Consider the following 45,489-nt stretch of genomic DNA (forward strand, 5'->3'; position numbering starts at 1 on the left):
GCGACCGGCTGCTGCTGGACGACGTCTTCCGCGGCCCCGGCGACGACCCGCTCGGGCGCCCGGCCGGCTACCGCGACGGCATCCGCAGCGTGCTGGTCGGCGTGGCCGCCACCCGCTCGGCCACCACGGGCCACGCCGTCCGCCTGACCGACGACGGCACCCGCCTGGCCGACGCCTGATCGACGTTATGTCCTTGATCGCTGGCGGGGCGAGGAGCCTGGCCCACCGGCCTGCGAACCATGCAGGACGACCTTGGCATCTCGTCCCAGTTCCAGATACATCCGGACATCGTCGAAGCGCAGGTCGCCCACCTCGATGACGTTGGGCAGCCGGCCCCACTCGCGGAAGCCGAGCCGCTCGTAGAGCTCGATCGCGCCGAGGTTGTTGCCGCGCGCTCCCAGCGTCAGGGTTTCGATGCCGGCCTGTCGTGCGTGGTCGATGAGTGCGCTCACGACCAGCCGGCCCAACCCGAGACCCCTCGCCGAGGGGTGCGCCATGATCTTCCCTATCTCGGCGGAGTGCCTGAAGATCTGCGCGGACTCCCGCATCCAGAGCCCCATTCCCTCGACCTGCCCGTCCACCAGGGCCAGCGCCAAGGCCGCATCATCGCGTTGTACGGCCTCGAGCACACCGGCCAGCCAGGCGTCGGCCTCGTCCCGGCCGGGTGGCTCCAGATAGCCGACCGCGCCGCCCGCCTCGACGACGGCCCGCAAGACCCTGTGGACCTCGGCACGGAGCGCTTCATCGGCGCTGACCGGCCAGAACAGCTCAATTTTCGGCTTCATAGCCAACCCATTATGGCGAGAAGTGCCGACATTCCCGGTCCAGGGTACGCCGAGGCCCCGGTTGCGGCGGGTGCCGCGAACCGGGGCCGGTGGGCGCTAGTCGTTGAGGAACAGTTCGATGACCGGTACGGCGACGTCGGGGCGTACAACGGGCAGGTCCATGGTCAGGACGTCCGGGGCCAGGCCACCCATCGTCGTGTTCCCGGCCGTCTGGGTGGGGTCGATGACCCGCGTACGGATCTCCGACGCGTCATGCAGGAACTGGGCGTACTTCACGCGCCCGGCCAGCCCCGGCAGGTGCAGGTGGCGGAACGGCCAGGTGAACACGTGCAGGTAGAGCCGGTTACCGCGCTGGGTGTAGCGGCAGTCGGGCGGCGCGGTGAAGCCGCTGGGGCCGCAGCCGTAGATGGAGCGGTTGTTCAGCCGCATCCAGGCGCCGATGTCATCGAGGGTCTGGGTGGCGCGCGGGTCGATCTGGCCGCGCCCGTCAGGGCCCACGTTGAGCAGCAGGTTGCCGCCCTTGGCGACGCTGTCGACCAGCATGCGTACGAGCAGCTCAGGGGACTTGTAGTCGAGATTGTCCCGGTCGTACCCCCAGCTGCCGTTGAGGGTCTGGCAGGCCTCCCACGGCACCTCGCGGCCGTCGACGGTCATCGGCCCGGCGGGCTGGTACTGCTCGGGGGTGACGAAGTCGCCGGGGATGTCGAGCCGGTCGTTGACGATGATCCCTGGCTGGAGCTCGCGCACCATCTCCAGCAACTCGGGAGAGCGCCAGTCGTCGGCGCCCTTGCCGCCCCACTCGCCCGGCCTGTTCTTGTAGGAGAAGTCGAAGAACAGGTAGTCGATCTGACCGTAGTCGGTGAGCAGCTCGCGTACCTGGGCGTGCAGGTAGTCGGCGTACTTGGAGACGTCGCGGCCCGCGGTGGCGGCCTTGTACGCCTCGTCGTCGCGCTGCGGGTGGCGGGAGTCGACGGGGAACTCGGGGTGGTGCCAGTCGATCAGCGAGTGGTAGAAGCCGACCTTCAGCCCTTCGGCGCGTACGGCCTCCACGAACGGCGCGATCAGGTCCTTGCCCCAGGGGGTGCGGGTCACCTTGTAGTCGGTGTACGCCGAGTCCCACAGGCAGAAGCCTTCGTGGTGCTTGGTGGTGAGGACGACGTAGCGCATGCCAGCCTCCTTGGCCAGCCGCGCCCATCGCACCGGGTCGTACAGGTCGGGCTCGAAGTGGTCGAAGTAGCGCTGGTAGTCCTCATCGGTCAACCGCTCGCGGTTCTTCACCCACTCATGACGGGCGGGGAGAGCGTACAGACCCCAGTGCACGAACATGCCGAAGCGGGATTCGGCGAACCAGGCGTGGTCCACGACATTCCTTTCAAGAGTTTTCACCTGCCGCCGAAACCGCTGGTCGCGATCCCGCGTACGAGATGTTTCTGCAAGGCGATGAGCAGCAGCCCGGTGGGCGCCATGGAGATCACAGAAGCGGCCATGATGAGGTTCCACTGGGTGCCCTGCTGGCCGAAGAAGAGATTCAGGCCCAAGGGGACGGTGGCCTTCTCATCCACTGAGTTGATGATGATCAGCGGCCACATGAAGCTGTTCCAGAAGTTGATGAACGTGAAGACCGCCAGCACCGCGAGCGCGGGCCGGATCAGCGGCAGCATGATGCTGGTGAAGACGCGCACCGCTCCCGCGCCGTCGATGCGGGCGCTCTCGGACATCTCTTCGGGGATGGTCAGGAAGAACTGGCGCAGCATGAACGTCCCGAAGGCGGTGAACGCCCAGGGGAAGATCAGGGCCTGGAAGGAGTCCACCCAGCCGAACCATTTCATCAGCATGAACATCGGCACGACCAGCACTTCCTGGGGGATCATCAGGGTGGCCAGGAAGAGCAGGAAGAAGCCGTCGCGACCGCGCCAGCGCAGCCGCGAGAAGGCGTACGCCGACATGGCCGACGCCACCAGCACCACGAGGGTGCCGCAGACGGCGACGGCGAACCCGTTGAGCACGAACCGCCCGAACGGGAGGTACTCAAACGCCTCGGTGTAGTTCTGCCATCGGAAGACCGACCCGAACAGGCTCGGCGGTTGCTCGAACACCTCGTCGGGGCGCTTGAACGAGGTGGCCAGCATGTACACCAGCGGCGACAGGAACGCGGCGGCCACCAGGTAGAGCGCGATGTGCGAGATGACCAGCCGGACGCGGCGGACGGCGTGATCAGACATCGTAGTTCACCCATCTGCGCTGGCCGGCGAACTGCACCGCGGTCACGCCCAGGATCAGCACGAACACGATCCAGGCCCCGGCGGACGCGAGTCCGAACTGATAGATCGAGAACCCCTTGTCGAAGACGAACATCATGAGGGTCTCGGTGTCATTGCCAGGCCCGCCGGCGGTCAGCAGGAACGGCTGGGTGAAGACCTGGAACGACGTGATGAGCGTCATGGTCGAGGCGAAGAACAGCGCCGGGGAGATCATCGGCAGCATGATGCGGAAGAACTGCCGCCACGGTCCCGCCCCGTCGATCTGCGCCGCCTCCAGCAGGTGCCGTGGGATGGCGTCCAGCGCGGCCGAGAAGACCAGCATGTTGTAGCCGAACCCCTGCCACACGCTCATCGCGACGACGGCGAACATGGCCCAGCCCTGCTCGCCGAGGAAGTTCGGCGCGTGCACGCCGGTGGCGGCGTACAGCGAGCCGTCGATCAGCCCGTTCGGCTGGTAGATCATCCGCCAGACGACCGCGTTGGCCACCATCGGCGTGACCACGGGCAGGAAGAACACCACCCGCAGCGCCTTGCGGCCCCTGATGCGCGGGCCCATCCACACCGCCAACCCCACCGAGACGATGAGGTTGAGCGGCAGGTAGAGCACCACGAACAGCAGCGTGTTGAACAGCGACCGCCGGAAGACGGGATCGGTGAACAGCGTCGTGAAGTTGTCCAGTCCGGTGAAGGCCCGCTCGCCCACCGCGGGCCACCGGAAGAAGGCCATCACCAAGGACAACACGATCGGGAAGAGGGTGAACACCGTCAACCCGAGGAGGCTGGGCCCGGCGAACAGGGCCGCGGCCCGCCCATCACGGCGCAGGCGCGGCGGTTTGGCGTCGGCGTGCACGTCGCTCCTTACGCCGGTGCCTGCTGTTGCACCTGGCTGAGTACTTCCGCCCCCGTGGACTGCCCGTTGAAGGCCTGGATGCCATACTGGGCCAGCAGTTTCTCCACCGGGTCCCAGTTACTGGTCGTCCGGAACGGCTTCGCGGAGGCGTTGGCGGCGTCGATGACGGGTTTCGAGCCCTCGAAGGCGTTCTCGTACCACTTGTTCTGTACGGACTTGCGCGCGGGATAGGCGCGCCCGACGGAGCCGAGCTGCCCGAGCACCTCGGCGCTGGTCATCGTGCTGACCGCCTTGAAAGCCTCGTCAGGGTAGGGGCAGGACTGGGAGATACCGAAGCCGGACCCGGCCGAGTAGCTCTTGGTCCCGTTCGGACCGGCGGGGATGGTGGCCAGGCCCACGTCGAACTTGGCCTGCGCCTTGAGCTCCAGAACGGACCAGGGGCCGTTCACCGACATCGCCGCGGTGCCGCCGAGGAACTGGGTCTCCGCCCAGTTGTTGTCCACGCCGGGCACCTTGGGTGCGACGCCCTGCTTGGCGGCCAGGTCCGCGTACCACTGGAAGCCGGCCTTCATCTGCTCGGTGGTGAGGGTGAGCTTGCCGGAGGAGTCCATCGGCTCGGCGCCCGTCTTGGAGAGGATCATCGAGAACATCCCCAGGGCCGACGGGTAGGCCACGAAGCCGTACTTGCCGCCGCCGGTCAGCTTCTTGGCCGCCGCCTCGAACTCCTCCACACTCCAGCCGACCTTCGGCGCCTCGACGCCGGCCGCCTTGAACATGTCCTTGTTGTAGGTGAGGATCAACGAGCCGACGTCGTACGGCAGCGCGTACTGCTTGCCGCCCGAGGCCAGCCCGGACATGATCGACGAGTCGAAGTCGCCGATGTCCAGGTTGTTCTTCTTGATCAGGTCGTCCAGAGGACGCATCCCACTGACGTAGCCACCTGTGCGCAGGCTCTGCATCGAGACGATGCACGCGGCGCTGCCGCCGGCCAGGCGGGTGCCGAGTTTGGTGAAGTAGTCCTTGAACGGGGACGTCTCGAGGGTGATCTTGATGTTCGGGTACTTCTGGGTGACCTGGTCGGCCACTTTCTGCCAGGCGTTTCGGTCTTCGGTTCCGGACGCCCACATCGACCAGTTGAGCGTCACCGCGCCGTTGCTCGCCTTGTTGCCTCCTGCCGACTCCTGGCTGCCGCCCCCGCAACCTGCTAATCCTCCCGCGATGACCACCGCTGTTGCGACCGCTAGTGATCTCCGACCGCCATGCATCCGCCTGCCCATCGCAGCTCCACTCAATAAGCTCGGGGCCGAGTTAATTGTTTCGAAACTAGGGCGTCGCAATCCGTAATGTCAATGAGATCTTGATAGGAAATATCCGATGACTGCTCGCCGAACGGCCGGTCGTGGTGATCTGACTCGCGTCGAGATCCTGGCGCTTCTCGGCACTGCGGGCGCCCTGGACCGCCGCCAGATCGCGGCCCGGCTCAAGCTCGGCGACGCGACCGTGCACGAACACACGCGACGCCTGCTGGCCAGCGGTTATCTGCGTACTCTCGCCCCGCAGGCCGGGGTGGTCGGGCGGCCGCGCATCCCGCTACAGGTCGTGCCGGAGGCCGCCGCGACCATCGGCGTACGGGTGGCCACCGACCACCTCGTAACCGTTGTAGCAGGACTGGACGGCCGGACGCTCACATCCGATGTATTGCCCTTCGACTGTCACGCAGACCCGACCTCCCAGATACTCAGGGTCATCGGCCAATGGTTGGCCGATCCCGCCGTCGGCCCCCGGCTCAAGGCCGCGGGCGTGGCCGTGCCTGCCTCCGTCGATGCGGGTTATATCCGGTTCTGTCCGCGTTTTGGGTGGAGCAACCTTCCCCTCGGTGAGCGGCTCCGTGCCGAGCTGCCGATCCCGGTGCTCGTCGACAACGACCTCATGGCCAGCACCACCGCCGAACTCCTGTACCGGACGGGACGTGACCACGACGACTTCCTGGTGCTCGGCATCGGCGACGGGGTGGGGATCGGGGCGGTCCTGCGGCGGCGGGTGCACCGCGACCCGAGCGGGCTGTCCGGCGAGTTCGGTCACACGCCGGTCGCCGCCACCGGCCCGCGCTGCGCGTGTGGCGCCCGGGGCTGTCTGGAGACGTTCACCAGCGACGACGGGATCCTGCGCGCCGCCCGTCGCGAGGGCCTCGCCGAGGCGTCCACCACCATCGAGGAGCTCCGCGCACGATGGGTCTCCGGTGAGCGGTCGCTGGCCGGGGTGCTCGCCGAGGTCGGCACCGTTCTCGGGCGGGCCGTCGCCGGCGTCGTCAACCTGCTCGGCACGCCCACCATCGCGGTCATCGGCGAGAACCACGTGCTCTGGCCGGGTCTGGAGCCCGGGTTCACCGCCGTGATGCGGACCAGCCAGGTCACCGCGGCCTACCGCGTCCAAGTGATCGTCCGTCCGTGGAGTGACGCCCAGCACGCGCTCGGCGCCGCCGGTCTGGCGCTCGCCGCTCCGGACACGCTTCTCGCCGGGTGACCAGTGTTCACTCCGGCGATGAGGCGTTCCAGGCGGCCGGGCTCTGCCGCCACTGCTCGATGGCCTGCCGGAGGGCCTCGCTCACCAGGAGAAGGAGTTCGGCGGAGGACTCGAAGCGGGCGCCCGCCGGGGTCGCGGCGCCGAGGATCTCGCTGCCGCGCTGCGACGCGGCCACCAGGGCCTGGTTCACCTCCACCGCCGCGACGATCGACCGGACCCAGATCCCGTCGTCGATGACGTAGCGTTCGCGGCGCCCGCCGGGAACCCGTTCGCGGCTGAGCAGTCCCTGCTGTTCGAGGTAGGTGACGGCGTGCGAGACCGACGCCGGGCTGACGCGAAGCCGCTGGACCAGCTCGGCGGCGGTGAGGCTGCCGGAGTCGGTGATGTACAGGCAGGCCATCACCCTGGCCACCATCCGGGCCATCCCCTGCTGCATGAGGAGCTCGGTGAAGGACTCAGTGAAGTCCTGGACGGCCTGGGGATCCCGCCCATGGCCGCTGTCGGGGACGGGTGGCGGCGGAGGCTGGGCCTGCTTGTGGCGGCGCGCACGGTGCCGGGTGGCCTCGTGCGCCCGGTCCGCCCCGTAATCGTCGGGTCCGCCGTTGCGGGTGACCTCGCGCATGATCGTCGAGGCGGGCCGCCCCAGACGCCGGCCGATCTCCGCGTATCCGTGACCCTCGACCAGCCACGTGGCGATGTGCTGTCGGTCCTGGCCGGTCAGTCTGCCTCCGGGCATCGGTGCTCGTCTCCTGTCGCTCGGCCTGCGCGAACAGTATGCATTCACTCGCAGGCCATTGCAATTCTGGTCTTGATCGTTCTTTGCATTCACTGTCAGGTCCATTGCAATAATTGGCTTATCTAACAGGCTCAATGCACTTCCATTGTCTGTTGACGCATTTCTAAACGCAATGTACTGTCGCAGGCGTTCAGCGATTCCCGAACGTTCGTGCGCGCAAGGAGATTCATGATGGGACAGAGCAACAGCGGCTTCTCCGAAGCGGGGCTGCGCAGGCTGCGTGGGGTGCTGGAGCGGCATGTGGAGTCGGGGAAGGTTCCCGGGCTCGTCGCTCTGGTCGGCCGGGGTGGCCAGACGCACGTCGAGGCGCTCGGGACGATGCGTCATGACGGTGGCGCGCCGATGCGCCGGGACACGATCTTCCGGATGGCGTCCACCTCCAAGCCGGTCGCGATGGCGGCGGCGATGGTCCTGCTGGACGAGTGCCGGCTGCGACTGGACGACCTGGTGGAGCAGTGGCTGCCCGAACTGGCCGACCGCCAGGTGCTGAAGCGGATCGACAGCCCGCTGGACGACACCGTCCCGGCGCGGCGGCCGATCACCGTACGGGACCTGCTCACCTCCACCTTCGGGCTCGGCATGGACATGACGGCGCTGGGCACCCCGATCATGGGCGCGATCTTCGAGCAGGGCCTCACCCCCGACCTGCCCGAGCCCATGCCCGGCCCGGACGAGTGGATCCGCCGCCTGGGCACACTCCCGCTGATGTACCAGCCCGGCGAGCGCTGGCAGTACCAGATCAGCCACGATGTGCTCAGCGTGCTGGTCGCCAGGGTCACCGGCCAGCCGTTCGAGACGTTCCTGCGCGAACGCGTCCTCGACCCGCTGGGCATGAAGGACACCGGCTTCCACGTGCCCGCCGACAAGATCGACCGGTTTCCGACCCTGTACGCCCCCGACCCGCAGAGCGGCGAGTTCCACGTGTGGGACGAGGCCGAAGACGGACGCTGGAGCAAGCCCCCGGCCTTCCAGGGCAGCGGCGGCGGACTGGTCTCCACCGTCGACGACTACCACGCCTACTTCCAGATGCTGCTCAACGGCGGCACGCACGCCGGCGAACGGATCCTGTCCCGGCCCGCCGTCGACCTGATGACCACCAACCGCCTCACCCCCGAGCAGAACGCCGCCCGCACCGCCATGGCCACCGACAACGTCCACCTGTCCTTCGGCCAAGGCCAGCACGGCGGCTGGGGCTTCGGCATGGCCGTCCGCACCTACCGCGGCGACTACGCCCCCATCGGCCAGTTCGGCTGGGACGGCGGCAGCGGCACCTCCACCTACGCCGACCCGCACCACCAGCTCACCGGACTCCTGCTCACCCAGGTCGGCATGACCGTCCCGAACGCGGCACACCTCATCCACGACTTCTGGACCACGCTCTACCAGGCGATCGACAACTGACATCGACCCGCGAGATCACCGAAGCCCTCGACGCCGCCTGACGGCCGGCGCCGAGGGCCCGGTGCCCGTGGGTGGCCTACGGTCGTCGGGCCACCAGGAGCAGCCGGGGGCTGCCGAGCCGGAACGGTGTGCCGTCGGCGTCGCCGTACAGTTCGACGCCGCTGAAGCCGGCCTCGGCGACCAGCCGGACGACCTCCGCCGCGGTGTAGACGTACTGCACGGAGGTCCCGCGGTGCTCCTCCGTACCCCGGCGGAAGGTGAAGGACGTGAGCCAGCGGCTGTTCGCCGTGTCGTACTCGTTGACCGAGACGGCCTCGACCCCGCCGAACGTCATCGGCGGCTCTTCCAGGGCCAGGTTCGGCAGCAGCGACTCGGCCACGAACCCGTAGTCCAGGATGAGCGTGCCGCCGGGCACGACGAGCCCGCGGAGGTCCGCGAGGAACCTTTGCGTGCCGGCATGCTCCAGGTAGCCGAAGGCGTTACCCATGCACATCGCCGCCTCGGCCCGGACGTCGGCGGGAAGCGCCCGCATGTCGCCTTGGCGCAGATCGAGGTCGAGCCGCTCGCCCGCGGCGGTGGCGCGGGCGTGGGCGATGGCCTCGGCCGAGACGTCCAGGCCGGTGACCTGGTAGCCGCGCCGGGCGAGTTCGAGGGCGTGTCGGCCGCTGCCGCAGGCCACGTCCAGCACCCGCGAACCGGGACGGAGCCCGGCCACGCGGGCGACGAAGCCGACCTCGGCGGCGGTCGTCCCCTCGGGTACGGCCGCCCGCCAGAAGGCGTTGGGCAGCTCGGTGAAGAAGTCCGCGTACCACGCGGACAGGGAGTCGTGCGACATTTCCGTGTGCTCCAGATCAGGTGCGCGGCGACCGGCGCCGCGCGGACGAGAGAATCTCCGCGAGATCCGGGGCACGACGAACCCGTGCGTTCACACGCACCGCACCGGCCGCTGGTACGGCCGTCTCGTCATCCGCCCCGGAGTGACCGGGCGGTGACCATGGCATCGCCTTCTCGTGATCGGCCGGGCCTGACCCGGCGGGAGCAACAGAGCCAGCGTACGATCCACCTCACCTGCTCTTCAACGGGATAACCGGCGGATTACCGCCGGCCCGGCTAAGAGGCGGATTCGTCGTCGTGGAAGATGACGATCCGTGCGGTGTGCCGGTCGTCCTCGATCGGTTCGCCCGGTGATCGGCGGCCGGTGGCCAGGATGTCGCCGGTGCGGGGGTCGACGACCCGGTAGGCCATGGGCAGCTCGTCATCCTGCTTGGCGCGGAGGGCGCCGCCGTGTTCTTGGTAGACGACGTGCAGACGGCCGGCCACGCGCAGGGTTCGCGGGCTGATGAAGGTCTGCCAGTCCGGCTCCATGTCGGTGGTGGGCAGGCCGTCGAGGATCTTGCCGAGGAGGCCGACGTAGGTGGATCCCGCGAAGTCGAGGGACTCGCGCCAGCCGCCGGAAGGGGCAAGGAAGTACGGTTCGTGGCCGGGTTCGCCGTCGTGCAGCTTCCACTGCCAGATGTTGGCGGCACCGTAGACCACGCCCATGGTGCCGCCCGCGCACAGGTTGCTCCACGCCTCGTGGCCCTGCCACCAACCGGCGGCATTGGTGGCCGAGCGGGTCTGCTCGTAAGTCGGCTCGCCGTTGGCGACGGCTTTGACGGGGGTGTTGCGCCACATGTCGGCCACCCGTTCGGGGACGTGCTCGCCGCCGTGACCGGTCTGGCACCACTGGAAGTCCAGCCACTCGGCGTCCTGCCAGGCCCGGTTGTCGCCGTGAGGGCGGTAGTGGATGCCGGTGGGCTGGGTGTAGCAGTCCCATTCGTGGACCTCGGCGCCGCCGGCCGGGATCTGCGGTTCGTGGCCGGAGCCGTCGGCTCCGACCAGGTAGATCGCCGGTCGGGCGCCGTAGCGGGCCACCAGGTAGCGGCAGTAGCGGGCGTACTCGGCGGGCGGGACGACGGTCCCGGCCACGTCCAGGCCCTTCCAGCCGAACCCCTGGAAGACCGGCTGCAGCACGGGGACGATCTCATGCTCGACGAGGATGTCCAGCAGCCGGTCCAGGTACTGGAAGTAGGCGGGGTTGAGGGCGTTGATGTGGCCGCTGGGCAGGTCCTCGAAGGCGACGTCGAACCCCGTGTCGGCGCCGCGGTCACGCGGTCCGACCGCGCGCATGTCGGGCTGGACGGACATGAGCAGCACCGCGTTGAAGCCCTTGGCCTGCCGGTCGGCCGCGTACACGCGCACCTGTTCCTCGGTGGCGCGCCAGGGCAGCCCCCAGGCGGTGTCGGCCACGAGGATCGCCGGGGTGCCGTCGGCGTGGACGAGGTTGCGTCCGCCCGGTGACATCGTCCAGAAGCCGTGGCGCTGGAAGCGGTTCGTCGCCGGGCCGCCGGGTTCGACCTCGACGAACCCGGTCGCGCCGCGAAGGCCGGGGTCGTCGAGAGACGCGTCGGACGTCCATTGCCATCGCCCGTGCGGCAGCGGCGAGCTGAAGCGGATGCGCCAGGTGCGGCCGCCGTCGTGGAAGGCGGGCCGGCGCAGGGTGAGGCCGTCGTCGTGGGTGAATTCGGCCCAGACGTCCACACCGGTGTAGGCGTCGGGGATATCGGTGGAGGCGGTGAGGGTGATCTCCGCCTCGCGCCAGGCGCCGCGGACTTGAGTGACGTCGCCCATCAGCCGTCGACCTCGGCGCTCAGCAGGGCCTTGCGGGCGATGCGCTGCGCGGCCAGGGCGTCCTGGCGGGCCTGGGCCTCGGCGAGGGCGTCGACGTCGAGGATCTGCAGGGCGCGCCAGATGGTACGCATGACCTCGACGCCGGCGCGGGCCGCCTCGACGGAGTCCTCGCGGAAGGGGAACTGGTCGAGCTGCCAGACGCCCTGCCAGCCGGCCTGGCGCAGGGTGTGGAAGAACTCGAAGGTCTCCACCAGGTGGATGGAGCCGACGACCATGTCGTCGTCCCAGCCGCGGAAGTTGTCGTTGACGTCGATGGCGTACAGGCGGTCGTGGTCGAGGATGAGCTGGGCGGCGTCGGCGGGCGATTCCAGGCCGTAGAGGGAGTGGCCGAAGTCGAGCAGGATGCCGACGTTGGGCACGTCCATCTTCTCGATGGCCAGCAGGGTGCGGGCCGCGGAGGAGAAGGTCATGCGGTTGCGCGGCTCGCGCGGCTTGTACTCGATGGCGAAGCGCAGGTCGGGATGGCGCTGCGCGAGCTCGCGTACGGCGTCGATGGACATCGCCCACAGGGCCTTGTAGTCGGCCTGGAAGGGGTAGTCCCAGCCGTCCTGACCGGGCCAGAGCTTGACGTAGTCGCAGCCGAGCCGGCGGGACAGGTCCGCCGCGTCGCTGACCAGCTCGATCGCGGCGCGCCTGACCTCGGGGTCGGGGTTGGTGAAGCCGCCGCGGCTGAACTTGCGGGTGTAGATCTCGGGCGTCAGGGCGATGGCGCGCAGCCCGTTGGCCTTCAGCCGCTCTTCCAGCAGCGTCACGTCGAGGTCGGCGGGGTTGAACGGGTAGTTGATGTCGACGACGGACAGGCTGCCGACCTGGCCGGCCCGGTCGATGGCCTCCAGCGTGGAGACGGGCGGGCCGTAGCCGTCGGTGGCGTAGCGGTCGCGGAACTGGCCGAAGTGCCAGAGTCCCGCGCCGTAGAGAGGTTCTGCGGACATGGAACGGTTTCCTATCCCTTGACGGCGCCGGCCAGGGCGCCTTGCGTGAAGAATCGCTGGAACATCAGGTAGACGATGAGAACGGGGAGAATGGACATGATGATGAAGGCGTTGAGCTGGCCGTAGTTGGAGGCGAACTGCGACTGGAAGGCCTGCAGCGCCAGCGGCACGGTGCGCACCTCCTGGTCCTGCAGCAACACCAGGGCCATGCCGTACTCATTCCAGGTCGCGACGAAGTCCAGGATGAACAGCGCGGCCAGCGCCGGCTTGGCGAGCGGCAGGCACACGCTCAGGAACAACCGCCAGTTGCCCGAGCCGTCGATGCGGGCGGCCTCGTCGAGCTCGTGCGGCAGTGAGCGGAAGAACCCGTACAGGAAGAACACCTGGTAGGGGATGCCGAAGGCGAGATACGGCAGGATGATGCCGTTGGTGGAGTTCAGCAGGCCCATGCTCGACAGCGTGGTGAACATCGGGGCGAGGGCCACCTGGACCGGGACCATCGACCCCAGGGTGATCACGATGAGCAGGGCCCGATGCCGCTTGAAGCGCAGCCGGGCGATCGCGAAGGCGGCGGCGGCCGACACCAGCAGACCCAGTGGCACCTTGATGAGCGCGATGTAGGCGCTGTTGGCGGCAACGGTCCACAACTCGCCGCGTTCGGCGGCGTTGGCGTAGTTGTCCCAGTGCCACACCTCCGGCAGGGCCCAGATGGAGCCGCGGCCGATCTCGGCGGTGGACTTCAACGACGTCAGGACCATGAAGGCGAACGGCGCCAGCCAGATCAACGCGCTGATGACCAGGGCGATCCACAGCCCGATGAGCGGGTAGTTGGTACGGCGGACAGCGGTCATCGCTCGTCCTCCTTCAGTGTCCACATCAGGTACGGCAGCACGAGCGCCAAGGTGATCAGGAGCAGGACGACGGCGAGGGCGTTGCCGCCGCCGAAGTTGTGGTTGATGAACGACTGGCTGTACGACCACAGGGCCAGGACCTGGCTGGACTGGGCGGGACCGCCGTTGGTCATGCCGACGATGAGGTCGAACACCTTCAGCGAGCTGATCACGGTCAGGACCAGCACGACCGTGAAGGTGGGCCGCAGAGCCGGCAGGGTGACGTTGCGGAAGGTCTGCCAGGCGGAGGCGCCGTCGAGCTTGGCCGCCTCCACCAGGTCGGTGGGCACCGTCTGCAGCCCGGCCAGGAAGAGCACCATGGAGAAGCCGGTGGTCTGCCAGACGAAGGCGACAAAGACCGAATAGAGGGCGATCTGCGGGTCGCCGAGCCAGTCCTGAATCCACGACGACAGGCCGAGCGAGGTCATCGTGCCGTTCACCAGGCCGGAGTTCGGGTTGTACATCCAGGTCCACATGGTCGCCACGGCGATCGAGGCGAGTACGGCGGGGATGTAGAACGCCGACCGCAGCAGGTTGCGTCCCAGCAGCCTGCGGTTGAGCGCCAGGGCGAGCAGCAGGGCCAGCACGGTGGGCACGATGAGCGACAGCACCACCCAGATGACGCTGTTGCGCAGGGCGGTGTGGAAGACGGTGTCGTTGGTGAGGATGTCCCGGTAGTTGGCCAGTCCCGCCCACACCTGCGGCACGGTGGGGAAGCCGTTCCACCGCATGAAGCTCAGGTAGACGGCCGAGACGATGGGGAACAGCAGGAACACCGCGTACAACGCCAAGGCCGGAGCCAGGAATGGCAGCGCGCCCAGGATCGGCATCTTCCCCCGTCTTCGTCGGGGACGGTGATGGAGATGATCGGTGGGGCGTGGCGTGGCCGGGGCGGTGGACACGGTGGCCATGGCCGCTCCTTGTCGGTTGATTGTTCGGTGCCGGTGGGGCCTGGCAGGTCAGTTCTTGTGGGTGTCGATGAACTTCTGCAGCAGCGCGCCGGCTTCCTTGGGCTCGATGGAGCCGCTGGTGACCCCGTTCTGGATGCGCCAGTACTCGGTCGTCACGTCCGTCGGGAAGTTCTGGTCGTTGTTGAGGAAGAAGCCCTTGGCCGTGCCGGTGAGCTGGGCGATCTGGGCGTTGATCGGCTGAGGGGCGTTGGCCGACTTGCTCTCCTTGTTGACCGGCAGGGAGGAGAAGACGCCCAGGTACTTCCCCTCGACCGGCGCGGAGGAGAGGTAGTCCAGGAACTTGGCGGCCTCGTCGGGGTGCTTGCTGCTCTTGCTGATGTACATGCCTTCGAAGAAGCCGTAGAGCCGGCCGGTGCCCGTCGGCATCGGGAAGACGCCGATGTTGTTCTGATCGTCGCCGGCGTCGACGTTCTGCTGGGTGAACCAGTCGCCTTCGAGCTGCATCGCCGACTTGCCGGAGTTGAACAGGGCGGCCGCCTCGGCCGCCGGCAGCCCGGCGAAGCCCTTGTTGAAGTAGTTGGCGGCCCACTGCTTGAGCTGCTCGAAGGACTTGTCGACGCAGGGCTGGCCGGTCCAGCTCGTCGCGCGGGTGTTGAGCTTGTCGCCCAGCTCGGCGCCGCAGTTGGTCTCGATGAAGGTGTCCAGCAGGCGCATGACGTGCCAGTTGTCCTTGCCGCCCATGGAGATCGGCGTGAGGCCGGCGGCCTTGAGCTTCTGCGCCGCCGTGGCCCACTCCTCATAGGTGGTGGGCGGTGCGCTGATGCCCGCCTTGGCGAACTGGTCCTTGTGGTAGTAGACGACCTCTGTCCGCTGCGTCCAGGGGATGCCGTGGTGGCCGCCGTACTGGGTGAACGCGGACAGGGTGGCGGCGTTGAACCGGTTGTTCCACTGGTACTGCTGGTAGTACTTGCTGAGGTCGAGGCTCACACCGGACTTGACCAGCTCACCCCCGAGACCGGGGCCTGCCCAGTTGTAGTAGATGTCCGGACCCGAGGCGCTGCCGGCCGTGGTGCGCAGCGCGTCCTTGTGGGCGTCCACGGCTCGGTACTGCAGATCTACCTTGATGTTCGGGTTTTGCTTCTCGAAGTCGGCGATGATCGACTTCAGTGCGGCGGACGCGGTGTCGGCGTTCTGTGTGACCATCCACCAGCTCAGCTTGACCTGGCCCCCGCCCCCGCTGGTCGCACCGGTGTCTTGCACGCGGCCGCTGCAAGCGGTCAGCAGCAGCACGGAGGCCGTCAGCGCCGCGGCTTTCGTCGGGATGTTCATGTGCGTCTCCAAGAGCCGGGGAGAGGAGCGTTGGGTAGCGATTTCGTGAGGCTCGCTCGGGTACGTCAACGTCGTCTCGCGACGTTTCCGCTGGTCGGAGGACCATCGTAAGAGCGAAAGCAGAGTGTGAATATCTATTCAATGCTGCTTTGCTATTCAGCCGGAATGTAACGTCGGCGACATGCGCCCGTCAAGGAGGCGGCGCGTAAGCGATCATCACCTCCTCGTTGACACGAATCCGCCGACGGTCGTAGCTTCTAGTTATGTCTAGTCGCTATGGAATATCTATTCACATGAGTGATGCCGATGCTCGCCCCTGATCTGGTGCGGGCGGCCGCCTACCGCAAGACGGTCGAGCGCATCCGGGAGACCGACCCGGAGACCGCCGCGGCAGAGCTGGACCGGTTGGCCACGGACGTGCGCCGGAGCGTCATCCGGACCATCGGCCGGGCCGGCATGGGACACATCGGCGGCGATCTGTCGGTGACCGACATCTTGGCGTCCTGTTTCTACGGAGCGTTGTCCGTCGACCCTGAGCGTCCGCACTGGCCGGGGCGCGACCGGTTCGTGCTGAGCAAGGGCCACTGTGCCGCCGCGCTCTACGCCACCTTGGCCCAGTGCGGCTTCTTCGCGCCGGCGGAGCTGGAGACGTTCATGGCGCCGCTGTCGGCGTTGAACGGCCATCCCAACCGGCTCAAGGTGCCTGGCGTCGAGACCAACACCGGCGCGCTCGGGCACGGCCTGCCGGTGGCCACCGGCTGTGCGCTGGCGGCCAAGCTGGACGGCGTCAGTTGGCGCACGTTCGTCGTGCTGGGGGACGGTGAGCTGCAGGAAGGCAGCAACTGGGAGGCCGCGATGGCCGCCTCTCACCATGGCCTGTCGTCGCTGACGGCGATCGTCGATCGCAACCGGCTGCAGCAGGGCGCCAGGACGGAGGAGACCAACGCTCTCGGCGCTCTGGGGGACAAGTGGCGCAGCTTCGGCTGGGAGGTGCGCGAGGTCGACGGCCATGACCACCTGGCGCTGCTGCGGGCGCTGAACGGCTCGCGCACCGGCCGGCCGGTCGTCGTCATCGCCAACACGATCAAGGGGAAGGGCGTTTCGTTCATGGAGGACAGGGTGGAGTGGCACCACAAGGTGCCCAGCCCGGAACAGGTCGAGACGGCGCTCGCGGAGCTGGCCCGATGACCCTCACCGAGCAGCAGGCCGTCTTCGACTGCCGCCAGGACTTCGCCGACGAGTTGCTGGCCCTGGCCGGCGCTGATGAGCGGATCGTGGCGGTGTGCAACGACTCGGTGGGCTCCAGCAACCTCGTCGGGTTCCGTGAGCGCTATCCCGACCGCCTGATCAACGTCGGCATCGCCGAGCAGGATCTCGTGGGCGTGGCCGCCGGCCTGGCGAACGCGGGCAAGATCCCGTTCGTCTGCGCGGCGGCGCCGTTCCTGACCGGACGGGCCCTGGAGCAGATCAAGGCCGATGTCGCCTACAGCGAAGCCCATGTCGTGCTCTGCGGGCAGAGTCCCGGCATGGCCTACGGCGAGCTGGGGCCGACCCATCATTCGATCGAGGACCTGTCCTGGATGCGGGCGATCGCGAACCTGGACGTGATCATCCCGGCCGACCCGGTGCAGACCCGGGCCGCCGTACGCTGGGCCGCGGCCTCGCGAAGGCCCTCCTACCTGCGCATCCCACGCTTCAAGGTGCCGGTCGTCACTCCGGATGACGCGCCGTTCGAGCCGCGCCGCGCCGTGCTGTTGCATGACGGCGGCGACGCCACCGTCATCGCGATCGGCTCGCTGACCTCCCGCGCTCTGGAGGCGGCGGCCCGGCTGCGCGTAGAGGGCGTGTCGGTGCGGGTGCTCAACATGCCCTTCCTGGAGCCGCTGGACGAGGACGCGGTCGTCGCGGCGGCCCGCGAGACCGGCCGGATCGTCACGGCCGAGGAGGCCACGGTCAGCGGGGGCCTGGGCGCGGCGGTGTCGGCGGCCGTCGTCACCCACCACCCGGTCCCGATGCGGATCCTCGGCGTGCCCCGCGTGTTCGCGCCGACCGGTGACACCGCTTTCCTGCTCGACCACTTCGGGCTGTCGGCCGAGGGCATCGTGGCCGCGGTGAAGGACCTGCTGCGCCATGGCTAGCCTGCGACGGACCCGACGAAAAGCCGGCCGGTGGCGGCCTTGACGAGTTCGGCTCTTTCGGTGGCAGGGTCGATGATGGCCAGGTCCGCGGTCCAGTCGAGGCCGACCACGAGCCGGGTTCCGCTGAACGTCATCCCCTCTCGGATCGCGTCCTTGAGGTAGCCGCCGGAGATACGGCGGTCCTTGGCCGGGTCCTTGGGGGACAGGAGGAGCAGGGCCGGGTCCTCGTCGTCGTTCCACAGGGCGGCGACCTGTCCATCCGCTGACGCGCCCAGGGCGCCCGCCCACGACGGAGCCGGAGCCGCAACTGCGCGGGTGGGCTTGAGGCCGAGGTCGTACAACTGGAGCAGGCCGCAATCTGCCGAGAGGACGGCCGGCGCGTCGCGCAGTTCGCCGGCCGGCGCGGTGAGGGGGAACCCGGGGTGGGTGGCGGCTCGGGCGGCCACGATCACCAGCGCGAGAGGCAGCCCTGCACACCGGGCGATGATCTCATCTACTGCTTGGGGCTCGGCTGCCATCCGGGCCGGCCCGAGGCGGTGGACCAGCAACTCGCGTGCCTCGGCGTCGGACAGGCGAACGCCGGCACCTCCGCCGGGAGCTGGGCCGGCTGCGGACGCTCCGATACGTGAACATCCCGTGGCCTGGGCACTGAGGGAAGCGTCGGTACGGAGTTCGGCGCGTCGGCTGCGAGAGTGACCGCTTCTCCGCGGAGGATGGCCGTGTGCAGTGAGCGCAGCTCAGGACCGGGCTGAGCGCCGAGTTCGTCGTCGATTCGCCGGCACGCCCTCGCGTAAACCTCCAGAGCTTCGGCACCGCGGCCGGCCAGGCTCAGAGCCTGCATCAGCCGGGCCACCAAGGACTCCGCCATCGGGTAGCGGACGATCAGCTCCTCAAGGTGCTCGATCACCGGGGAGTACCGGCCCAGTTCCAGCTCTGCCTCGGCCCAGTCGGTCAACGCACCCAGCCGCTGTTGCCGGAGCCCCTCGCGGACCCGCGCCGCCCACCCCCCAGCCATACTGTCCAGTGGGGAAGACCGCCACAGGCCCACGGCCTCGGCGAGCAGGGCGGCGCGCTCCGGCCGGTGGCGGTGGTGGGCGCGGGCCTGTTCGACCAGCCGGCGAAACCGGTGAAGGTCGATGCGCTCGATGTCCATGATCAACTGGTAGCCGTCCGCCCGGCTCTTCGCTCATGAGTTGGCCTTTCCGGTGTTCAGGACGACGTTGAGAACCTCGATGGCTTGGGCGGTGGCGGCGCGCGCGGCGTGGGTGTCGCGGACCGGGTTGAGCATCATGAAGTCGTGGAGGGTGCCGTTGTAGCGGACGCTGGTGGTCGGCACGCCGGCCGCGGTGAGCTTGCGGGCGTAGGCCTCGCCCTCGTCGCGCAGCACGTCGTTCTCGTCGACGATGACGAACGCCGGCGGCAGCCCTGCCAGGTCCTCCAGGCCGGCGCGCAGTGGTGAGGCGGTGATCTCGGCGCGCTGTGCGGGGTCGGTGGTGTAGGCGTCCCAGAACCAGGCCATGGCCTTGGCGGTCAGGTACGGGCCGTGGGCGAACTCGCGGTAGCTGCCGGTGTCCTGGCCGGCGTCGGTGACCGGGTAGTACAGCGACTGGTGCGCGAAGGTCACGTCTCCGCGCCGCTTGGCCAGGATGGCCAGCGCGGCGGTCATGTTGCCACCGACCGAGTCGCCGGCCACCGCCAGCCGGGAGGCGTCCAGCCCTTCGTCCGCGCCGTGCCGGGTGATCCACTGGGCGGTGGCGTAGGCCTGCTCGATCGCGACCGGGTAGCGGGCTTCGGGCGAGCGGTCGTACTCCACGAAAACGACCGCGGCGTTCGCGCCGACAGCCAGTTCGCGGACGAGGCGGTCGTGGGTGCCGGCGTTACCGAGGACCCAGCCGCCGCCGTGGACGTACAGGACGGTGGGCAGCGCGGCGGTCGTGCCGGCCGGCTTGACGATACGTACTCGTACGTCGCCGACCTCGGCCGGCACCGTGATCCACTTCTCGTCCACCTCGGGCTTGTCGACCGGGGCTGACTGGAGGTCGTCGAGGACCTTGCGGGCACCTTCTACGCCCAGCTCGTACAGGAATGGCGGCTTGGAGGTCGCGTCGGCGAGCTCCTGCGCCGCCGGCTCCAGGACGTGGTTATTCATGCGGAATTCTCCGTTTCCGTTCGGGGCGACTCACCCTTTTAGACCCGACAGCCCCCGGATCCGTGACACCGGGGATCGAGAGGGAGGAGCTGTCATGAACCCGCGCGGCACCGGCCTTTGAGCGGTATGGTGCTGATCTTTTTGCGGGACACGATGTCGAACTTCGCGAAGATTTTGCGTAGGTGCCATTCGACTCAGCGGCGCGCTTGCGTACCACCAAACCGGTGGCTTGAAGCCCGTGCCGGGCGCGTTCCGCGAACGCGATAGAGGGCGAGCTTGTCGGCTCCGGCCCGTTCGGCGATCTGCCGAGCCCGTTCGTCATCCGGACGAGAGGAGCGCCTGTCAGGCCATGAGCTGGTTCCGTTGAGCCGTGGTCAGCCGCGCGACCACCAACTCGTAGGAGTGATCGATCAGCTCCAGCAGTTCCTCCTCCGGCACCGAGCCGTCGAGGGCTACGGTGTTCCAGTGCCGCTTGTTGAGGTGGTAGCCCGGCGTGATCGCGGCATAGCGACCGCGCAGATCGGCGGCCAGGCCGGGATCACACTTGAGGCTGACGCTCCCCGGCGCAGGACCCAGCGGCACCAGCGCGAACATCCGCCCGGCCACCTTGAACACAGCCACCTCGTCGCCGAACGGGTAGTCCTCCGCCGCTCCGGGCTTGGCCAGGCACTCCGTGATCACCCGGTCGCGCGATGAGCTGTGCACCATCACCTGCCCACCTGCCCGTTCTCCAGCTCCGGGGTGGGGGCGGTCGTCAACGCCCGCCGCAAGGACAATGGTCAGCCCTGCTGAGCCTGCGGTTGGCTGATGTTGACCATCCACGGCACGCCGAATTGGTCGACGCACATGCCGAACTCGTCGCCCCAGGCCTGCTTCTGCATGGGCATCGTGACGGAACCGCCCGCGGACAGCCCTTCCCAGTAGCCGCGCAGGAGGTCGGCGTCGTCGCCGCTGAGACTCACCGAAGCGCCCGCCATGGGCTCGAATCGCATGTCGCCGATGACGTCGCTGGCCATGATCGTGTAGCCGGCGTCCGTCTCCAGCATCGCGTGCATGATCCGGTCGGCATCCGGTGAGTCCGTGGCGCCGAACTCGGCGAAGGTGTTGAGGGCGAGGTTGCCGCCGAACACGTTCGCGTAGAACTCCATCGCCTGACGGGCGTTGCCGTTGAACACCAGGTATGGGTTGAGCCGTGAGGACATGATTTCCTCCAGGAACCATGGGATTCGGATGAGAGCCTGATCAGTTGTGACGAAGCAGGTGAGGACTACGCTACCTAGTGGGCAATCACAAGGGCCGTGTCGCGGATGGCGCGGGCGGCGTTGATCAGGCCGATATGGCTGAAGGCTTGCGGGAAGTTCCCGACGGGTTCGCCTGTGGCGGAGTCGACCTCTTCGGCCAGCAGGCCGACGTCGTTGGCGTACGAGGCCGCAGTCTGGAACACCCGCTTGGCCGGGTCGCTCTCGCCCGCGAGTGCCAGGGCGTGGGCCAGCCAGAAGGTGCACAACAGAAACGTGCCCTCTTCTCCCGGGAGTCCATCGGCGGCGTGGTATCGGTGCACCAGGCCGCGGGCGTCGGTCAGGTGGGTGGCAACGGCGTTCACGGTGGCCCGGACGCGTGGGTCGTCGCCGGGCAGGAATCCGACCATGGGCATCATCAGCACGGACGCGTCCAGATCGGCGGCGGCGAATGCCTGGGTGAAGGCCCCCACCTGGTGGTTCCATCCGTGGGTCAGGATCGCGGTGCGGATCTGTTCGCGGGCGCGTGTCCAGCCGGCGACGCGGCTGGTGGCTCCCAGCAGGGGCGCCAGGGTGATCGCCCGGTCCAGGCCCACCCAGCACATGAGCTTCGAGTGGAGGAAGTGCCGGCTGGGGCCTCGTATCTCCCAGAGGCCCTGGTCCGGCTCGCTCCAGTGGTGGGCGGCCGCGTCGGCCACGCCGATCAGGAAGGAGCGGGTGAGCGTGTCGAGCGGGCCCGCGTCCTGGTAGATCTGGTGGGCCGCGTCGAGCAGTTCCCCGTAGATGTCGATCTGGCGCTGCCGCCAGGCGTCGTTGCCGACGCGTACCGGGGCGCTGCCCCGCCAGCCGCTCAGGTGGGTCAGAGGCCGCTCGCTCAGGTCCCGCTCGCCGCCGACGCCGTACATGATCTGCAGGTCGACGTCGTGGTCGAGTTGGGTGGCCGAGGCGCGGGCGAGGAAGGCGAAGAACGCGGTCTCCTCCATCTCGCATGCCGCCGTGGCCAGCGCCTGCAGGGTGAAGCTGGTGTCGCGGATCCAGGTGTAGCGGTAGTCCCAGTTCCGCTCTCCGCCGATGCTCTCGGGCAGGGAGGTGGTGGCCGCCGCGACGATGGCCCCGGTGGGGGCGAACGTCAGCGCTCGCAGCACCCGGCCGCTCTGGCCGACCTGGTCCTGCCAGGGGCCTTGGTAGCGCGCGTGCAACCGGGACCAGGAGCGCCAGCCGGCGACGGTGTCCTTGAGGCGGCGGCGGATGTGCCGGGGGTTCAGACACGGTTGTTCGGGACCCCATGCCCAGCCGGCCCGCAGAGCCAGCCCCAGGCGTTCTCCCGCTCGCAGGGTGTGGGTGGTGTCGGCGACCGCACCGCTCACGCGCAGGTCGATGGGCGTCGACATGGTGAGGACGTGGGCGCCGCCGTGCGCGATCAGGCCGCCGCGGACCGGTTCTATCAGTGGCTTGACGAGCCCGAACTCGGGCCGGGGCGCGTACACCACCTCCACGGGCACGCGTCCTTCGACGCAGGTCACCTGGCGTAGGAGAACGCCGGGTGAGGACGCGCCCATCGAGTGGCCGCGTTCTCCGTGGCCCAGCGCGAGGGCGTCCACGAGGACCACGGTTCCGTCCGGGCCACGGAAGGTGGTCTCCAGCACCAGGCTGTCGTCCAGATACCTGCGGGTGATCTCTGTGGGCCGGGTGGGCCGGATGGACCAGTATCCGGCGGTCTCGTCGAGCAGCCGGGCGAAGATCGATGGGCTGTCGAAGCGCGGCATGCAGAGCCAGTCCACCGAACCGTCGGAGGTGACCAGGGCCGCGGATCGGCAGTCCCCCAGCAGGGCGTGGTCGCTGATCGGCCTGGTGCTCAAGGGAGCCTCATCCACTCGGCGATGATCGCGGGGTTTGCGCCGCTCGGAGGGGAGGCGGCGGCTCGGCCGGGGTCTTGTGGTGGCGCAGCCGGATGGCGTACGCGAGTGCGGACCCGGCGAAGAGCACGCCGGTGATCAGCAGCCAGCGGCCGAGGTACGGGTTCGTGTGCAGCCCCGTCGACCGGTGGTAGTTGCCCTCGGCCAGCCGGAGGATGAGGGGGAACCAGATGAGGAGCAGCAGCCCGGACAACGCGACCGGTACGCGCAGGTAATTGATCGAGGCTGGCCAGGTGGCGGTGCCGGACGGTCGCCGGCGGCGACGCCACGGCCGCCGTTGCGCGGCGACGTCGGCGAGGGCGTACAGCGGGTACAGCAGGAGGTCGTGGATGATCGCCGCGCCGACGAACCACACCAGGAAGCCGATCCAGATGCCCGCGGCGACGACGCGGCCGGCGGCGTATCCGGCCAGGGCGAAGCAGGCGAGCAGCGCCAGCAGATGCAGCGGGTCGGCCCCGTATTGGCGGGCCATCCTCCTGCGGATCCGGGAAGGCATGTCGTCACTCATTTCGCCGACGGATGGAAGCTGAGTCTGCGGACCCATTTCGTGTTGTGAACGCCGGGGGCGTTCGGGACGATGATCCTGGCGGGATAACCGTGGTCGAGGGACAGATCGGTGCCGTTGACCCGCAAGGCGAGCAGGGAGCGGGGGTCGGCCACCTGGCCCGTGCTCAGCGATGCCCGGCGGAAGGAGCCGCCGCGTTGCAGGGATACGACGAGCACCTCCGCCGTGCCCGGCGCCATCCCCGCGAGCCGGGCCAGATCGGCCAGCCGTACACCCGTCCACAACTGTTCTGTGGACCATCCCTCCACGCACGCGATGGGCAGCGCGTAGGTGTGCAGCGGCATCGCCAGCAGTTCGGCGCGGCTCAGCCGGACCGGATGCGGTCCGGCCAGCTCCAGCCGCCATGCCGGGCCGGTGTCCGCCAGACGGACGCCCATGGCGGTGGCCGACTTGTTCACTTGGAAGTCGTTGGGGCCGGGGCCGTAGTCCCGTCCATGCGGGGCCAGGAGCGCGGTACGGCGCAGCGGCCCGTCCAGGGTCTGGCCGGCGGACAGGCCGAGCGTGATCAGCGAGGCGCCGCCCACGAAGGCGAGCAGGCCCCGCCGGGACATGGTGGGCTCCGCCGGAGACGGAGGAACCAGGCCATCGGGATCGGGCGGCTCCGGCTGGGTGGCGTCCAGCCTGGTACGCAGCTCACGAAGGAAGCTCCGCGATCGCAGCGATCGGACCATCTTCGGCAGCTTGAAGGCGACGTGGACGACGAAGGCCGCCAGGAAGATCCATGCCCCGTACAGGTGGGCCGGGTAGAAGGAGAACGGGAAGACGTAGAAGAGCTGGATGTTCAGGATGCCGGTGGCGAACTCGAACACCGCGCCGCCGACCAGGAGCAGCAGGCTGGCGCGCTCCACGGCTTCGGCGGGGGAGCGCGCCGGTGGCCAGGTGAACAGCTTGGGGATCACCGACCACAGCTTGGCCAGCAGCACCGAGGTCAACGCCAGTCCCAGGACGACGTGCACTCCCTGCGTGACCCGGTACAGCCAGGCCGGATGTGTCGGCCAGTCGAACAGGTAGAAGCCCAGCCATCCCTTTTCGGGGGTCGTGTCGTTGATGGGCAGGTGCGGATCGTAGGCGGCGTAGGACACCAGTCCGGTGATCGCGATGATCGGGATCCCGAACAGCAGGACGAGCCCGAAAACCGAGGTCAGCCACGGGCCCCGCAGCGGGCTGCGCCAGAACCCCGGCCGGAACGGGCCAGGCGGAGGATGTTCTCGCAGCCAAGCGGTGACATTTTTCCGATCTGACACCGAATCCCCCCGAAACAAGTGTTCTGCCGGAAATACCCCTATTTGGGATCGCATAACTGGGGCGGCCGGTGTGGGCCGCGGCGGTCACCCGAGCCGTCGCGCGATCTCCGCGCAGGAACCCCGCCCCAAGGGGAGCCACAAGACCGAAGGCGGCGGAGGTCCCCCACTGATCGGCCGGAACACCCCTTTCGGGACGTCCGCCAGCAGCTTCTCAGGGCAGCGGTGGTAGTACCGTGCCAGATCGGGGGGAAATCCCCGGAGATCGGCCCGGCGCCCGACCACGATCGCGGCGAAACGCCGTTCGGTCACCGCGCGGGCGATGCTCCGTTCGAGCTCCGCCCGGGCGGAGCGGTCGGTGCCGCGCAGGATGTCGGCGGCGGCGGCTCGGTGGGCCACAGGCGGGAGCCCGGCCACCACGTTCAGTCCCGGATCGGCGAAAACCGCCACCGGCCCGTCGAACTCCCCCAGCCACGTGCGGAGCCGGTCACCCACGCGCCGGTCGGCGGGGCCCGGAACCACCCGGTCGGCATCGAAGGTGCTCACGGCCAGGACGGCGATCTGCGCCAGGACCAGCAGACCGGCCACCGCCCCGCGCGGGCTCGGCGTCGAGCCGCCCATCCCGATACCCGCGAGCAACGCCACGGCAAGATAGACCGGAAGCATGTTGTTCACCGCACCGCCCGCGTGCACGAGGCCGGCGTAACCTTCCACGACCAGCGCGAGGCAGCCCAGGCCGATGAGCAGCGGAGTCCGCCGCACCGCGAGCAGGACCGCTCCCAGCGCGAAGCCGAGGGCGGGCAACAGGTACCGGGTCCAGAACTCGGTGAACGCGGTGTGGTGGAGCCGGTGCTGGGCGAGAAGTTCGAAGACATAGAACACGTACCAGCCGTGGCTGGTCAGGCCCCATACGAGCGTGGTCAGGCCCACCACTCCAGCGAACGTCACCGCCAGCCATCCGCCCAGCCGGCGCCGGGGACCGCGCAGCAGCACAGCGGCGATCGCCACCGCCTCGGCGAGCGCGCTCTGCTTGGTGAGGAAGGCCGCCGCGAGCAGCAGTCCGGCCGCCACCGCACCGCCCGGCCGGCGCATCCACCGGGCCATGTAGAGCCCGGCGAGACTGAGGAGAAGGAAGAGCGAGTCCACCCGGGCGAAGTCCAACCAGGAGTCGACGGCGAAGTAGGTCGCGGCGTAGAGCCCCGCCGCGGCCACCCCGGCGGCCAGATCCCCGGTCTCCCGCTGGACGAGCCGGGCGAGGAGGACGAAGCAGCCGAGCGAGGCTGCCAGCGAGACCAGCCGGAGCGGGAGATAGGAGACCCCCAGCACGCCCGCCAGGGCCGCCGAGACGGCGAAGTACAGCGGAGGATAGGCGTCGGGTACGTAGTCGACCGTCGGAGCGGAGTACAACGGGCGGTCAGTGAGCAACCGTTCCACCTCGACCAGGGAGTTGCCTTCCAGCCACTCCAGGGCATACGGATAGCCCAGCCGGCTCACGGCGATGCCGACGTACACCGCGATCGCGACGAGTCCCGCAGCCGCGGCGAGCAAGATCGGAAGCCGTGCAACGGCCGCCGGTCTGAGCCGTTCTCGAAACCCGCGACTACTCACGGACGGATGCCGGGAAGACGTTCGCGGCCACACCGGTCACGTTAACGGCGAAGTTCCAGCGGCCGGGTCGACGCCGCCGCACGAAGCGGTCCCGACACGGTCAAGACTCGCCCGTGACCACGCCCGACGCCCCGCGAACAGCATGTGACTTCTTACGGAGTGCGGACGAACCGTGCCGTCGTGGCCTCATGAGCGGTGGCCGGTGCGAAGCTGCGGGGCGTGAGCAGGTACACGATGTATGTCGGCGCGACACTCCTGGCGCTCGTCGCCGTCCTGGTCAGGATGGCGTTCGGGCGTCCTGACCTGCTGCGGTGGTACCTGGTCGCGTGGGGGCTGTTCGTCGTGGCGCTGTGGCTGGCCAGGTCGGTGCCGGCGCGGCAGCGCGCGGTGCTGGTCGTCGCGGGTGGCGTCATCGTGACCGCCACCGGCTTGGTCGCACCGCCGAGCACCAGCACCGATTCCTACCGGTACGCGTGGGACGGCCGGGTGCAGGCGGCGGGCATCTCGCCCTATGACCATCCTCCCGCCGATCCGGCGCTGAGCCCGTTGCGTGACGGCTGGCTGTTCCCGGATGACTGTGACGCGCCCGATCGGGCCCGGGTCTCGCCAGGGGTGTGCACCCGGATCAACCGGCCCTTGGTGCACACGATCTACCCGCCGCTGGCGGAGGGGTACTTCCTGCTGGTGCACTGGCTGACGCCGGAGGGTTCACGGCACAAGGGGCTGCAGGCCGGCGGGGCGCTGATGGCGATCGTGGTGCTGCTGGCGTTGTGGCGATGGGCGGGCGCGGGCCGGGCCGCCTATTGGGCGTGGTGCCCGGCCGTACCCGCCGAGGCGGTGAACAACGCGCACATCGACATGCTCGGCGTGCTGCTCGTGGTGCTCGCCTACTGCGTGGTCCGCGGCCGGGGAGCGCTGCTCGGCGCGGCCATCGCGGCCAAGCTGATCCCCGCGACCGCGTTGCCCGGCGCGCTGTCGGGGGTGCTCAAGGGCGGGGTGGCCTGGCGGCGCATCGCCGCCGCCACCGTGCCTGCCGTCCTGGTGATCGTGCTGACGTACCTGCCCTATGTGCTCATCTCGCGGGGCTCCGTGGCGGGCTACCTGTTCGGGTACGTCCAGGAGGAAGGCTACGAGGCCCCCTCGGCGAGGGGGCGGTATGCGGTGTTGCGGCTGGTAATGCCGGACTCGTGGGCGCCGTTCGCCGCGATACTGCTGCTGGCGCTGATGGTGCTGTACGTCCTGCGCTACGGAGATCCCGAGCGGCCCTGGGGCGGTGCGTTACTGATCAGCGGGTCCATACTGCTGCTGTTCACACCCGAGTACTCCTGGTACGCCCTGCTGGTGGTCGCGCTGGTCGCCCTGGATGGCCGGTGGGAATGGCTGGGCGTGGCCCTGGCGGGAGCAGTGGGCTACCTGTTCGGCCCCGCGACGCTCGCCTACACGCTGGCGGCGCTGGCGGTGTTCGCCGGCTGGGCCGTGAGCCGGGCCCGCCGCTCCCGCACGGTCGACGAGAGGGGAGCGGCGCAAGAGGTGGGAGCGGCGCGATGATTCTCCGGACCCTGTCGGCCAGGTTCACCAGCCGCCTGCGTTCCGAGCGGGTCGCGGCCAAGCTGGGCATGTGGCTGGGGCTCAGCTTCACCGTCGCCTTCGCGACCGGACTGTTCAGCCACTTCATGCAGCATCCACCCGCCTGGCTGCTGTGGCCCTCGCGACCGGTGAACCTCTACCGCCTCACCCAGGGACTGCATGTCATCGGCGGCATCGCCACGGTCCCGCTCCTGCTGGCGAAATTGTGGACGGTCTACCCCAAGCTGTGGCAGTGGCCGCCGGTGCGCTCCATCGGGCATGCCGCCGAGCGGTTGTTCGTGCTCTTCCTGGTGGCGGGATCGCTGTTCCAGCTGGTCACCGGGCTGCTGAACATCGCCTACACCTACCCGTGGCCGTTCGGCTTCGTCCAGGCACACTACTGGACGGCCTTCATCGTGTACGGCGCACTCGTCATCCACGTCAGCAACGAGTGGGCCAAGGTCCGGCGGCACTTGTGGACCCGCGTGACCGATCCGGAACGGCGCCGCTTCCTGTACACGGTGGCCGCCGCGGCCGGTCTGACGGCTCTGGTCACCGTGGGCGAGACGGTCACGCCTCTGGAGCGGCTGGCCGTGCTGGCGCCGCGCAATCCAGGCATCGGGCCGCAGGCGGTGCCGGTCAACAAGTCGGCGGTCGCCGCCGGGGTGATGGGGGTGATCGGCGACCCGGCGTACCGGCTGGTCGTGACGGGCGCCGTCCGTACGGAGCTGTCACTGACCTACGCCGACCTCGTACGGCTGCCGCAGTACACGGTCCGATTGCCGATCTCGTGCGTGGAGGGCTGGAGCGTGGAATGTGAATGGTCGGGGATCCGGCTGCGCGACCTGATCCAGCGTGCCGGGGGCGCGCCGGACGCGTTCGTGACGGTCGAATCCCTCGAACGGGGCAGCTCGTACCGCACCAGCGAGGTACGGCCCCCGCATTGGAACGACCCGCTGACCCTCCTCGCCTTGAAGATCAACGGCCGGACGCTCGACGCTGACCACGGCTATCCGGTGCGGTTGATCGCGCCCAACCGGCCGGGTGTCATGCAGACCAAATGGGTCACCACGGTGAGGGTCGCATGAGATGGATCGGCTACACCTTCGGTGGCGCGCTCCTGGCACTCGGCCTGACCGGGCTGGTCCTGGACGGTAACCCGGTCGGCTGGGCATGGTGGTTCGGCGGCGTTGTGGTGGCACACGACGCCGTCCTGGTGCCCGCGGTCCTGCTGGTCGGGGTGGCCGCGAGCCGCGCGGGCCGGTGGACGAAGGCGGCGCTGATCGTGGCGGCCCTGGTGACGCTCGCGACCCTGCCGACCGTGCTCGCGCTGGGCAGGCGGGCAGACAACCCGTCGATCCTTCCGCTCGACTACGGCCGCGACCTGCTCCTCGTTCTGATCGCGATCGGACTCGTCGCGCTGGTTCCCAAGCTCAGGTCCAGGTCCGTGGCGCTGGGTCTGTCTGCCGGGCTGGCCGCGGGTCTGCTCGTCGCCGGGCTGATGGCCGTCAACGACATGATCGACGCCGCCCGGTGGGTGCTCTTCCTCGGCCACGCCGCGCTCCTGGGCGCCGTGCTGGGCGGTGTCTTCGGCACCCGGCTGTACGGCCTGGCCAACGCCTTCGCCGGCGGTCTGCTCGCGGGTCTGCTCGCCTGGGTCGGCTGGCAGTTGACCCTGCTGCCTATCCTGCTCGGCGGTCGCCCCACCTGGACCATCGCGCCAGGGGACTTCCGCGCGCTGGTCGGCGAGGTCCTGCTCGGCGGCATCACCGGCACCCTTCTGTACGCGGCGCTGAACCGCCCCCCGCAGCGCGCCGCGCCGCCTGAGACGCGGGCCGCGCGTGTGGTCATCATCGGCGGTGGCTTCGGCGGGATGAGCGCCGCCCGGCGGCTGGACCGGCTCATCTCGCGCGGGCTGCTTGCCGAGGTCACTCTGATCAGCGACTCGACGTCGTTGCTGTTCACCCCGATGCTCGCCGGGGTGGCCGCCAGCGCGCTGGAGGCCAGGCACATCAGCGTGCCGGTTCGCGCGTCCCTGGTCCATGCGTCGTTCGTGCACGCGCGGGTCGAGGCGATCGACACCGTGAACCGTTCCGTCCGGGTGGCGGGTGGGGCGGCGATGCCGTACGACCACCTGGTGGTGGCCGTCGGCTCGATCCCTTCGTTCCATGGGCTGCCGGGACTGGCCGAGCACGCGTTCACGCTGAAGACGATCGGTGACGCGACCCGGCTGCGCGATCACGTCCTGGAGATGCTGGACGCGGCGGACCTCGCCGGCGGCGACCGGCCCGAGCTGCTGACGTTCGTGGTGGCAGGAGGCGGTTTCGCCGGCGCCGAGCTGATCGCCGAGCTGTTCGACCTGGTACACGGGGTGCTCCACCGCTATCCCGGAATCCACCCCGACGAGCCGCGCTTCGTGCTCGTCCACGCGGGCGAACGGATCCTGCCCGAGCTGAGCACCACGCTCGGCACGTACGCGCAGGACAAACTGACCGGGCGGGGGATAGAAGTCCGGCTGAAGACCCGGGTAGCCGGGGCCACGCGGCACGCCGCACACCTCGCCGGGGACGAGGAAATCCGTACCCGCACCATCGTCTGGACGGCGGGCAACCGGCAGCATCCCTTGATGGCCGAGCTGCCAGACGGCGACGCCCAGCTGCGCGTGCCCGGGCGGGCAGGTGTCTGGGCGATCGGCGACTGCGCGCGAATCTCCGGCCCGGACGGCGTGCCCTACCCGCCGACGGCCCAGCACGCGATGCGCCAAGGAAGAGTGGCGGCCGACAACGTCGCCGCCGCGCTCGACGGACGCGAGCCGGCGGAGTTCCGATACCGCGCGCTGGGGGTCCTGGTGGCGCTCGGGCACCGTACCGCCGTCGCGGAGATCCGCGGGCGGAGGCTGTCCGGCTTCGCGGCGTGGGCGGTGTGGCGGGCCGTCTACCTGGCCAAGCTGCCCGGGCTGGAGAAGAAGCTCCGCGTCCTGTTCGACTGGTCGCTCGACCTGGTCTTCCCCAGAGATATCGCCAATGATTAGGGGAGCGGTGTCCGGCCTGGTCGGCGGGCTGGTGTTCGGGGCTGTCATGGCGCAGATCGGGTTTCTGCCGACGGTCGCCGCGATCGTCCGCACCGACTCCGTCGGGCTCGGGTTCGCCGTGCACCTGTTGTTCGCGGCGATCATCGGCGCCGGCTTCGGCGTCCTCGTCGAGCGTCAGCGGGCGGCGGCCAGTGAGCTGCTGTTCTGGGGATTTGTGTACGGCGCGCTGTGGTGGTTCCTCGGACCGCTCACCCTGCTGCCGATCCTGCTCGGTCAGCCGGTCACCTGGGATCTCGTCAGCGGCCAGAACCTGACCCCGAGCCTGTTCGGCCACCTGGCCTACGGCGCGGTCACCGCCGCTGTCTTCGCCTGGCGCCAGGCCCCGGTCATCCGCATCCACCTCGCCACCGTGGCCCGGGGAGTGATGGCCGGGCTGCTGGCCGCCGCCGCCCTGGTCTTCAGCCTAGGCATCATGGTGGGTGAAGTCCCGTACGAACTGCTGTACGCCTCTTTGGCGGTCGGCGGCGGCTACGGCCTGCTCTTCGGCAAACGTCCGGAAGGCACCGGACCCGCGTTAATCCGCGGCATGGTGTACGGCTTCGTTTGGTGGATCCTTCTGGTCCTCACTGCTCCGGCCCTGCTGGCCGGTGGTCGGCTGGACTGGTCGATCGGCGCGGTCCGCGCGGCGTTGCCGGATCTGGTCGGCTACCTGCTGCTGGGGGCAGGCACGGGCGCGGTCTTCACCTGGCTGGGCGGGCTGGGTCGAGTGCTGTTCGTGGACGACGTACGGCGGCTGCGCCCTGACCGGTTCGGCGTCTCCAGACTCAGAGCCGCCTGCTACGGCGGGACCTTCGGGCTGGCCGGCGGCCTGATCGCGACGCTCTTCACCGGCCCGCTCGGACTTGTGGAGGGACTGGCCGCCGGGACGTCCTATGCGCTCTTCTTCCGCGGGCGTAGCTTCGATCCGGCATCGGGGATCGGCTGGGGCCTGTCATACGGATTCCTGTGGTGGCTCCTCGGCTCGCTGACCCTGTGGCCTGTCCTGCAGGGCGGCCATCCGCAGTGGTCGGCCGCCCTGCTGGCGGCCGATTCCCCCGCCCTGGTCGGGCACCTGGCCTTCGGCGCCGTGCTCGGCGTCGGCTACCAGCGCCTGGAAGAGCGGACCAGCCCGTGGTGGCTCACCCGTGGCCAGGCCGCCGCAGAACGCGCGATTGCGCTGCGGGAGCAGACGCTCGGCTCCGCCCCGGCCATCTGGACGCTCGTCCTGCTTCTCGCGGCCATCATCCCGACGCTGGTGGTGGCTTGAGATGTGGCCACCCGCGGTGGGGTTCAGAAAGTGCTTCATGTCGAAGCGGTGCACCGCAGTTCTTACGGCTTGCGAACGCGGCCGTGGCGGCTCTGACAACGCGCGGTATCCACAGCTAACGTCAGCCAGGTGAAGGTCATGGTCACCGGCTCGTCCGGATTCATCGGTAGTCATGTCGTCGAGGCCTTCGAAGCGGCCGGGCACGAAGTGGTGCGACTCGATCTGAAGGACGGTCCCGACGTACGGGACGAGGCGGTCCTGGATCGGGCTCTGCCGGGCGTGGATCTGGTGGTGCACCAGGCCGCCAAGGTGGGTCTGGGCGTGGACGTCTCTGATCTGCCCGACTACGCGGCGGTCAACGTGTACGGCACCGCGGTCCTGCTGGCGGCGATGGCCAGACACGGCATCGAGCGGCTGGTCTTGGCCTCATCGATGGTGGTCTACGGGGAGGGCGCCTACGACTGTCCCGAGCACGGCCGGGTACGCCCAGGCCCACGCTCCGCCGAGGACCTCCGGCGTGGCCTCTTCGAGCCGACCTGCCCGGAGTGCCGCGCCACAGTAGGCCACGCGGTCATCGGGGAAGACGCTCCGCTGGACCCGCGCAACGCCTACGCCACGACCAAACTCGCTCAGGAGCACCTGGCGGCGAACTGGGCGCGGGAAACGGCGGGAACGGCGGTGGCGCTCAGGTATCACAACGTCTACGGTCCGCGGATGCCGCGCGACACCCCCTATGCCGGAGTGGCGGCGATCTTCAGGTCGGCGTTGGAGGCGGGCCGCGCGCCGAGGGTGTTCGAGGACGGCAGGCAGCTGCGCGACTTCGTGCACGTGCGCGATGTCGCCCGGGCGAACCTGGCCGCGGCCGCGGCCACACAGGTGCCGGGCGGCTTGACCGCGTACAACATCGCCAGCGGCACCCCGCACACCGTCGGAGAGATGGCCGCCGCCCTGGCGGTCGAGCACGGCGGACCCGCACCGATCGTCACCGGCGAGTACCGGCTGGGCGATGTCCGGCATATCGTGGCCGCGCCCGACCGGGCCAGAGCCGAGCTCGGATTCCGCGCCGAGGTCACGTTCGCGGACGGGATGAAAGAGTTCGCCACCGCGCCGCTAGGGATGTCATGACCATTGACGTCGTGCTGCCCTGCCTGAACGAAGAGACCGCGCTGCCGTGGATCCTTGACCGGATGCCGCCCGGCTACAGGGCGATCGTGGCCGACAACGGCTCCACTGACGGCTCGGCCAGGGTGGCGGCGGAGCTCGGCGCGCGCGTGGTCAGCGAGCCCCGCCGCGGGTTCGGCGCCGCCTGCCACGCGGGCTTGCTGGCCGCGACGGCGGACATCGTCTGCTTCATGGACGCGGATGCCTCGCTCGATCCTCAGCAGTTGCCCGAGGTGGTCGCCTCCGTGCTGGCAGGTGAGGCCGACCTGGTGCTCGGGAGGAGGATTCCGCGGGCCGGCGCGGCATGGCCGGCCCACGCCCGCCTCGGCAACGCCGTACTGGCCAGGAACCTGCGCCGCCGCACCGGTGCGCCCTTGCACGACCTGGGGCCGATGCGAGCCTGCTCCCGAGCGGAGCTGATCGCGCTCGGCCTGACCGACCGCCGGTTCGGCTACCCCTTGGAGATGGTGTTGCGCGCCGCGCAGGCCGGTTGGCGTATCGCCGAGGTCGAGGTGGACTACCTGCCGCGCAGCGGCCGTTCCAAGGTCACCGGTACGGTCCGCGGCACCATGCGGGCGGTCGCCGACATGCGGCGCGTCATGAACGCCACGCGAAAGCCGGGATCATTACCGCCGGCGGCAGGACGAGTGTCCGGACGGCGGGCAGGGAGCTGAGAATCCGCTCGCGCGGAACGGCGGCGTAGGCAGGCCGATCAGCGGTTCCGGAGCCGGTCGAGGCCGTCGAGGATGAAGTCGAGCGCGAACTCGAACTCGACGTCGTCGTCACACGCCCCGAGCACGCCGTCATGGGTGACCGCGACGGCCATTTCCGCGGCGTACGGAAGGGTGGCGCCGAGCTGGGCGACGAGTTGGGCGGCCGCCTCCGGGTCGAGGTCGGGGGACTCATCGAAAAGATCTTGTGAGAACCCGAGCACCCGGCTGCCGAGGATGTGCAGGGCGTGGTGTGCCAGCGCGACGGAGAAGCCGCCTTCGCGGAGGATGCCGATCACCGCGTTGGCGTAGCGCGGCACGGCGGGTCCGGGTGCGGTCCGGGTCTCCACTGTGCGGGGCGCCCACGTGTGACGGAGGATGATACCGCGCGCGGCGAGCACCGTAGTGCGGAGTGAGGTCTTCCAGTCGGCGCCGTCGGCCGTTATCGGGATCTCGTCGATCACGGCGTCGACCATGCCGTCCAGCAGGTCGTCCTTGTTGCGGACGTGAGTGTAGAGGGACATCGCCTCTACTCCCAGCTCCTGCGCGAGCCTGCGCATGCTGACCGCCTCGATGCCGTCCCGATCGGCGAGTTCGATGGCGGCCGCGACCACCCGCTCTCTGGTCAGCTGGGTGCGGCGTTCGGTACTCGTCTCGCTCAGCGCGGCGATCTTCATGCCGCTCTTCGGCTTGCCACTGCGCCTCATGTCGCCCAAAGCACCTCCTATTGACATCCTTACGCCGTACGGATTACCTTACGACGTATGGATGTCCTTACTCTGTAAGGACGCGTGCAGACTACCACGTCGCGGCATTCCACCTCCTCATGACGGGATCACGAACAGCAGGGAGAGACATGAAGATGACGAAGGATCGCACCGCAACGATGCTGGCCATCGTCCAGGACGGTTACGGTGCGCCCGAGCGGGTGCTCAGGTCCGATCACATCGACCGACCACAGGCCGGCACCGGCGAAGTCCTCGTCCGGTTACGGGCCACGAGCGTGAACACCCCGGACTGGGGCACGGTGGCCGGTGTCCCCTATGTCCTTCGCCTGGGTACCGGGCTACGGCGGCCGGCTCGTCCGATCCGGGGCAGCGATCTCGCCGGTGTCGTGGAGGCCGTCGGCCCGGACGTGAACGATCTGCGGCCCGGCGACGAGGTGCTCGGGTCCCTGTGGGGTAGCGGGTCGCGCGCCGGAACGTTCGCGGAATACACGGTCGCACCGGAGCGCCAGCTCGTGACCAAGCCGACCGGCCTCAGCTTCGAGGAGGCAGCCGCGTCGGTCATGACCGGGCTGACCGCGCTGACCGCGATGCGTGAGGTGGGCGGAGCCGGCCCCGGCAAGCGGGTACTCGTCAACGGAGCCTCGGGCGGGGTGGGCACGATGGCGGTGCAGATCGCCAAGACGCTCGGCGCCGAGGTCACGGGCGTGTGCGGCACCGGCAACGTGGAGCTGGTGCGGTCGCTCGGAGCCGACCATGTCATCGACCACACCAAGCAGGACTTCACCCAGATCCAGCGGCGTTACGACATCATCCTGGACAACGTCCTGAACCGCCCGCCGTCGGCCACGGCCCGGCTGCTGGCACCACATGGCGTCTTCATCCCGAACAGCATCGGAAACACCGGAGGACTGCTCGCCGGCCTGCCCAGGACGCTACGGGCGACCCTGATGCGCAAGGGCACCACCAAGGTCAAGCTCGTCAAGTTCGCGGTGAACCGGGAGAACCTCGACGCGCTCGTCCACCTTCTCGAATCCGGCCAGGTCAGGGTGGTCATCGATACGACCTACCCGCTCGACCAGGCGGCGAGCGCGGTCGCGCACATGCTGGGCCATCACGCCCGAGGCAAGGTCGCCATCAGCGTGTAGCGCGATCCGACCCGTCACCTGCGAGCCGAACCTCGTTCGCACTCCGTAAGAAGTCCGTGCCGTAACGACCTTGTAAGAGATGACGCAGGTCACAGCACTTATCGTCAGGTGCATGACGCAGATCGTGATCATTGCCAAGGAGCCGGTGGCGGGCCGGGTGAAGACCCGCCTGACACCGCCCTACAGCCCGGCTCAGGCGGCTCGGCTGGCCGAGGCCGCGCTAGAGGACACCCTGCGTACCGTCGCGGCGACACCCGCCACCCGGCGGGTGCTGGTCCTGGACGGCCTGCCCGGCGGCTGGCTGCCCGCAGGCTTCGAGGTGATCCCCCAGCGCGGGTCTGGGCTGGACGAGCGCCTCGCCGCGGCGTTCGCCGACACCTACCGGCTCTGGCCGGAGCCGATGGTGCTGATCGGCATGGACACCCCCCAAGTAACCCCCGAACTGCTGCACACGGCCATACAGGGACTGAGCGAAGACGATGCGGTCTTCGGGCCCGCCGCCGACGGCGGCTTCTGGCTGCTGGGGCTGCGTCACCCTGATCCCGATCTGCTGCTCGGCGTGCCCATGTCGCAGCCCCACACCGGACGGGCGCAACTCGAACGCCTCAGCGGGGCAGGGCTGAGTGTGCGGCACCTGCCCGAACTGACCGACGTGGACACCGCGGCCGACGCCGCCCGGGTCGCCTCCGACGCCCCGGCCTCACGCTTCGCCCAGGTGCTCCGCGAACTGGCGGCGGTCGCCCTGCGATGATGGGCGAGATCTACGCCGACGCGCTGGCCGGAGCCTCCGCCGAGCTCGAGTACGTTGACGGCACCCGCACCCTCCTGGAGGCCACCCGCTGGTTCGAGCCCATCGACGGCGACGAGACCATGCTGCGGCGATGCACCGGTCCCACCCTGGACATCGGCTCGGGCCCAGGCCGGCTCACCGTCGCGCTCAACCGCCGCGGCATCCCGGCCCTCGGCATCGACATCACCCCGCACGCCGTACACCTGACCCGCCGAGCGGGCGGCTTCGCGCTGCGCCGCAGCGTCTTCGACGAACTGCCCGGCAGCGGCCGCTGGGAGACGGCCCTGCTCGCCGACGGCAACATCGGGATCGGCGGCCATCCCGGCGTCCTGCTGCGCAGAGTCAGAGAGCTGGTACGCCCGGGCGGCCGGGCCATCGTCGAGGTCGACCCGCCGGGGGTGAGCAGCCGTGTCGACCGGGTACGGCTGCGCCGCGACGATGTCGTGGGCGACTGGTTCGCCTGGGCGGTGGTCTCCGCCGACGACATCAGGCGCACCGCCCAGCTGGGCGGCTTCGATGTGACCGACTGCTGGCCGGAGGCCGGCCGCTGGTTCGCCGAACTACGCTAAGTCTTCGAACGGCCCACAGGATCCTCTGGCCGGCAAGGAATCAATCTTCGGCGAGGACGATGACCATGTCGCGGGGCCCGAGCGTGACCGGATCAGATTTGCCGGGGTTGAGCACCACGCCGAAGTTGGGTGGAGCGGTGGACTCGACCTGCAGCCGGTAGCCGATGGCGGTCTCGCCGCGCATCCGCGCCGAGGCGATGACGGTGGCGAAGCTGACCGTCACGCCGGGGTGAACGTAGTCGGTGGCGGGCTTGAGGTAGATCTCCGAACCCTCGGCATCGAACAGGTAGTCGAACACGGCGCCCAGGTGCGGGTTCTCCGAGAGCTGGGTCATCAGCAGGCTGATCAGCTTGTCGCCGACCACGAAGTCGTCGGCCTGGGTGACCTGGCCCAGGCGGCGGTTGCGGTCGTCGTTCATCTCGCTGACGATCGGGAACCGCTGCCCGGTCCGGGAGCCCATGTCGCGCAGGTGCAGCAGGGTGACCAGGGTCCGCGAGTCGGCGTACTGCGGCTCCAGATGCCCGTCGGCCAGCACGATGATGTGGTCGAACATGCCCGGGTTCAGCGACTCCAGCGCGATCCGGTCGGTGGTGTCGCACTCCTTGACGTTCACCGTCAGGTTGCTCAGTCCGGCGGTGAGCCGCTCCAGGTGCTCGTCCTCGATGACGCCGGCCGCGATGTTCAGCGCCGAGCCGGGCGAGACGTACTGAGCGAGCTCGGTGACGACCTTCGGGGCGCGCTTGTTCCAGCCCAGGAGGAGCGTGTTCTCCGGGGGCAAGGGCTGGCGAGTGGGGTGGGTGATCGCCTGCTGGACGATGGGCGGGAAGCTGCGGACGAGCCGGATGGTCGAGTCGTCCTCGGCGATCACGATCATCTGGTCGCCGTCCATGATCTGGGTGTCCATCGGCGGATTCAGTACCACCGAGCCGTCGCCGTGCCGGATCCCGATCAGGGAGGCGGTCCCGTAGGCGAACAGCGCCTCCCCGTACGGGAAGCCGATCAGCTTCGGCTCGACCCGCATGTAGATCTCGTCGCCGCCGAAGTCCAGCAGATCTGTGCAGACCACCGACAAGCCCGACTGGCGGGAGGTCTGGACGATGAGTCGTGAGGCGATGTCGTCGCTGTCGACCACCTGTGCGTGGCCGCCTCCAGCCAGCTCGGCGGCGGCCAGGTTGTTCGTGTCGATCACCGAGGCGATGATCGGCGGGCGCCGCCTGCGCCAGTTGCGGTTGGTCAGCGCGAGCAGCGTCTTGACGACGTGCGCGTCGGAGTCCTCGCCGGGCGGTGAGAGCACGATGATCGAGCGGGCGGTGTCCAGGCTGAGCAGGTCGAGGTCGGACGGCTCGGCCGGGCTGCCGCTGCGTACGACGATCCGGGTCTTTCCGGTGTCGCCGACCCGGGCCCGCAGTTCCTCCTCCATCTCCAGCTTGTCGCCGTCGCCGAGGATGGCGATGCAGGACTTGGCCTCGCTCTCGTTGGCCTCGACCAGCTCCGGGATGATCGTGAAGATCTGGTCCGACCAGCCGATCAGCGCCGTGTGGCCGGACTCGACGATTCTGGAGCGGCCCTTGCGCAGCTCGGTCAGCTTGTTGTCCAGCCCTGTGGTGAGCACGCCGACGAGGCTGGAGACGATGAGCAGCCCGCCGATCGTGATGGAGAACCCGAGGATCGTGAAGATCGTGCTGCCCTCGTTGTCGCCCGCCACAGTGCCGGCATCCATCGCGCGCATGAGGCTGCCCCACAGCGCTTCGTACCAGCTGTTGTGCACGTCGTTGTCGGCGAAGAGCATGGACAGGCCCGCGAACACCGTGACCATGACGACGGTGACCAGCGCGAGCCAGCCGATGAGCGCCGGTGTGCCTTTCGACATGCTGTTGTCGAACCGGTAGCGCAGACGTTCTCGTCGTGTGGCCATGACAACCCTGTCCTGTCGGCCCGGCCACCTGAAAGCTGCTGGCGAGCTGAGAGGAAGTGGCCAGGGAAGCGCGAATACTATCAATCGCCACAATTGTCCCTTTGATGCTTTCCCATCACTTGCAACTCCCTTACACCGCGGCGCCGGGGCAAGGTGGCCGGTGCTCCGGGGACGGGCGCGGCGTACCTGTCCCCCGTGCGAGCTACCGGCGAATGTCCACCACGTGGTGACGATCGCGGGGCTGTCGACTCCCTAGCGTTACGTCGCGGCCGCAGCGCTTCGGCCGCTTCCCCACCGCATCGCCGCGTGAATCGGCTCGGCGGCGGACTGGGACCCCTTCGCCGCCACCCTCGACCATGATCGCCGACCGCACCAGGACGATCCCCGCCTCCGCCAAGGGCCCGGCGGCCGAGGTACGCGCCCAGAACCTCGCGATCTTCAAGGGACAGAACCCGGAGAAGCTCGTCATCACCGACGGCAAGGTCCGTTCCGCCGACAACATCCCGGTCGAGGTAATCCGGCACGGCAAGCCGTACCTCTCGGCCATCCCCACCTACGGGCCGCGCCTGGAGCGGGCGTGGACCGCGGGCCAACGCAGGTGGCTCGGCCTGTCCAGCCGCAGCAAGCTGAGCACCGCCAAGAACAGCGGGCACTACATCTACCTCGACCAGCCCGAGATCGCCGTCCGGGCCATTCAGCGCGTCGCCTCGCACGCAATCGACGAAGGTATAGGACCATTCGCCGGGTATTGACAGTCGCCGTGTCGTTGATGACACTTTGGTCGAAACACAGCGGAAACCCAATTGCCCGTTGCTAATAGAAATACGTGCGCATCCTTATGTTAGCGCTAACAATAGAACCTCCTCCATAGAAAATGTTAGCGCTAACAATATTTGCTCACCCCCAATGGTCACCGCGCTCTCTCGCCGCACACGAAAGGCACACCATGGGTTTCTGGTCTCTACGCCACTGGCGGCGAACGGCCCTCACCGCCGCCTCCCTCGCGGCGCTCGTCGTCACCGCGCTGGTCACCGTGCCAGGCACGGCGCAGGCGGCCGGCACGTTGTCCTGCGACATCTACGCGAGCGGCGGCACGCCGTGCGTCGCCGCTCACAGCACCACCCGTGCGCTGTTCGGCTCCTACAACGGGGCGCTCTACCAGGTGCGGCGCTGGTCCGACGGTGCGACGACCAACATCGGCGTGCTCAGCGCCGGCGGTTACGCGAACGCCGCGACCCAGGACTCCTTCTGCTCGGGCACGTACTGCACGATCGTTCGCATCTACGACCAGACGTCGCGCCACAACGACCTCACGATCGCTCCCGGCGGCGGCGCCAATCCCACGGCCGACCAAGGCGCGAACGCGGCGGCTCTGCCCGTGACGGCAGGTGGCCACAAGGTCTACGGCGTCTACATCTCCGCGGGCAACGGCTACCGCAACAACGCGACGAACGGCGTCGCCACCGGCAGCCAGCCCGAGGGCATGTACATGGTGACCGAGGGCACCCACGTCAACAACCGGTGCTGCTTCGACTACGGCAACGCCGAGACCAACAACATGGACACCGGCAACGGCGACATGGACGCGATCTACTTCGGCACGCTGTGCTGGTTCTCACCGTGCGCGGGCGGACCGCGCGTCGCCGCGGACCTCGAGAACGGGTTGTTCGCCGGCGGCAACGGTTCCTGGACCGCGAACACCGGCCGTAGCTCCGCATTCGTGACGGCGATGCTGAAGAACAACGGCACCTCGACGTACGCCATCAAGGACGGCAACGCGCAGTCGGGCAGCCTGGCGACACGGTACAACGGAGGGCTGCCGACCCAGGCCGGCTACCGCCCGATGACCAAGCAAGGCGCGATCATCCTCGGCATCGGCGGCGACAACAGCAACGGCTCCGTCGGATCGTTCTTCGAAGGCGTGATGACCAGCGGCTATCCGAGCGACGCCACGGAGAACGCCGTGCAGGCCAACGTCGTCTCCGTCGGCTACGGCAAGAGCGTCACCTTCCCCGTGAACGGAGCCACCTACCGGCTCACGAACCTCACCAGCGGCAAGGTGCTCGACGCCGTCAACTGCGGCACGGCCAACGGCACGCAGATCGACCAGTGGCAGGCGCTCGGCAACACCTGCCAGCAGTGGCGCTTCAACAGCGTCGGTGCGAACAAGTGGACGATCACCAACGTCAACGCCGGCAAGGTGCTCGACGCGGTCAACTGCGGGCTGGCCCTCGGCACGGCCGTCAACCTGTGGGAGCCGCTCGGCAACACGTGCCAGCAGTGGGCGGTCATCCCCGCGGGCAACGGCCGATACGAGCTGGTGGTCGAGAACAGCGGCATGGTGCTCGACGACCAGAACTGCGGCACGGCGAACGGCACCCCGGCCCGGCTGTGGATGTGGCTCAACAACACCTGCCAGCTCTGGTCGATCGCACCGTAGGGCACCACTGCCTGACCGATTTCCTCCCCGGGGCGGTGGCGTACGCGGTCCCGCGGTGTTATCACTGCGGGGACAAGGTCACCTCCCCGAGGGGGATCAGTGGAGTTCCGTCTGCTCGGCCCCGTCGAAGCCTGGGACGGCGGCAAGCGCCTGGCGCTGGGCGGCCCGAAACCCCGCGCCCTCCTGGCCGCGCTGCTGCTGGCCGACGGGAAGGTCGTCTCCAGTGAGCGGCTCGTGGACGTGCTGTGGGGCGACGACCCGCCGCGCAGCGCCTCCGCGCTCGTCCAGACGTACGTGTACGGCCTGCGCCGCACGCTCGCGGACAGTGGCGAGGCGGAGGTGATCGAGACCAGGCCGCCCGGGTACGCGGCCCGGTTCCAGCCCGGCCGGCTCGACATGGAGTCGTTCGAGCGGATGGTCGCCGAAGGCCGGCGGCACGCGGCGGACGGTGGGCACGACCGCGCGGCCGAGAGCCTGCGCGCGGCGCTGGCGCTGTGGCGCGGATCGGCGCTCGGCGGCATCGGGCACGTGCTGCGCGGCGAGGCCGCCCGCCTCGACGAGACGCGGCTGCTCGTCCAGGAGGAGCTGCTTCACGCGGAGCTGGCGCTGGGCAGGCACGCGGAGGCGGCCGGCGAGCTCACCGAGCTGGTTCGCCTGCACCCCACCAGAGAGCGCCCCCGAGCCCTGCTCATGAGGGCCCTGTACCAGCTGGGCCGCCAGGCCGACGCGATGGCGGTCTACCACGAGGGCCGCAAGGCGCTGGCCGACGAGCTGGGCGTAGATCCCGGCCCCGAGCTGCAGGAACTGTACGAGGCGGTGCTGCGCGCGGACCCCGCCCTGGACCCCGCTCCGGCGCTGCCCAAATCACAGCCGGTCCCGGCACACCTGCCCCGCGGGGTCGCCGACTTCACCGGCAGGCAGCGCCAGCTCGCGGAGCTGACCGCCCTGCTCGGCGCCCCCAGCGACACGGTCACGGTGTGCGTCATCTCCGGCAAGGGCGGAGTCGGCAAGTCGACGCTCGCGGTGAAGGCCGCCCACCAGGCGTCCCCGGCCTACCCCGACGGGCAGCTCTACGCCGACCTGCGTGGCGTCACCGGCTCTCCGGCCCCGGCTTTGGAGGTGCTCGGCCGTTTCTTGCGGGCGCTCGGCCTGCCGCCGTCCGCGATTCCGTCGACGGTGCCCGAATGCGTGGACGCCTACCGCAGCGCCCTGCACGGTCGGCGGGTGCTCGTGGTGCTCGACGACGCTGGCTCCGAGCAGCAGGTACGCCCCCTGCTCCCGGGCAGCCCCACCTGCGCCGTGCTGATCACGGCCAGGCGCAGGCTCGCCGGCCTGGACGGGGTGCGGGTGAGCGATCTCGACGTCTTCGACACCCCTGCGGCAGTGGACCTGCTCGCCCGCATCGCCGGTCCTGAGCGCGTACGGGCGCAGACGGAGGCGGCCGCGCACATCGTCCGCCTCTGCGGTCATCTGCCGCTCGCGCTGCGCACGGCGGGCGCGCGGCTGGCCGCCCGCCCGAACTGGCCGCTCGCGACGCTGGCCGGACGTCTGGCCGACGAACACCGCCGCCTGGACGAGCTCACCGCCGGCGACCTGGAGGTACGGGCCAGCGTCGCGCTCAGCTACCGAGGGCTCGACGAGGGAGCGAAACGGGCGTTCCGCCTGCTCGGGCTGCTGGGCGTGCCCGACTTCGCGTCCTGGGTGCCCGCGGCGCTCCTGGACGTGCCCGAGACCGAGGCCGAGGAGGCCGTCGAACGCCTGATGGACGCCCAACTCCTCGACGATGTCGCCGTGGACGCGGCCGGGCAGGCCCGCTACCGATTACATGACCTCCTCCGCGTGTACGCGGCCGAACGCGCCGAGGCCGAAGAGCCGCCCGAGGAGCGCGCGGCGGCCGTGAACCGCGCCCTGGGCGGCTGGCTGTGGCTGATCACCCGGGCCGCCGCCGCCCGGCCGCCGGGCGCGCTGACGCTGCGGCGCGAGTATGCCATGGCCAGGCCCGTCGACGCGGACGTGGCCGACCTGGTCACGTGGTTCAGCGCCGAGAGCCCCGCCCTGGTCGTCGCGGTGGAGCGGGCGGCCGCCATGAACCTGCACGAGGTGGCCTGCGAGGTGGCCGCCGCCCTGTGCTCCTCCTCGTTCTCCGTGGACACCCGTTTCGAGGAGTGGCGGCGTACGCACGAGTCGGCGCTGGGCGCGGCACGGCGGGCGGGCGATCCGCTGGCCGAGGCGACGCTGCTGGTGGGACTCGGCCAGCTCCGCTACCGGCAGGACCGCTATTCGGAGGCGCAGGCGTTCTTCCACCAGGCGCTGCCGCTGCTGCGCGCGGGCGGCGACGCGCACGGGCAGGCGGTGGCCGTCGCCGGCATCGGCAACGCCTGCCGCGAGCTGGGCGACCTGGCCGCGGCGCTGGCCCACCTGCGGGACGCGGCGGAGGTGTTCCGCTCGCTCGGCGACGACGCCGGGATCGGGCACGTCAACCGGCTGGCCGGATCAGTGCTGCTCGAACAGGGCGAGTTCGCCGCCGCGCACGCGCTGCTCGACGACGCCCTGGCCGCCTTCCGCCGGCTGGGCAGCAAGCGCAGCGAGGGGATCACGCTGCGGAGCATCGGCCTGGTCCACCGGGCCGTCGGCGAGTTCGGCCGGGCCGAGGAGCTGTGCGCGCGGGCGGTGGCCCTGCTGCGTGAGGCGGGCGACCCGCTGATGCTCGCGTACTGCGTGCAGGCCCTGGCCAAGACCCGCATCCGGCTCGGCGGCGACGCCGGCATCCTGCCCGAACTGCGGGAGGCGATGGAGGTGTGCGAACGGAACGACGACCGGTTCGGGATGGCGCTCGTCGAGCGGACCGTCGGTGAGCTGCACCTGGCCCACGGCAGGCACGCGCAGGCCGAGGAGCATCTCGGCCGGGCCGTCGCGCTGTGGGACCGGCTGGGGCTGCCGCTGTTCCGCGCCCGCACCCTGCGCGACCTGGCCGCCGCGCGCGAGGCGGCCGGGGACGCCCCAGCCGCCGCCTCCATGCGAGCCGCGGCGCTCGCCGTCTTCGCCGAGTACGGCACCCGCGAGTACGGCGAACTGCGCTCGTCTGGTGGCTTTCTGGAGTGAATTTGGAGCGCCCTCGCTCAACGTCCTCCTAAACAGCCCCTTTTCTGTGCAAGGAGAGCGTCGTGCCGGACATCGTCCTCATGTCAGACCCCAGAATCAGCGAGATCCCCGTCGAAGATCGCGCGGAGCCGCTGGCGGACCTGCGCACCGTCCCCGGCCTGCGGCTGGACCAGCGGATGGCCGACCCCGGCGGAGCGTACGCGCACGTCCGCCAAGGTCACGTCGATCGCCTCCTGCGCGCCCAGAACGGCCTGCCCGACGGACTGCGGCTGCTCGTGGTCGAGGCGTACCGGCCGCCCGCGCTGCAGGAACGGTACTTCCAGCGGTACGCCTCGCAGCTCGGCGCGGACAACCCCGACTGGTCGCCTGAGCACGTGTACGTGCAGGCCAGCCGTTCCCTGGCACCGCCCCACATCGGCCCGCACGTCTGCGGCGCGGCGGTGGACCTCACCCTGTGCACCGGCGACGGCGCCGAGCTGGACATGGGCACCGAGGTGAACGCCAGCCCGGAGGAGAGCGACGACGCCTGCTACACGGCCGCGCCGAACATCTCCAAGCACGCCCGCGCCAACCGGGAGATCCTCATCGGCGTCATGTCCGCGGCCGGGTTCGTCAACTACCCGACGGAGTGGTGGCACTGGTCGTACGGCGATCGTTACTGGGCCCTGACCACCGGCGCTGCCGCGGCCCTGCACTCCCTGATCGAGTGGTCGCCGCGTACATGAGTTCGACCGCCGCGGTGATCGATGATCACCGCGGCGGT

The 45,489-nt window shown here is 69.4% G+C and carries 40 protein-coding genes; 17 read left to right on the top strand and 23 right to left on the bottom strand.

The features are described from left to right. Positions 1–185: 185 nt before the first annotated feature. From KME78_RS59705 to KME78_RS59725, 5 genes are all read right to left on the bottom strand, one after another. Positions 186–785 carry a GNAT family N-acetyltransferase gene (locus tag KME78_RS59705; RefSeq protein ID WP_219539214.1) on the bottom strand — a complete coding sequence of 200 codons (600 nt, stop codon included), beginning with the start codon at positions 783–785 and terminating at the stop codon, positions 186–188. Positions 786–881: 96 nt separating this feature from the next. After that, complete coding sequence (locus KME78_RS59710) at positions 882–2,147, bottom strand: alpha-L-fucosidase (RefSeq protein ID WP_308127568.1); 1,266 nt, start codon at positions 2,145–2,147, stop codon at positions 882–884. A gap of 20 nt (positions 2,148–2,167) precedes the next feature. Next, positions 2,168–3,007, bottom strand: a complete 840-nt coding sequence (locus KME78_RS59715) for a carbohydrate ABC transporter permease (protein WP_219539216.1) — start codon at positions 3,005–3,007, stop codon at positions 2,168–2,170. Then, positions 3,000–3,896, bottom strand: a complete 897-nt coding sequence (locus KME78_RS59720) for a carbohydrate ABC transporter permease (protein ID WP_219539217.1) — start codon at positions 3,894–3,896, stop codon at positions 3,000–3,002. The genes KME78_RS59715 and KME78_RS59720 overlap by 8 nt, the downstream gene beginning before the upstream one ends. Before the next feature lie 8 nt (positions 3,897–3,904). After that, the gene (locus KME78_RS59725) at positions 3,905–5,041 is read right to left on the bottom strand and encodes an ABC transporter substrate-binding protein (RefSeq protein ID WP_219539218.1); all 1,137 of its coding nucleotides are present in this window, start codon (positions 5,039–5,041) and stop codon (positions 3,905–3,907) included. Positions 5,042–5,270: 229 nt separating this feature from the next. Between KME78_RS59725 and KME78_RS59730 the strand changes: the two genes are divergently transcribed. Beyond that, entirely contained in the window at positions 5,271–6,419 is a 1,149-nt protein-coding gene (locus KME78_RS59730; RefSeq protein ID WP_219539219.1) for an ROK family protein, read from the top strand. Positions 6,420–6,426: 7 nt separating this feature from the next. Here KME78_RS59730 and KME78_RS59735 read toward each other — a convergent pair whose 3' ends face one another. Next, positions 6,427–7,155 (bottom strand): GbsR/MarR family transcriptional regulator, encoded by a 729-nt coding sequence (locus KME78_RS59735; protein ID WP_219539220.1) that lies wholly within the window; start codon positions 7,153–7,155, stop codon positions 6,427–6,429. A 231-nt stretch (positions 7,156–7,386) separates the two neighbouring features. Between KME78_RS59735 and KME78_RS59740 the strand changes: the two genes are divergently transcribed. Further along, on the top strand, positions 7,387–8,616 hold the full coding sequence (locus KME78_RS59740) for a serine hydrolase domain-containing protein (protein WP_219539253.1): 1,230 nt from the start codon (positions 7,387–7,389) through the stop codon (positions 8,614–8,616). A 76-nt stretch (positions 8,617–8,692) separates the two neighbouring features. On the opposite strand, the gene KME78_RS59745 is transcribed toward KME78_RS59740, so the two are convergent. From KME78_RS59745 to KME78_RS59770, 6 genes are all read right to left on the bottom strand, one after another. Next, positions 8,693–9,451 (bottom strand): class I SAM-dependent methyltransferase, encoded by a 759-nt coding sequence (locus KME78_RS59745; protein WP_219539221.1) that lies wholly within the window; start codon positions 9,449–9,451, stop codon positions 8,693–8,695. 275 nt (positions 9,452–9,726) lie between these two features. After that, positions 9,727–11,286 (bottom strand): glycoside hydrolase family 140 protein, encoded by a 1,560-nt coding sequence (locus KME78_RS59750; RefSeq protein WP_219539222.1) that lies wholly within the window; start codon positions 11,284–11,286, stop codon positions 9,727–9,729. After that, a complete protein-coding gene (locus tag KME78_RS59755; RefSeq protein ID WP_219539223.1) occupies positions 11,286–12,278 on the bottom strand; it encodes a sugar phosphate isomerase/epimerase family protein in 993 nt (330 codons plus the stop codon). Before KME78_RS59755 ends, KME78_RS59750 begins: the two co-directional genes overlap by 1 nt. Before the next feature lie 11 nt (positions 12,279–12,289). Continuing rightward, positions 12,290–13,129 (bottom strand): carbohydrate ABC transporter permease, encoded by an 840-nt coding sequence (locus KME78_RS59760; RefSeq protein WP_219539224.1) that lies wholly within the window; start codon positions 13,127–13,129, stop codon positions 12,290–12,292. Further along, a complete protein-coding gene (locus KME78_RS59765) occupies positions 13,126–14,079 on the bottom strand; it encodes a carbohydrate ABC transporter permease (protein ID WP_219539225.1) in 954 nt (317 codons plus the stop codon). Before KME78_RS59765 ends, KME78_RS59760 begins: the two co-directional genes overlap by 4 nt. 48 nt (positions 14,080–14,127) lie before the next feature. Next, positions 14,128–15,408: an ABC transporter substrate-binding protein gene (locus KME78_RS59770; RefSeq protein ID WP_219539226.1), complete on the bottom strand. Its 1,281-nt coding sequence runs from the start codon at positions 15,406–15,408 to the stop codon at positions 14,128–14,130. Positions 15,409–15,714: 306 nt separating this feature from the next. On the opposite strand from KME78_RS59770, the gene KME78_RS59775 reads away from it, so the two are divergent. Together KME78_RS59775 and KME78_RS59780 are read left to right on the top strand one after the other, a co-directional pair. After that, a complete protein-coding gene (locus KME78_RS59775; RefSeq protein ID WP_219539227.1) occupies positions 15,715–16,596 on the top strand; it encodes a transketolase in 882 nt (293 codons plus the stop codon). Next, positions 16,593–17,546 carry a transketolase family protein gene (locus KME78_RS59780; RefSeq protein ID WP_219539228.1) on the top strand — a complete coding sequence of 318 codons (954 nt, stop codon included), beginning with the start codon at positions 16,593–16,595 and terminating at the stop codon, positions 17,544–17,546. Before KME78_RS59775 ends, KME78_RS59780 begins: the two co-directional genes overlap by 4 nt. Here KME78_RS59780 and KME78_RS59785 read toward each other — a convergent pair. The 9 genes from KME78_RS59785 to KME78_RS59825 form a co-directional block, all read right to left on the bottom strand. Beyond that, positions 17,543–18,064, bottom strand: a complete 522-nt coding sequence (locus KME78_RS59785) for a hypothetical protein (RefSeq protein WP_219539229.1) — start codon at positions 18,062–18,064, stop codon at positions 17,543–17,545. The genes KME78_RS59780 and KME78_RS59785 overlap by 4 nt on opposite strands. Continuing rightward, the gene (locus KME78_RS59790) at positions 18,040–18,699 is read right to left on the bottom strand and encodes an AfsR/SARP family transcriptional regulator (protein WP_219539230.1); all 660 of its coding nucleotides are present in this window, start codon (positions 18,697–18,699) and stop codon (positions 18,040–18,042) included. The genes KME78_RS59785 and KME78_RS59790 overlap by 25 nt, the downstream gene beginning before the upstream one ends. A 33-nt stretch (positions 18,700–18,732) precedes the next feature. After that, positions 18,733–19,695: an alpha/beta hydrolase gene (locus KME78_RS59795; protein ID WP_219539231.1), complete on the bottom strand. Its 963-nt coding sequence runs from the start codon at positions 19,693–19,695 to the stop codon at positions 18,733–18,735. 342 nt (positions 19,696–20,037) lie between these two features. Next, positions 20,038–20,403 (bottom strand): MmcQ/YjbR family DNA-binding protein, encoded by a 366-nt coding sequence (locus KME78_RS59800; protein ID WP_219539232.1) that lies wholly within the window; start codon positions 20,401–20,403, stop codon positions 20,038–20,040. A gap of 71 nt (positions 20,404–20,474) precedes the next feature. Further along, positions 20,475–20,897 (bottom strand): VOC family protein, encoded by a 423-nt coding sequence (locus KME78_RS59805; protein WP_219539233.1) that lies wholly within the window; start codon positions 20,895–20,897, stop codon positions 20,475–20,477. A gap of 74 nt (positions 20,898–20,971) precedes the next feature. Then, positions 20,972–22,807 (bottom strand): glycoside hydrolase family 15 protein, encoded by a 1,836-nt coding sequence (locus tag KME78_RS59810; RefSeq protein WP_219539234.1) that lies wholly within the window; start codon positions 22,805–22,807, stop codon positions 20,972–20,974. Further along, the gene (locus tag KME78_RS59815) at positions 22,800–23,345 is read right to left on the bottom strand and encodes a hypothetical protein (RefSeq protein WP_219539236.1); all 546 of its coding nucleotides are present in this window, start codon (positions 23,343–23,345) and stop codon (positions 22,800–22,802) included. The genes KME78_RS59810 and KME78_RS59815 overlap by 8 nt, the downstream gene beginning before the upstream one ends. An 8-nt stretch (positions 23,346–23,353) precedes the next feature. Continuing rightward, positions 23,354–24,658, bottom strand: coding sequence for a molybdopterin-dependent oxidoreductase (locus KME78_RS59820; protein ID WP_308127569.1), 1,305 nt, complete (start codon positions 24,656–24,658; stop codon positions 23,354–23,356). Positions 24,659–24,742: 84 nt separating this feature from the next. Continuing rightward, complete coding sequence (locus KME78_RS59825; RefSeq protein WP_219539238.1) at positions 24,743–26,203, bottom strand: glycosyltransferase family 39 protein; 1,461 nt, start codon at positions 26,201–26,203, stop codon at positions 24,743–24,745. A gap of 279 nt (positions 26,204–26,482) precedes the next feature. Between KME78_RS59825 and KME78_RS59830 the strand changes: the two genes are divergently transcribed. The 6 genes from KME78_RS59830 to KME78_RS59855 all read left to right on the top strand — a co-directional run bounded on the left by KME78_RS59830 (position 26,483) and on the right by KME78_RS59855 (position 34,001). After that, positions 26,483–27,811 carry a glycosyltransferase 87 family protein gene (locus tag KME78_RS59830; RefSeq protein WP_219539239.1) on the top strand — a complete coding sequence of 443 codons (1,329 nt, stop codon included), beginning with the start codon at positions 26,483–26,485 and terminating at the stop codon, positions 27,809–27,811. Beyond that, positions 27,808–28,917: a molybdopterin-dependent oxidoreductase gene (locus tag KME78_RS59835; protein ID WP_219539240.1), complete on the top strand. Its 1,110-nt coding sequence runs from the start codon at positions 27,808–27,810 to the stop codon at positions 28,915–28,917. The genes KME78_RS59830 and KME78_RS59835 overlap by 4 nt, the downstream gene beginning before the upstream one ends. Then, on the top strand, positions 28,914–30,860 hold the full coding sequence (locus KME78_RS59840; protein WP_219539241.1) for an NAD(P)/FAD-dependent oxidoreductase: 1,947 nt from the start codon (positions 28,914–28,916) through the stop codon (positions 30,858–30,860). The genes KME78_RS59835 and KME78_RS59840 overlap by 4 nt, the downstream gene beginning before the upstream one ends. 7 nt (positions 30,861–30,867) lie before the next feature. Beyond that, entirely contained in the window at positions 30,868–32,166 is a 1,299-nt protein-coding gene (locus KME78_RS59845) for a DUF1440 domain-containing protein (RefSeq protein ID WP_219539242.1), read from the top strand. Positions 32,167–32,295: 129 nt separating this feature from the next. Beyond that, entirely contained in the window at positions 32,296–33,291 is a 996-nt protein-coding gene (locus KME78_RS59850) for an NAD-dependent epimerase/dehydratase family protein (RefSeq protein WP_308127570.1), read from the top strand. Beyond that, positions 33,288–34,001: a glycosyltransferase family 2 protein gene (locus tag KME78_RS59855; RefSeq protein WP_219539243.1), complete on the top strand. Its 714-nt coding sequence runs from the start codon at positions 33,288–33,290 to the stop codon at positions 33,999–34,001. The genes KME78_RS59850 and KME78_RS59855 overlap by 4 nt, the downstream gene beginning before the upstream one ends. Before the next feature lie 38 nt (positions 34,002–34,039). Here KME78_RS59855 and KME78_RS59860 read toward each other — a convergent pair whose 3' ends face one another. Continuing rightward, complete coding sequence (locus KME78_RS59860; protein ID WP_219539244.1) at positions 34,040–34,744, bottom strand: TetR/AcrR family transcriptional regulator C-terminal domain-containing protein; 705 nt, start codon at positions 34,742–34,744, stop codon at positions 34,040–34,042. A 149-nt stretch (positions 34,745–34,893) separates the two neighbouring features. Between KME78_RS59860 and KME78_RS59865 the strand changes: the two genes are divergently transcribed. From KME78_RS59865 to KME78_RS59875, 3 genes are all read left to right on the top strand, one after another. Further along, a complete protein-coding gene (locus KME78_RS59865; protein ID WP_219539245.1) occupies positions 34,894–35,910 on the top strand; it encodes an NAD(P)-dependent alcohol dehydrogenase in 1,017 nt (338 codons plus the stop codon). Between the two features lie 112 nt (positions 35,911–36,022). Continuing rightward, positions 36,023–36,661 (top strand): TIGR04282 family arsenosugar biosynthesis glycosyltransferase, encoded by a 639-nt coding sequence (locus KME78_RS59870; protein WP_219539246.1) that lies wholly within the window; start codon positions 36,023–36,025, stop codon positions 36,659–36,661. After that, the gene (locus KME78_RS59875; RefSeq protein ID WP_219539247.1) at positions 36,658–37,269 is read left to right on the top strand and encodes a class I SAM-dependent methyltransferase; all 612 of its coding nucleotides are present in this window, start codon (positions 36,658–36,660) and stop codon (positions 37,267–37,269) included. Before KME78_RS59870 ends, KME78_RS59875 begins: the two co-directional genes overlap by 4 nt. Positions 37,270–37,309: 40 nt before the next feature. Here KME78_RS59875 and KME78_RS59880 read toward each other — a convergent pair whose 3' ends face one another. Next, positions 37,310–39,184, bottom strand: a complete 1,875-nt coding sequence (locus KME78_RS59880; protein WP_219539248.1) for a CASTOR/POLLUX-related putative ion channel — start codon at positions 39,182–39,184, stop codon at positions 37,310–37,312. 356 nt (positions 39,185–39,540) lie between these two features. On the opposite strand from KME78_RS59880, the gene KME78_RS59885 reads away from it, so the two are divergent. The 4 genes from KME78_RS59885 (at position 39,541) to KME78_RS59900 (ending at position 45,451) form a co-directional block, all read left to right on the top strand. Then, complete coding sequence (locus tag KME78_RS59885; protein WP_219539249.1) at positions 39,541–39,936, top strand: hypothetical protein; 396 nt, start codon at positions 39,541–39,543, stop codon at positions 39,934–39,936. Positions 39,937–40,130: 194 nt separating this feature from the next. After that, a complete protein-coding gene (locus tag KME78_RS59890; protein ID WP_219539250.1) occupies positions 40,131–41,624 on the top strand; it encodes an arabinofuranosidase catalytic domain-containing protein in 1,494 nt (497 codons plus the stop codon). A gap of 99 nt (positions 41,625–41,723) precedes the next feature. Continuing rightward, positions 41,724–44,726, top strand: coding sequence for an AfsR/SARP family transcriptional regulator (locus KME78_RS59895; RefSeq protein ID WP_219539251.1), 3,003 nt, complete (start codon positions 41,724–41,726; stop codon positions 44,724–44,726). A 62-nt stretch (positions 44,727–44,788) separates the two neighbouring features. Further along, the gene (locus KME78_RS59900) at positions 44,789–45,451 is read left to right on the top strand and encodes a M15 family metallopeptidase (protein WP_219539252.1); all 663 of its coding nucleotides are present in this window, start codon (positions 44,789–44,791) and stop codon (positions 45,449–45,451) included. The last annotated feature ends 38 nt before the right edge of the window (positions 45,452–45,489 follow it).

It is taken from the genome of Nonomuraea guangzhouensis, from assembly GCF_019396345.1.
In the GTDB taxonomy this organism is placed as follows: domain Bacteria; phylum Actinomycetota; class Actinomycetes; order Streptosporangiales; family Streptosporangiaceae; genus Nonomuraea; species Nonomuraea guangzhouensis.

What these genes read in the sequence shown, in the direction of transcription:
- KME78_RS59705 (WP_219539214.1), bottom strand. Translation starts at nt 785, where the DNA reads ATGAAGCCGAAAATTGAGCTGTTCTGGCCGGTCAGCGCCGATGAAGCG.
- KME78_RS59715 (WP_219539216.1), bottom strand. Translation starts at nt 3,007, where the DNA reads ATGTCTGATCACGCCGTCCGCCGCGTCCGGCTGGTCATCTCGCACATC.
- KME78_RS59730 (WP_219539219.1), top strand. Translation starts at nt 5,271, where the DNA reads ATGACTGCTCGCCGAACGGCCGGTCGTGGTGATCTGACTCGCGTCGAG.
- KME78_RS59735 (WP_219539220.1), bottom strand. Translation starts at nt 7,155, where the DNA reads ATGCCCGGAGGCAGACTGACCGGCCAGGACCGACAGCACATCGCCACG.
- KME78_RS59740 (WP_219539253.1), top strand. Translation starts at nt 7,387, where the DNA reads ATGGGACAGAGCAACAGCGGCTTCTCCGAAGCGGGGCTGCGCAGGCTG.
- KME78_RS59745 (WP_219539221.1), bottom strand. Translation starts at nt 9,451, where the DNA reads ATGTCGCACGACTCCCTGTCCGCGTGGTACGCGGACTTCTTCACCGAG.
- KME78_RS59750 (WP_219539222.1), bottom strand. Translation starts at nt 11,286, where the DNA reads ATGGGCGACGTCACTCAAGTCCGCGGCGCCTGGCGCGAGGCGGAGATC.
- KME78_RS59755 (WP_219539223.1), bottom strand. Translation starts at nt 12,278, where the DNA reads ATGTCCGCAGAACCTCTCTACGGCGCGGGACTCTGGCACTTCGGCCAG.
- KME78_RS59760 (WP_219539224.1), bottom strand. Translation starts at nt 13,129, where the DNA reads ATGACCGCTGTCCGCCGTACCAACTACCCGCTCATCGGGCTGTGGATC.
- KME78_RS59765 (WP_219539225.1), bottom strand. Translation starts at nt 14,079, where the DNA reads ATGGCCACCGTGTCCACCGCCCCGGCCACGCCACGCCCCACCGATCAT.
- KME78_RS59770 (WP_219539226.1), bottom strand. Translation starts at nt 15,408, where the DNA reads ATGAACATCCCGACGAAAGCCGCGGCGCTGACGGCCTCCGTGCTGCTG.
- KME78_RS59775 (WP_219539227.1), top strand. Translation starts at nt 15,715, where the DNA reads ATGCTCGCCCCTGATCTGGTGCGGGCGGCCGCCTACCGCAAGACGGTC.
- KME78_RS59780 (WP_219539228.1), top strand. Translation starts at nt 16,593, where the DNA reads ATGACCCTCACCGAGCAGCAGGCCGTCTTCGACTGCCGCCAGGACTTC.
- KME78_RS59785 (WP_219539229.1), bottom strand. Translation starts at nt 18,064, where the DNA reads ATGGCAGCCGAGCCCCAAGCAGTAGATGAGATCATCGCCCGGTGTGCA.
- KME78_RS59790 (WP_219539230.1), bottom strand. Translation starts at nt 18,699, where the DNA reads ATGGACATCGAGCGCATCGACCTTCACCGGTTTCGCCGGCTGGTCGAA.
- KME78_RS59795 (WP_219539231.1), bottom strand. Translation starts at nt 19,695, where the DNA reads ATGAATAACCACGTCCTGGAGCCGGCGGCGCAGGAGCTCGCCGACGCG.
- KME78_RS59800 (WP_219539232.1), bottom strand. Translation starts at nt 20,403, where the DNA reads ATGGTGCACAGCTCATCGCGCGACCGGGTGATCACGGAGTGCCTGGCC.
- KME78_RS59805 (WP_219539233.1), bottom strand. Translation starts at nt 20,897, where the DNA reads ATGTCCTCACGGCTCAACCCATACCTGGTGTTCAACGGCAACGCCCGT.
- KME78_RS59815 (WP_219539236.1), bottom strand. Translation starts at nt 23,345, where the DNA reads ATGCCTTCCCGGATCCGCAGGAGGATGGCCCGCCAATACGGGGCCGAC.
- KME78_RS59835 (WP_219539240.1), top strand. Translation starts at nt 27,808, where the DNA reads ATGATTCTCCGGACCCTGTCGGCCAGGTTCACCAGCCGCCTGCGTTCC.
- KME78_RS59840 (WP_219539241.1), top strand. Translation starts at nt 28,914, where the DNA reads ATGAGATGGATCGGCTACACCTTCGGTGGCGCGCTCCTGGCACTCGGC.
- KME78_RS59855 (WP_219539243.1), top strand. Translation starts at nt 33,288, where the DNA reads ATGACCATTGACGTCGTGCTGCCCTGCCTGAACGAAGAGACCGCGCTG.
- KME78_RS59860 (WP_219539244.1), bottom strand. Translation starts at nt 34,744, where the DNA reads ATGAGGCGCAGTGGCAAGCCGAAGAGCGGCATGAAGATCGCCGCGCTG.
- KME78_RS59865 (WP_219539245.1), top strand. Translation starts at nt 34,894, where the DNA reads ATGAAGATGACGAAGGATCGCACCGCAACGATGCTGGCCATCGTCCAG.
- KME78_RS59870 (WP_219539246.1), top strand. Translation starts at nt 36,023, where the DNA reads ATGACGCAGATCGTGATCATTGCCAAGGAGCCGGTGGCGGGCCGGGTG.
- KME78_RS59875 (WP_219539247.1), top strand. Translation starts at nt 36,658, where the DNA reads ATGATGGGCGAGATCTACGCCGACGCGCTGGCCGGAGCCTCCGCCGAG.
- KME78_RS59880 (WP_219539248.1), bottom strand. Translation starts at nt 39,184, where the DNA reads ATGGCCACACGACGAGAACGTCTGCGCTACCGGTTCGACAACAGCATG.
- KME78_RS59885 (WP_219539249.1), top strand. Translation starts at nt 39,541, where the DNA reads ATGATCGCCGACCGCACCAGGACGATCCCCGCCTCCGCCAAGGGCCCG.
- KME78_RS59890 (WP_219539250.1), top strand. Translation starts at nt 40,131, where the DNA reads ATGGGTTTCTGGTCTCTACGCCACTGGCGGCGAACGGCCCTCACCGCC.